This is a genomic window from Nocardia vulneris (assembly GCF_001613425.1).
Classification (GTDB): Bacteria; Actinomycetota; Actinomycetes; order Mycobacteriales; family Mycobacteriaceae; genus Nocardia; species Nocardia vulneris.
In genome coordinates this window covers 115344-171241 of the sequence record NZ_BDCI01000011.1, presented here as the reverse complement: position 1 = coordinate 171241, position 55898 = coordinate 115344, and the positions used below count along the sequence as shown (strand labels likewise).

General features: G+C 68.1%; 58 protein-coding genes (2 of these 58 cut by a window edge). 23 read left to right on the top strand and 35 right to left on the bottom strand.

The window, feature by feature from the left end:
* A protein-coding gene (gene murQ / locus NVU01S_RS15105) for an N-acetylmuramic acid 6-phosphate etherase (protein ID WP_043677256.1) crosses the window boundary here: on the top strand, nt 1-144 show its end. The gene continues 759 nt to the left of window position 1, outside the view; 144 of the gene's 903 nt are visible here — the last part of the coding sequence; its start codon lies off the left edge, out of view; its stop codon occupies nt 142-144.
* Between the two features lie 57 nt (nt 145-201).
* Nucleotides 202-765 (top strand): phospholipase D-like domain-containing protein, encoded by a 564-nt coding sequence (locus NVU01S_RS15100; protein ID WP_043677215.1) that lies wholly within the window; start codon nt 202-204, stop codon nt 763-765.
* A 9-nt stretch (nt 766-774) separates the two neighbouring features.
* Here the strand turns inward: NVU01S_RS15100 and NVU01S_RS15095 are convergent, their stop codons facing one another.
* On the bottom strand, nt 775-1269 hold the full coding sequence (locus tag NVU01S_RS15095) for a hypothetical protein (protein WP_156161790.1): 495 nt from the start codon (nt 1267-1269) through the stop codon (nt 775-777).
* Between the two features lie 336 nt (nt 1270-1605).
* On the opposite strand from NVU01S_RS15095, the gene NVU01S_RS15090 reads away from it, so the two are divergent.
* Nucleotides 1606-2112 carry a DUF2247 family protein gene (locus NVU01S_RS15090; protein WP_043677209.1) on the top strand — a complete coding sequence of 169 codons (507 nt, stop codon included), beginning with the start codon at nt 1606-1608 and terminating at the stop codon, nt 2110-2112.
* Nucleotides 2113-2115: 3 nt separating this feature from the next.
* On the opposite strand, the gene ligD is transcribed toward NVU01S_RS15090, so the two are convergent.
* From ligD to NVU01S_RS15035, 11 genes are all read right to left on the bottom strand, one after another.
* Entirely contained in the window at nt 2116-3081 is a 966-nt protein-coding gene (ligD, locus tag NVU01S_RS15085) for a non-homologous end-joining DNA ligase (RefSeq protein WP_043677207.1), read from the bottom strand.
* Nucleotides 3082-3112: 31 nt separating this feature from the next.
* Entirely contained in the window at nt 3113-3718 is a 606-nt protein-coding gene (locus tag NVU01S_RS15080; RefSeq protein WP_209444848.1) for a M23 family metallopeptidase, read from the bottom strand.
* A 92-nt stretch (nt 3719-3810) separates the two neighbouring features.
* Nucleotides 3811-4995: an MFS transporter gene (locus NVU01S_RS15075; RefSeq protein WP_043677205.1), complete on the bottom strand. Its 1185-nt coding sequence runs from the start codon at nt 4993-4995 to the stop codon at nt 3811-3813.
* 10 nt (nt 4996-5005) lie between these two features.
* Complete coding sequence (locus NVU01S_RS15070; protein WP_043677203.1) at nt 5006-5566, bottom strand: cytochrome b; 561 nt, start codon at nt 5564-5566, stop codon at nt 5006-5008.
* Nucleotides 5566-6636 carry a catalase family peroxidase gene (locus tag NVU01S_RS15065; protein WP_043677201.1) on the bottom strand — a complete coding sequence of 357 codons (1071 nt, stop codon included), beginning with the start codon at nt 6634-6636 and terminating at the stop codon, nt 5566-5568. The genes NVU01S_RS15070 and NVU01S_RS15065 overlap by 1 nt, the downstream gene beginning before the upstream one ends.
* A 65-nt stretch (nt 6637-6701) precedes the next feature.
* Nucleotides 6702-8519, bottom strand: a complete 1818-nt coding sequence (locus NVU01S_RS15060) for a thiamine pyrophosphate-binding protein (protein WP_043677199.1) — start codon at nt 8517-8519, stop codon at nt 6702-6704.
* Between the two features lie 10 nt (nt 8520-8529).
* Nucleotides 8530-9342: an enoyl-CoA-hydratase DpgD gene (gene dpgD / locus NVU01S_RS15055; RefSeq protein WP_043677196.1), complete on the bottom strand. Its 813-nt coding sequence runs from the start codon at nt 9340-9342 to the stop codon at nt 8530-8532.
* The gene (gene dpgC / locus NVU01S_RS15050; protein ID WP_043677194.1) at nt 9339-10652 is read right to left on the bottom strand and encodes a (3,5-dihydroxyphenyl)acetyl-CoA 1,2-dioxygenase DpgC; all 1314 of its coding nucleotides are present in this window, start codon (nt 10650-10652) and stop codon (nt 9339-9341) included. The genes dpgD and dpgC overlap by 4 nt, the downstream gene beginning before the upstream one ends.
* Nucleotides 10649-11374, bottom strand: coding sequence for an enoyl-CoA-hydratase DpgB (dpgB, locus tag NVU01S_RS15045; RefSeq protein ID WP_244467409.1), 726 nt, complete (start codon nt 11372-11374; stop codon nt 10649-10651). Before dpgB ends, dpgC begins: the two co-directional genes overlap by 4 nt.
* A 41-nt stretch (nt 11375-11415) precedes the next feature.
* Nucleotides 11416-12558 carry a 3,5-dihydroxyphenylacetyl-CoA synthase DpgA gene (gene dpgA / locus NVU01S_RS15040; RefSeq protein WP_043677189.1) on the bottom strand — a complete coding sequence of 381 codons (1143 nt, stop codon included), beginning with the start codon at nt 12556-12558 and terminating at the stop codon, nt 11416-11418.
* Between the two features lie 447 nt (nt 12559-13005).
* Complete coding sequence (locus NVU01S_RS15035) at nt 13006-14187, bottom strand: cytochrome P450 (protein ID WP_043677186.1); 1182 nt, start codon at nt 14185-14187, stop codon at nt 13006-13008.
* Nucleotides 14188-14282: 95 nt separating this feature from the next.
* Here NVU01S_RS15035 and NVU01S_RS15030 point away from each other — a divergent pair, with 95 nt between their 5' ends.
* The 7 genes from NVU01S_RS15030 (at nt 14283) to NVU01S_RS15000 (ending at nt 22659) form a co-directional block, all read left to right on the top strand.
* Entirely contained in the window at nt 14283-15092 is an 810-nt protein-coding gene (locus NVU01S_RS15030) for an SAM-dependent methyltransferase (protein ID WP_043677184.1), read from the top strand.
* A 126-nt stretch (nt 15093-15218) separates the two neighbouring features.
* On the top strand, nt 15219-16139 hold the full coding sequence (locus tag NVU01S_RS15025) for an aldose 1-epimerase family protein (protein WP_043677182.1): 921 nt from the start codon (nt 15219-15221) through the stop codon (nt 16137-16139).
* Between the two features lie 159 nt (nt 16140-16298).
* Entirely contained in the window at nt 16299-17441 is a 1143-nt protein-coding gene (locus NVU01S_RS15020; RefSeq protein ID WP_209444847.1) for a metallophosphoesterase, read from the top strand.
* A 138-nt stretch (nt 17442-17579) separates the two neighbouring features.
* Nucleotides 17580-18674, top strand: coding sequence for a BMP family lipoprotein (locus NVU01S_RS15015; protein WP_043677179.1), 1095 nt, complete (start codon nt 17580-17582; stop codon nt 18672-18674).
* A 27-nt stretch (nt 18675-18701) separates the two neighbouring features.
* Nucleotides 18702-20213, top strand: a complete 1512-nt coding sequence (locus NVU01S_RS15010; protein ID WP_043677177.1) for an ABC transporter ATP-binding protein — start codon at nt 18702-18704, stop codon at nt 20211-20213.
* Entirely contained in the window at nt 20210-21379 is a 1170-nt protein-coding gene (locus NVU01S_RS15005) for an ABC transporter permease (RefSeq protein ID WP_043677175.1), read from the top strand. Before NVU01S_RS15010 ends, NVU01S_RS15005 begins: the two co-directional genes overlap by 4 nt.
* The gene (locus NVU01S_RS15000) at nt 21379-22659 is read left to right on the top strand and encodes an ABC transporter permease (RefSeq protein ID WP_052281045.1); all 1281 of its coding nucleotides are present in this window, start codon (nt 21379-21381) and stop codon (nt 22657-22659) included. The genes NVU01S_RS15005 and NVU01S_RS15000 overlap by 1 nt, the downstream gene beginning before the upstream one ends.
* Here NVU01S_RS15000 and NVU01S_RS14995 read toward each other — a convergent pair whose 3' ends face one another.
* From NVU01S_RS14995 to NVU01S_RS14980, 4 genes are read right to left on the bottom strand one after another with little or no spacing between them, the layout of a single operon-like run.
* Nucleotides 22660-24000 (bottom strand): hypothetical protein, encoded by a 1341-nt coding sequence (locus tag NVU01S_RS14995; protein WP_043677173.1) that lies wholly within the window; start codon nt 23998-24000, stop codon nt 22660-22662. It lies immediately after the preceding gene.
* The gene (locus tag NVU01S_RS14990; protein WP_043677171.1) at nt 23997-24395 is read right to left on the bottom strand and encodes a hypothetical protein; all 399 of its coding nucleotides are present in this window, start codon (nt 24393-24395) and stop codon (nt 23997-23999) included. The genes NVU01S_RS14995 and NVU01S_RS14990 overlap by 4 nt, the downstream gene beginning before the upstream one ends.
* Entirely contained in the window at nt 24392-24580 is a 189-nt protein-coding gene (locus tag NVU01S_RS14985; protein ID WP_043677169.1) for a hypothetical protein, read from the bottom strand. The genes NVU01S_RS14990 and NVU01S_RS14985 overlap by 4 nt, the downstream gene beginning before the upstream one ends.
* On the bottom strand, nt 24577-26412 hold the full coding sequence (locus NVU01S_RS14980) for a hypothetical protein (RefSeq protein WP_043677167.1): 1836 nt from the start codon (nt 26410-26412) through the stop codon (nt 24577-24579). The genes NVU01S_RS14985 and NVU01S_RS14980 overlap by 4 nt, the downstream gene beginning before the upstream one ends.
* Before the next feature lie 633 nt (nt 26413-27045).
* Here NVU01S_RS14980 and NVU01S_RS14975 point away from each other — a divergent pair.
* From NVU01S_RS14975 to NVU01S_RS14950, 6 genes are all read left to right on the top strand, one after another.
* Nucleotides 27046-27447 (top strand): hypothetical protein, encoded by a 402-nt coding sequence (locus NVU01S_RS14975; RefSeq protein ID WP_014987377.1) that lies wholly within the window; start codon nt 27046-27048, stop codon nt 27445-27447.
* A 26-nt stretch (nt 27448-27473) separates the two neighbouring features.
* Complete coding sequence (gene atpB, locus NVU01S_RS14970; protein ID WP_052281038.1) at nt 27474-28244, top strand: F0F1 ATP synthase subunit A; 771 nt, start codon at nt 27474-27476, stop codon at nt 28242-28244.
* A 49-nt stretch (nt 28245-28293) separates the two neighbouring features.
* Nucleotides 28294-28551, top strand: a complete 258-nt coding sequence (locus tag NVU01S_RS14965; RefSeq protein WP_014987379.1) for a F0F1 ATP synthase subunit C — start codon at nt 28294-28296, stop codon at nt 28549-28551.
* A 27-nt stretch (nt 28552-28578) separates the two neighbouring features.
* Nucleotides 28579-29067: a F0F1 ATP synthase subunit B gene (locus NVU01S_RS14960; RefSeq protein WP_014987380.1), complete on the top strand. Its 489-nt coding sequence runs from the start codon at nt 28579-28581 to the stop codon at nt 29065-29067.
* Nucleotides 29064-29642, top strand: coding sequence for a F0F1 ATP synthase subunit B family protein (locus NVU01S_RS14955; RefSeq protein WP_014987381.1), 579 nt, complete (start codon nt 29064-29066; stop codon nt 29640-29642). Before NVU01S_RS14960 ends, NVU01S_RS14955 begins: the two co-directional genes overlap by 4 nt.
* Nucleotides 29643-29771: 129 nt before the next feature.
* Nucleotides 29772-30266 carry a group II truncated hemoglobin gene (locus tag NVU01S_RS14950; protein WP_043677164.1) on the top strand — a complete coding sequence of 165 codons (495 nt, stop codon included), beginning with the start codon at nt 29772-29774 and terminating at the stop codon, nt 30264-30266.
* Here the strand turns inward: NVU01S_RS14950 and NVU01S_RS14945 are convergent.
* Complete coding sequence (locus tag NVU01S_RS14945; protein ID WP_043677162.1) at nt 30254-31156, bottom strand: serine hydrolase; 903 nt, start codon at nt 31154-31156, stop codon at nt 30254-30256. The two genes, NVU01S_RS14950 and NVU01S_RS14945, sit on opposite strands and share 13 nt — an antisense overlap.
* Nucleotides 31157-31498: 342 nt before the next feature.
* Here NVU01S_RS14945 and NVU01S_RS44845 point away from each other — a divergent pair, with 342 nt between their 5' ends.
* On the top strand, nt 31499-32218 hold the full coding sequence (locus tag NVU01S_RS44845; RefSeq protein WP_052281037.1) for an LppP/LprE family lipoprotein: 720 nt from the start codon (nt 31499-31501) through the stop codon (nt 32216-32218).
* A 152-nt stretch (nt 32219-32370) separates the two neighbouring features.
* Here NVU01S_RS44845 and NVU01S_RS14935 read toward each other — a convergent pair whose 3' ends face one another.
* The 6 genes from NVU01S_RS14935 to NVU01S_RS14910 form a co-directional block, all read right to left on the bottom strand.
* Entirely contained in the window at nt 32371-33003 is a 633-nt protein-coding gene (locus NVU01S_RS14935; protein ID WP_244467408.1) for a SanA/YdcF family protein, read from the bottom strand.
* Nucleotides 33004-33089: 86 nt separating this feature from the next.
* A complete protein-coding gene (locus NVU01S_RS14930; RefSeq protein ID WP_043677159.1) occupies nt 33090-34022 on the bottom strand; it encodes a DMT family transporter in 933 nt (310 codons plus the stop codon).
* Nucleotides 34023-34091: 69 nt separating this feature from the next.
* Complete coding sequence (locus tag NVU01S_RS14925; protein WP_043677157.1) at nt 34092-35114, bottom strand: ArsR/SmtB family transcription factor; 1023 nt, start codon at nt 35112-35114, stop codon at nt 34092-34094.
* A gap of 7 nt (nt 35115-35121) precedes the next feature.
* Nucleotides 35122-35349, bottom strand: coding sequence for a hypothetical protein (locus NVU01S_RS14920; protein ID WP_156161789.1), 228 nt, complete (start codon nt 35347-35349; stop codon nt 35122-35124).
* A gap of 112 nt (nt 35350-35461) precedes the next feature.
* Nucleotides 35462-35671, bottom strand: a complete 210-nt coding sequence (locus tag NVU01S_RS14915) for a hypothetical protein (RefSeq protein ID WP_043677152.1) — start codon at nt 35669-35671, stop codon at nt 35462-35464.
* Between the two features lie 220 nt (nt 35672-35891).
* A complete protein-coding gene (locus tag NVU01S_RS14910) occupies nt 35892-36890 on the bottom strand; it encodes an AurF N-oxygenase family protein (RefSeq protein ID WP_052281036.1) in 999 nt (332 codons plus the stop codon).
* A 181-nt stretch (nt 36891-37071) separates the two neighbouring features.
* On the opposite strand from NVU01S_RS14910, the gene NVU01S_RS14905 reads away from it, so the two are divergent.
* Complete coding sequence (locus NVU01S_RS14905) at nt 37072-37785, top strand: DsbA family oxidoreductase (RefSeq protein WP_043677241.1); 714 nt, start codon at nt 37072-37074, stop codon at nt 37783-37785.
* A 60-nt stretch (nt 37786-37845) separates the two neighbouring features.
* Here the strand turns inward: NVU01S_RS14905 and NVU01S_RS14900 are convergent, their stop codons facing one another.
* Complete coding sequence (locus tag NVU01S_RS14900) at nt 37846-39093, bottom strand: lipase family protein (protein WP_043677149.1); 1248 nt, start codon at nt 39091-39093, stop codon at nt 37846-37848.
* A gap of 539 nt (nt 39094-39632) precedes the next feature.
* Between NVU01S_RS14900 and NVU01S_RS14895 the strand changes: the two genes are divergently transcribed.
* Complete coding sequence (locus tag NVU01S_RS14895; protein ID WP_043677147.1) at nt 39633-40145, top strand: mycothiol transferase; 513 nt, start codon at nt 39633-39635, stop codon at nt 40143-40145.
* Here the strand turns inward: NVU01S_RS14895 and NVU01S_RS14890 are convergent, their stop codons facing one another.
* A complete protein-coding gene (locus NVU01S_RS14890) occupies nt 40146-40715 on the bottom strand; it encodes a TetR/AcrR family transcriptional regulator (protein WP_043677145.1) in 570 nt (189 codons plus the stop codon).
* A gap of 111 nt (nt 40716-40826) precedes the next feature.
* Between NVU01S_RS14890 and NVU01S_RS14885 the strand changes: the two genes are divergently transcribed.
* Together NVU01S_RS14885 and NVU01S_RS14880 are read left to right on the top strand one after the other, a co-directional pair.
* Nucleotides 40827-41888, top strand: coding sequence for an amidohydrolase family protein (locus NVU01S_RS14885; RefSeq protein ID WP_052281035.1), 1062 nt, complete (start codon nt 40827-40829; stop codon nt 41886-41888).
* A gap of 26 nt (nt 41889-41914) precedes the next feature.
* Nucleotides 41915-43069: a GDSL-type esterase/lipase family protein gene (locus NVU01S_RS14880; protein WP_043677144.1), complete on the top strand. Its 1155-nt coding sequence runs from the start codon at nt 41915-41917 to the stop codon at nt 43067-43069.
* 144 nt (nt 43070-43213) lie between these two features.
* On the opposite strand, the gene NVU01S_RS43375 is transcribed toward NVU01S_RS14880, so the two are convergent.
* Nucleotides 43214-44128 (bottom strand): CAP domain-containing protein, encoded by a 915-nt coding sequence (locus NVU01S_RS43375; protein ID WP_063776023.1) that lies wholly within the window; start codon nt 44126-44128, stop codon nt 43214-43216.
* A 42-nt stretch (nt 44129-44170) separates the two neighbouring features.
* Entirely contained in the window at nt 44171-44902 is a 732-nt protein-coding gene (locus tag NVU01S_RS14870) for a hypothetical protein (protein ID WP_156161788.1), read from the bottom strand.
* Nucleotides 44903-45772: 870 nt separating this feature from the next.
* Here NVU01S_RS14870 and NVU01S_RS14865 point away from each other — a divergent pair.
* A complete protein-coding gene (locus NVU01S_RS14865) occupies nt 45773-46786 on the top strand; it encodes a LysR family transcriptional regulator (RefSeq protein WP_014987399.1) in 1014 nt (337 codons plus the stop codon).
* 4 nt (nt 46787-46790) lie between these two features.
* On the opposite strand, the gene NVU01S_RS14860 is transcribed toward NVU01S_RS14865, so the two are convergent.
* The 6 genes from NVU01S_RS14860 to NVU01S_RS14835 all read right to left on the bottom strand — a co-directional run bounded on the left by NVU01S_RS14860 (nt 46791) and on the right by NVU01S_RS14835 (nt 51990).
* Nucleotides 46791-47816 (bottom strand): alpha/beta fold hydrolase, encoded by a 1026-nt coding sequence (locus tag NVU01S_RS14860; protein WP_043677139.1) that lies wholly within the window; start codon nt 47814-47816, stop codon nt 46791-46793.
* A 240-nt stretch (nt 47817-48056) separates the two neighbouring features.
* Complete coding sequence (locus NVU01S_RS14855) at nt 48057-48761, bottom strand: DUF8020 domain-containing protein (RefSeq protein ID WP_043677137.1); 705 nt, start codon at nt 48759-48761, stop codon at nt 48057-48059.
* Nucleotides 48762-48944: 183 nt separating this feature from the next.
* Nucleotides 48945-50249, bottom strand: coding sequence for a lysine N(6)-hydroxylase/L-ornithine N(5)-oxygenase family protein (locus NVU01S_RS14850; RefSeq protein ID WP_043677136.1), 1305 nt, complete (start codon nt 50247-50249; stop codon nt 48945-48947).
* The gene (locus NVU01S_RS14845; RefSeq protein WP_043677134.1) at nt 50246-50500 is read right to left on the bottom strand and encodes a phosphopantetheine-binding protein; all 255 of its coding nucleotides are present in this window, start codon (nt 50498-50500) and stop codon (nt 50246-50248) included. Before NVU01S_RS14845 ends, NVU01S_RS14850 begins: the two co-directional genes overlap by 4 nt.
* A 30-nt stretch (nt 50501-50530) precedes the next feature.
* Nucleotides 50531-51178, bottom strand: coding sequence for an isochorismatase family protein (locus NVU01S_RS14840; protein WP_043677133.1), 648 nt, complete (start codon nt 51176-51178; stop codon nt 50531-50533).
* A 32-nt stretch (nt 51179-51210) separates the two neighbouring features.
* Nucleotides 51211-51990, bottom strand: a complete 780-nt coding sequence (locus tag NVU01S_RS14835; RefSeq protein ID WP_082032266.1) for an SDR family oxidoreductase — start codon at nt 51988-51990, stop codon at nt 51211-51213.
* A gap of 190 nt (nt 51991-52180) precedes the next feature.
* On the opposite strand from NVU01S_RS14835, the gene NVU01S_RS14830 reads away from it, so the two are divergent.
* A complete protein-coding gene (locus NVU01S_RS14830) occupies nt 52181-53737 on the top strand; it encodes a (2,3-dihydroxybenzoyl)adenylate synthase (protein ID WP_244467410.1) in 1557 nt (518 codons plus the stop codon).
* Between the two features lie 55 nt (nt 53738-53792).
* Here NVU01S_RS14830 and entS read toward each other — a convergent pair whose 3' ends face one another.
* Both entS and NVU01S_RS14820 read right to left on the bottom strand, forming a co-directional pair.
* Nucleotides 53793-55049, bottom strand: a complete 1257-nt coding sequence (gene entS / locus NVU01S_RS14825; RefSeq protein WP_043677126.1) for an enterobactin transporter EntS — start codon at nt 55047-55049, stop codon at nt 53793-53795.
* On the bottom strand, nt 55046-55898 hold the 3' portion of the coding sequence (locus NVU01S_RS14820) for a Fe2+-enterobactin ABC transporter substrate-binding protein (protein ID WP_043677123.1). 152 nt of this gene lie beyond the right edge of the window; the window shows 853 of its 1005 coding nt (coding positions 153-1005); its start codon lies off the right edge, out of view; the stop codon is at nt 55046-55048. Before NVU01S_RS14820 ends, entS begins: the two co-directional genes overlap by 4 nt.

Sequence of the window (55898 nt, the reverse complement as noted above, 5' to 3'; positions counted from 1 at the left end):
GCCGCCGCCCTACTGGACGACGCGGGCGGCCACCCGAAGACCGCCATCGTCATGCGCCTGGCCGGCGTCGATGCGGACGCGGCCCGTTCGCTGCTCGCCGGCGCAGGCGGCTTCGTGCGCGTCGCGGTGGGCGAGGAAAACTAGCGCGCACCGCGAGTACGCCTCCAGGCACACCGGAGACCGCGCCGGTACGGTACCGGCATGCCCTTCGTGATCGATGGTCCGATGACGTGCTACCTGATGCCCGGCGATCACGCCGAGGCCGAGCAACGGTTTCTGGAACTGGTCGCCGGGCCGGGTGAAACCTGGCTGATCGCTTACGGATTCACCCTCACCGACGCTGCCGACAGCTTGATCGCCGCGCACCGGCGCGGCGTGCCGCTGCATCTCTACCTCGATCACACCCAGTCCGCGGGACACACGCAGCAGCCCATCGTGCGGCAGCTGGTCGACGCCGGTATCGAGGTCACCATCGGCACCAGCACCAGCGGACGCAAATACATCTGCCACACCAAGGGTCTGGTCGTGGACACTCCTGCCGGTCCGCAATGCTGGGAGGGCTCGGTCAATTTCAGCACCAGCGGGTGGCTGCAGGTGAATACGGCGATCAATTTCGCCGCCCCGAGCTGGCGCGACCATTTCGTCGCCCAGTTCAACACGTTGCGCCACTACGCGTGGACCGAGGAGCGCGACCTCCAGCTCATGCCCGCGCCCCCGGCCGACCTCGGCGAGGCGGCGCTGCCGATGCTGCCGCTGACACTCTGAGCACCGCGACTAGGAGCCGGTCGAGCCCAGCGCGACCTTTTTCATCGTGAAAGTGCCCAGCTCGGTTTTCTTTTTGTCGGTGCCGATGCTCACCACGTCGGCCGTGAAACTGCTCGGTTTGCCGGTGCCGTCACACGTCAGTGCGGAAATGGTGGCGTGCACCGTGCTGCCGTCGCCGATCAACTGGGTACCGCTCCAACTGGTCAGCACATTCTTCGCGTCGACCACGAATTGCCCCAGGTAAACCACAGGTTCCGCGCCCGCCCGGGTGTACTTCGTTTCCACGAAATTGATCAGCCCACCGAATCCCCCGACCAAAGTATTGTCCTCGCCACCTTTCCAAGCACCGTCATACGCACTGCGATCCGCCACCGACGCGCAGGTCGCGGCATGCGCAGCAGGCACAACCCCGGTCACCCCACCGAGCCCGAGCAACCCGGCACCCAGCAGTACAACACCCTCGACAAAACGCCCGGACATCCCCCCAGCATTACCCAGCGCCACGATCTCGAACCCCTTCCATTCCCACTGACCACCACAACCGACCAGCCAGTATTACAAGGAGAATCCGAATAACCTGCGCGGGCGCGCGGAAGAAATACATTCTCGCCGTTCCAGGTCGGGAGCCCACTTGGTGACGATCGAGACTCTCGATCGTCACCGGCAGGGTCTTCAGCAACCCCTCCGCCGCCGCCTCGCTCGGTGTAGACCTGGTACCGAGGCGCAGCATACTGCCGCCGACAGGACCGGCCCAGTTGCCTGTCCGATAGGCTCTCGGCCAGCCATCTTCAGGGGGCAACCAATGACACCAGTCACTATCAATGGGATACCGATCAAGAAATGAACGACGACGACAACGATTCGGTGAAGTTCAATATCCCGGCGTCGTTCATCGCCGAGCGGGCCGAACTGACTCCGAGCGAATTGCGCTACGGTTATGAGCACCAGTGGATCACCTCGAAAGATGTTGTCGCACTGGCTTTGACAAGCATCGTTCCCGCGGACGACAAGATGGCTGTCATCGAGGACATATCGCTGCTGCTGTCCGACGAGTTGGACCGCATTCCTGACCTTATGGAAAAGTTATTCGATCATGACGAAAAGGTCTGGCTCTACCTCGCACTCGCCTGGGTACACGAGAACCGCAGCGAATTCGAGGAACCATTCAAGACCGTTGACCTGCTCTACGCAGATTTCGGTTATCCGGACGACGTGGGCGACTTCGTCACCTTCATGCCACCGCCCCCCGGCGGTGTTCCAGGAGTGCCCGGGCTGACGCAGCGCTGGCAGAAGTACTTGGACGACAACCGAGCCCATTTCCTGCAAAGAGCAGCCGAACAAGGTTGACACTCAGTCCGGGGTGGAATTTGTGCGGCGGGCGCGGGCTCGGCGTTTGCCCTCGTGCATGGCCTGTACGCGGGCGACGGGGATGGTGTGGCCTTCGGCGACGAGGTCGGCGGGCAGGGTTTGTGGCGCGGGCATTTCCGTGGCCCACGGGTCGCGGTCACCGAGCTGCGCCACCGCGTTGCGCACGGTGAAATCGCGCGGGGTGACCTGCTCGAGATCCGACCATGCCACCGGAAACGACACCGTCGTGCCCGGCCGGATGCGCGGACTGTAGGCGGCGACGACGGTCGCGCCGCCCGCCCGGGTGGAGTCGAGGAACACGCGACCGCCCCGGTCCTCTCGAATGAACGCGGTGGTAGCCAGTTCCGGATCGATCCGCTCCGCACGGGCGGCGATCGCCCGGGTCGCGGCCGCGACATCGTCGATGGCGAGCCCCGGCACCAGCGGGACGAAGACGTGCACCCCTTTGGCGCCACTGGTTTTCACCGCGCCGTCGAGCCCGTCGTTGCCGAGCGCCGTGCGGATCAGCTGCGCGGCACGCACTGCCTGCCCGAACGGCTGCTCGGGCGCCGGATCGATATCGAGCACGAGGTGCGTCGGGCCCTTGCCGTGGTCGGCGCGCAGCAACGTGGTGTGGTATTCGATCGCCCGCTGGTTGCCGAACCACACCAGCGTGCGGACCTCGTCGGCCAGCGCGTAAGTGACTTCACGACGGGAACTCTCGGCCCACATCGTCACCCGGTGCATCCACTCCGGGGTGTACTTGGGCAGGTTCTTCTGCATGAACGGCTCTTGCCCCGGCCGCACCCGGATCACCGACAGCGGCCGGTCGCGCAGCTGGCGCACCATGCGCTCGCCGACCGCCGCCAGATAGTCGACCAGATCGCGCTTGGTCGCCTCGGCGCCGTCGAACAGCGGCTTGTCGAGGTTGGTCAGCGCGATCCCCGCGCGGACCTCTGCACTGCCCATCGGCTCACCATGCCCGCCGCGGGCAGCGCGGTCAACCCGGGTGTTTCGCGGGCTGTATCGCGGCGAGCGCGTCCACCACGGTGCGATTCGCGCCGTTCGCGTGCCGCCCGAGCTGCGGCCAGCCCTTCCCGGCGGGCCCTAACAACTGGGTCCAGACCTCCCGGGTCCGGTCGAGCAACTCCCGCTGCTCCTGGTCACTGAGCCAGGACAAGAACCCGCCCAGGAAGCGCGCGGCGGCGAGCCAGTCGAGCGGATCGATCTTGGCGCCCGGATCGTAGCCGTACGGCATCACGCTGAGATGCAGGTGCGGACCGCTGGATTGGCCGTTGCTGCCGACGTATCCGATCAGTTGCCCCGCCTCGACCCGGTCCCCGACCGACAGCCCGGTCGCGCGGGCATCCCACATATGCCCGTATTCGGTGACACCGCCGCCTTCCGCGGCGGGATGGTCGATGACGATCCACTGTCCGTAGCCCGCGGCGGCCCCGAGGTGGAGCACCGTGCCGCCGGCACAGGCGTGGATCGGCGTCCCGTCGGGCGCCGGGAAGTCCTGACCGGAATGGAATCCGCCGTCCCGTGGGCCGAACGGTGAACCGATCGTGAGCGTTTCGCGGGTCATGGGCCAATAGCGAGTCATGGGTGCCCTCCTCTCCACTCCGGATATCGGGGCGAGCCGTCGCGGGCATACCGGCACGGTCCGCTCAGCGGGCCGCGGTCGCGGGCTGATGGTCACAGCCGCACGTCACGTCCCGCACCCCAACCGACCACTGCCTGTGCCAGCGTCGCGGCGGTCAGTGTGAGCAGCGCGAGCGCCCAGCCCGCGGTCAGCGTGTGCAGCAAACCGAGCAGCAACGGGCCGACCGCGGCGACCGCGAAGCCGACCGTCTGTGCCATCCCGGCGAGGGCGGCCGCCTGCGCGGCGTCGCGGGCCCGCCTGCTCTGGAAGGTCATGGCCAGCACCAGGCATACGCCCGCGCCGAGACCGATCAGCAGCACCGAGACCAGCGCCGAGCGCGGCGCGAGCGCGAGCAGCAGGAAACCGATCGCGTTGAGCGCGGAGGCGCCCGCGGCGAGCAGCCGCTGGTCGCCGAGCCACCGTTCGAGCCACGGCAGCAGGTTGACCGCGAGCAGGCCGAGCAGCTGAAAGGCGAACAGCAGCAAGCCCGCCGCCCGCTCCGACATGCCGTTGTCGTGCACGATGCTCGGCAGCCAGGCGATGATCGCGTAGAAGCCCAGCGACTGCAGGCCCATGAACACGCTGACCTGCCAGGCGAGGCCGGACCGCCACGGCATGCCCGCGGGCGCCGTGGCGGCCGGTGCCCGCACGTGTCGTCGCTGCTGCCCCGACCAGACCAGCAGCGCGGCGACCGCGAGCACCGCCCAGCATGCCAGCGCGCTGCGCCAGCCGCCGGGCAAGTGCTCCGACAGCGGCACCGACACCCCTGACGACACCGCCGCGGCCAAGGTCATCGCGGTCACGTAAGCGCCTGTCGCCCAGCCGATCCGGCGCTCGGGCAGGGTCGCACGCAGCACCGCCGGCAACAGCACGTTGCCGAAGGTAATGGCCACGGCCAGGATCGCGGTGCCCGCGAACAGGCACCACAGGCCGGCGGCCGAACGCAGCAGCACACCCGCGACGAGCCCGAGCAGGGCGACCAGCAGCACCCGTGCGGATCCGCGGCCCGCGATCCGGGCGACCAGGGGTGCGACGGCGGCGAAGATCAGCAACGGCAACGCGCCGAGCACCCCGCTGCCCGTACTGGACAGCCCCGTCTCGCGTTCGATGGTGGGCAGCAGCGCGCCGACGCCGGTGAGCGCGGCCCGCAGGTTCGCGCCGATCAGCACGATGCCGATCAGCAGTCCCGCGGTCGGCAGGCCTGCGGTGCGGTCGCGCTCGACCGCGGCGGGTTTCATGACACAGGCCCTAACGGCGCGAGCCGAAGGTCATGCGCCGAAGCAGCTTGTCCCGCAACAGCAACGCATGGAACAGCACCGCGCAGATATGCGCGGTGAAGGCCGCGAGCAGCAAGTAGGCCAGGATGCCGTGCACCGTGCGCAGCGTCGCGTACAGCCCGGCGTCGGTGGGCGCGATCGCCGGGACGCGCAGCCCGCCGAAGACCCGGATCGGGATCCCCGAGGCCGAAACCAGCGCCCAGCCGATGATCGGCTGGGCCAGGAACAGTGCGTACATGAGGATTTCGGAGCCGGTGGCGACCAGCCGCTCGGGCTTGCTGAGGCCGAGCGGCGGCGGGGGCGGCCGGTGCCACAGCCGATTTCCGATGCGCAGTACGGCGAGCACCAGGATCGCGAACCCGAGGGATTTGTGCACCTCCAGTAGCAGCCGGTAGTGGCCGAGCGAGCCGACCAGCGCGCCACCGACGAAAATCATCGCGACGATCAGGATCGCCATCAGCCAGTGCAGGATTCGCGCCGTGACCCCGAAGCGGGCGGGCTGCTCGGTGCGGGTTTCGCCGAGTGCGGTCATCACGCCTGCACCACCTGGATCGCACCCGCGGCCCGCGGCTCGCCCGCCCGCCGCCGGAACGACTCGGCGTAGACGGCCGACCGAGCGGGCAGCAGCGGATCGTCGGAGGCCGCGATGCCGTCGGGTAGCACGAGCGGATCGAAATTGACGTCCTGCACATTGTCGGCGGCTTCGGTGTGCACCGCGTCGAGCACCAACGTGCCGACCTCCACGGCGCGCCGATCGGCGGGCCACGGTTTCGTCGCGTCGTCGGTGGCGTCCTGGCCGCGAATCCCGATGACCAGGCGCAGTTTCCAGCGCAGCGGACCGCGCCGCAGCTCGGCGACGAGCGCGTCGAACAGCTGGTCCGCGCCCGGCCGCTGCGGCGGCACCGGGTTCGCCTCCGGTTCGAGTTGCCAGCGCACGGGCACTGCCCGGCCCGCGGCGTCGGTGCACTCGAAAGCGTTGAGGCCGTAGTAGGTCGAACTGGCGAAGCTCGGGGCGTGCGGCCCCTGCTCGATGAGCGCCAAGGCGGCCGCGGTTTTCGGATGGGTGGCCAGGTGCTGCCGCATCCGCGCCGGGTCGGGCTTGCCGGTCGCCGGATCGGGTGCGAAAGCGAGTGTCCGCGTGTAGAAATCGTCCGGCGTCGCGTCGAGAAACACCGGGACGTTCACCAGGGCCAGCCGCCACTGCTCGCCGTCGGGCAGGAACAGCCGCAGGCCGAGCCCGCGCGGCGTAGCGAGATCGTCGGGCACGTGCGGATTTCCGCCGGCCAGGGAGAAACGGCCGTCGAGGCGATACCGGCCGGCGCGGAACACCGACGCCTTGCACACTTCGACGCCGTTGCCGTTGCTCTCGAAATACCCTGCCACGGCAATCCCTTTGGCGTGGTTGCGGCGGCGGCCGGAAAAGTTCCCGCCCGCCGCCTCCTGCAGCCGGTCGGCGACCCGCCGGGCCGTCAAACGCCAAGGGCCGATGATGTTTTCACTGAACAGGAAGCCACCGATGCCCGCGGCGCCGACGGCGGCGAGCACCGCGCCGCCCAGTACCGTGCGCCGGTTCAACGACAAGCCCGAACTTTCGTCGGTCATGAGTTCCCCCTCTTTCGTGCACTGCGTGGGGCGGCGGCCGCCGCCCCACGGTGTTGCGAGCCGGATCAGGGCGGGCCGAGCGCCTGCAGGCGTTGCACCAATTCGGCGTCCACGCCCGGCTTCTCGGCCATGAACATGTCCACCGTGGGTGCGGGCGGTCCGGACGCGGGATCGACGCGGATGTCGATCACGTAGGGCGCACCGCCCTCGATCACCTTGAACCCGCGCTCGATGGCGTCACGCAGCTTGCACCCCTCGGTGACGACCTCGCCGTCGATATCGAAGGTCGCCGCGATCGCCGCGAAGTCCTGGTTGGGCTGCCCCAGCCGCAGATACCAGGGTTCGTTGGCGGGCTCCCAGCCGTAGATCTGCTCGATCGCGCCGACGCCCGTCATCAGCGTCTTGTACTCGTGGTTGTTCAGCACCAGGTACAGCACCGGCAGGTCGAACTTGCGCGTGGTCCACCAGGCATTGGTGTGGAACAGCGCGGACCCGTCGCCGACGATGTTCACGACCAGCCGCTCCCTACCCAGCGCGAGCGAAATACCCAGCGACGCAGGCAAGGAGAAGCCCAGGGAACCGCCCGTGGTGCAGAAGTAGGCGTCGGGCACGTCGTACCGGATCGTCTTCTGCACCGCGGCCAGGATCGAGAACGCCTCGTTGATCACGGTGATCGGCTTGCTGAGCTTCTCCTGCACCTCGGCGATGGCCATCGGCACCTGGATGTCGGGAATCCGCGCGTCCACGTCGGCGTGGGCGAAGAGATCGGTCAGGGCCGCGAACCCCTCGTCGCGTCCGGCGGAAAGCTGTTGCACCCGAAAGTTTCTCGCCTCCGCCGCGGACCAGTCGAAGTCCGGGTGGGTGGCGATGCCGTCGATGATCCGCGGCAATGTCATCGCGATGTCGCCGAGGACCCCGACCTCCGAGTAGTAGTTCTTGCCGATCTCCCACGCGTCGTTGTGCAGCGTCACCTGGGTGAGGTGCGCCGGAATGATCGGCCCGTTCTCCCAGCGGAAGACGAGGATCTGCGCCTGGGTGTTCACCCCGATCTGGAAGACCGTGTCGAAGTCGCCCAGCTGCATGTGCACACCCTCCTGGGTGGGCAGCAGCTCGCCCTGCCAGTGCGGCAGATCGTTCGGATAGTTCAGCCTGCTCGATTGATTCGTCGAATAGACCGCCGCGCCGAGCAGCGTCGCCAGCTCCTCGATCTCCGGCCAGGCCGCCGCCTCGCCGACGCCATCCCCCACCAGCAGCACCGGATTCCGCGCGCGGGCAAGGGTTTCCGCAGCCGCCGCGACGCCGGCGGGATCACCGATCACCGCGTGCGCGATCCGGGTGGCCCGCCCCGTCTCCTGCAGCGCGGGCGCCTCGATCAGGAAGTTCCACGGTATCGAGATGAACACCGGCTGGAACGGCGGCACCAGCACCTCTTTGAACGCACGTTGCATGACGATCGGGATCTCGTCGACGTTGCGGATCTCGTGGGCCCACTTGGTGTACTGGCCCGCCGTCCGCACCAGGTCCGAGGCCAGAATCGGCTCCTGCACCAGCAGATCGCTGTGCTGCTGGCCGCAGAACACGATCAGCGGAATGTTGGAACGGTAAGCGTTGAACAGGTTTCCGATGATATTGGCGGTGCCCGGCGTGACGTGCACGATCGCCGCGCCCGGCCGCCCCGACATCCTGGCGTAGCCCATGGCGGCGCCGAGCGCGATGTTCTCGTGCAGGCACGGAATGTAGGACACCCCGTTCTCCGGGATGGTGGTGCCATCGATCAGCGGGATCTCGTGGGTGCCCGGCACGCCGAAGGCGTATTCGATCCCCGCGTCGCGCAGATAGTCGAAGATGATGTCGCGGCCCAGCTTCTTACCAGGTGAATCCATTGTCATTCCTTCATTGCCCGGTCCAGTTCGGGGCGCGTTTCGCCACGAAGGCCCGGGGTCCTTCCTGTGCGTCGGCCGAGTTCGCCCGCAGGGTTTCCCACGGGTAATCGGCCACGAATGCGTCCGGCAGCGGCTTGGCCGCCCCGGCCGCGGCGGCCTGTTTGATCGCGCGCACCGACAGCGGCGCACAGGCCAGCAGGTCGGCGACCCAGCGATCGACGCAGGCGTCGAGTTCGGCGGCCGGAACCACCTCGTTGACCAGGCCGAGTTCGGCGGCCCGTGCGGCGGACAACCGCCGTCCGGTCAGCAGATACCCCAGCGCCACCCGGTACGGCGCCTGCCGCGGCAGCCGGAACACCCCGCCCGCCCCCGGGATCAGCCCGAGTTTCGCTTCGGGAAGCCCGAATTCGGCGTCGTCGGCGGCGACGATGAGGTCGCAGGCGAGCGCGAGCTCGAAACCACCGCCCAGCGCGTAGCCGGACACCTTGGCGAGCACCGGTTTGGCGAACGCGAACCGCTCGGTCAGCCGCGGAAATCCCGGCTTGCCCGCACTACCGAACGACGAGTGCGCCGTGCCCGCGTCGATCCGGCCGGCCAGCTCCTTCAGATCCTGCCCGACCGAAAACGCCCGTCCCCCTTTGCCGCCGAGCACCACCACCCAGATCGCCGGGTCGGCCTCGATATCGTCCCAGACCTGCCCGAGCTCGTGGTGCATCCGCAGGTTCATCGCGTTGAGCACCTCGGGCCGGCAGAGCTCCACGGTGGCGACGTGGCCGTGCTTGCGGTAGTCGACCGTCGTCAGCGCCTCGGCGGACAGCGTCATCGGCCCACCCCGGCGTGGAAGCGGCTCACCTTCGTCAGCACGTCGGTGCTGTAGCAGCGCAACGCCTGATGCAGCGCGAATTCCGACAGGTAGCGCCGGAACACGTCCTGCGGTTCCTCGGCGCAGACCAGCATATGCTTGTTCGCGACGACCGCCGGGGCGGCCAGTTGTGCTGCGGCCCGGTCGATTTCGGCGTCCATCGCGTCGGGCTCGACCACCGTGTCCAGCACGAGACGGGCATCGGGATCGGTCGCCGCGATCTTGCGACCCCACAGGATCACCTCGCGCGAGAGCCGGAAGTTCGTCGCGCGACCCAGGCGCAGGTTGCCCGCCCCCGGAATGATGCCCTCCTGCGCGGCGGGCAGGCTGACGAAACTGTCGGCGGCCGCGATCACCCGGTCGAAGACCAGCAGCAGTTGCGCGCCGCCGCCGATCGCGAACGAGTCGACCGCGGCGATCCACGGCTTGGTCGCCGGGCCGGACAGCCAGTGCCGCTCGTCCCGGGTCATCCCGCGCAGAATCTTTGCGATATAACCGGTTTCGCGGCCGAGGAGGAAATCGACGAATGAGATCCGTCCCTCGTGCAGCTGCGCCAGATTGATGCCCGCGCTGAACACCCGGCGACCGCGGTAGCGCGGATGATCCATCACGCCGCCGCGCACCACGCCGACCCGGGAACGCGGGTCGAGCAGCACCAGATCGACCGCGCACTCCATGTCCGCGACGTGCTGGTTGTCCTCGGCGTTGAGACAGTGGCCGTTGGTGATGGTGAGCGTCGCGGTGGTGCCGATGCGCCGCAACTCGACCGCGGGCAGCGTGATCAGCCCGGTCGCCTCGTATTCGGCCAGCAGCCCGAGGGCGCGGGCCGTCGGAGCCCGCATCGCGTCCAGCAGATGGTTGCCCGCCACGGGATCGGCGAAGACGGCGTGGAAGAAGATGCCCTGGTCGATCTCCCAGCCTTCCTTGGCCGCCTGCGGCGTACCGGCTTCGGCGGCGAGCTGTTCGGCATCGGGCAGCAGGCCGGGGAACAGGTCCCCGGCCGCCGCGGCGAGTTCGGCCAGCCGCAGCGGGCGACGCAGATCGTCGGTCGCCGCGGCGTACACCGCGCCCAGATGCGCGCGCAGGAACCGGCGGCGCAGCGTGCGCACGGCACGGTGGGACTCGGCCGCGCGCGCGGCGTCGATCTCGTCCCGCCGCGGCACCGGGCCGAGTGCACGCAGGAGGGCGGCGTGTGCTGTTGCCGCCGTGCGCAATTCGCCGCGGTCGCGGTCGAGCGCGGCGTCCGCGCGCGAGAGGTGGGCCGCCGTCACGACGCGGCCCGTGTTCGGCGCAGCATCCGATCCGACGCCGCGAGGTGGGCGCCGAGGGCATCCTCGAATCGCGTGGTCGCGGCGTCCAGCAGCAGCCGGCGGCGGATCGCGAGCTCGGAGCCGACCGCGGCACCGAACAGGCCGACGGCCGCCGTGATCGCGGCCGCCTCGCCGCCCTCGGTGATCACCTGATCGATCAGCCCGTGTTCGCGCGCCACCTCGGCGGACAGCGTCCGCCCGTGGATCGCCAGCTCCCTGGCGCGGCCGAGGCCCGCCTGCCCGGCGAGCCGGTAGAGCGCCATCGCGGGCCAGACGCCCGCGCCGGTACGGGCCAAGCCGAACACGGCGCCCGCACGCACGATCCGGTAGTCGGCGACCAGCAGCAATTCGGCCGCCGGACCGTAGGCCGCACCGCTCACCACGGCGATGATCGGCGCGGGCACCTGCTCCAGACGGCGCAGCGCGCTCTCCCATTTGCCGACGTCGGCTACGGCGACATCGCCGGGCCAGGCGAAATATTCGTCCGACCGGGCTCCGTCGATATAGAGGACGACACAGTGGCGCAATTCCGGCGCCGTGTCCTCGGCCCGGCGTGCGACCGCGGTCACCGAGGCCACCAGATCGGCGGACAACGGACGGTCCGCGGAAATCACCGCGGTGCTGACATGAACGTCGCCATTTCCCTGCTCGGCGCCGTTCGAATCGACAGGTGAACTGTTCATCGACATGCCTTGTCTAGGTAGGTTTCGAAAGATGCAGGAGATCAGAATCTGAGCAATGCGGTCTCGATCTGCGAGCCGGGCCCCATGGTCATCAATATCCCGTAGTCGCCGGGACGGACCACGTGCTCGGCGAGCAGTCGCTGATAGGAGAACAGGAACGAACCGCTGGAGAGATTTCCGTAATCGCGCATAACGCTGACGGTGTGCCGCACATCGTGCCCGGTGAGACCGAGATTGATTTTGACGGCGTCGATGACCTTCTTGCCGCCGGCATGCACGATCCAGTGCGCGATGTCCCTGCGCCGCAGTCCGTTCTCGAGGAGCAGGCGGTCGACGACGATCTCCACGTGCGCGCCGACCTCGTACGGGACTTCCTTGTCCAGGTAGAAGCTGAACTTGCCCGCGTCCTCGTCCCAGTCGTAGCGCATGGCCCCGACCGCGTGCGTGATCATGTAGCTGCGCTGGGCCAGCAGCGCGGGCGCGCGCTCGGCGGCCGGCGCGAGCGATTCGGGCACGAGATCCGTGCCGATCGCCAGCGCCGCCGCGCCGTCGCCGAACAGGCTGTTCACCACCGCCGTACGCAGTGTCCCGTCGAAAACGTAGGCCGCCGAACACGTTTCCGAGCAGGCCAGCATCGCCAGCTCGCCGGGATGGGCCGCCGACCACGAGGCCGCGGCGGTCACCCCGTTCAAGCCGGCATTGCAGCCCATGCCGACGACGTCGAGGCGCGCGGTATGCGCCGAGAGCCCCAGCTCGTTGATCAGCAGCGCGCTGAAGCCCGGGGTCAGGAAGCCGGTGGTGGTGACGGCCACCAGGTATCCGATGTCGCGCACGTCCCGGCCCAGCTCGCGCAGACAGGCCCGGATCGCCTGGGCGGCCGCGTGCACGCCTTCCCGCCGATGCTTGGCGAGCAGCTCACCCTGCGTTTCGACCCGGTAATTGCCGTCCGGATCGCGGGGCGGCAACACCAGGTGCCGGGTTTCGATTCCGCCGTTGAGAAATATGCCCCTGATTTTGGGGTCGGATATATTCAACAGCTCGACCAGTTCGCGTTGGCTGTAGCGGGTGGACGGCGTTGCGGTCGCCACGCCCAACAATCGCGGATAGGACGGTTCAGCCGGGAATTCTACCCGGTCTGTTTTCGCATCGAACTCGTCGATGCAGTATTGTTCGAGTGCACTCATGAGTCGCGTCCGATCCGGCGGCAAAGGTGCACTTCAGTTGTAGAATTGAGCAGATTCGTCGCACATGCGATAGACATGCGTCTCCCCCAGAAAATTGCTGATTTCAGTCGCCGACAACGATTCGACGTTGTTCGACGCACCCCCGAGCATATTTTCGCTTCAGGCACGAGACTAGCAGCCCCCCTACGGCCTCGCAATAACTGAAGACAGTACTCGCTACCACCTGGAAGTAGCGGCAATTTCTCGTTGAGACGTTGTGCCACAACAGATTCCGACAGGTAGCCCGCAGTCACCGGCGAACAGTGGCCCCGAGAATTGAGGGCACGCACCGCGGGCGAATACGTCCCGGATATCGCAATACCAAACCGGTCGCTTGATTGTTGAATGGCGGGCGACCGCGCCCCGGTCGCCCGCCGACAGCCCTGTTCGGCGCGCCGACAGCCCTGGTCAGCGCAGCGTGACCGTGGTGGGCAGGGCCGCGAAACCGCGGTTGTTCGACGCGTGGATGCGGCGCACACCGCCCGGGTCGATCTCGTACGCCGCGACCTTGCCGACGATCTCGCTCAGCGCGACGCGCAACTCCAGTTGGCCGAGGTTGGCGCCGAGGCAGTGATGCCTGCCGCTGCCGAAGACCAGGGCAGCGCTGGTGTCGCGGTCCAGGTCGAACTCGTCCGGCTCGGCGAAGACCGCCGGATCCCGGTTCGCCGACCCGGTCAGCAGCAGCATCCGCGCGCCCGCGGGCACCGTCGTCCCGTGCAACTCGAATTCCTCGGTCGCGGTGCGCAGCGCGGTCTGGGTGGCCGGGTCGTAGCGCATGCCCTCGGCGATCCAGTCGTCGATGCGCCCGTCGAAGGCCTTGCGCCGCTGGTCCGGATGCTGCCAAGCGGCATGCCAGAGGTTGCCGAGGGTGAGCATGGTGGTCTCGATGCCCGCGCCGACCAGCAGGATCAGCACGCCCACGATCTCTTCCGGGGTGAGCCGGTCGGCGCCGTCGGCCGCGTCGAGCAGGCCGGAGAGCAGATCGTCGCGCCGATCCTTGCTGCGCTCGATGGTCAGTTCGGTGTAGTAGCCGATGAGGGCGCCGATCGCCTGGATCGCCTCGGGCCGCAGGTCGGTCGACTCCTCGTCGGAGTACATGATCTCCATGCCGAGCTTGCGGATCATCTCGCGGTCCCGCTCGGGCACCCCGACCAGTTCGGAGACCACGTCCGTCGGATAGGGGCCCGCGAACTCGGTCATCAGGTCGAATTCGCCGCGCTCGAGCAGGGGCTCCAGCAGTCCACGAGCGATCTCCCGCAACCGCGGTTCCAGCGCCTGCACCCGGTGCTGGGTGAACGCCCGCACCACGAGTCCGCGCATCCGGGTGTGCCGCGGCGGGTCCATCGCGACGAAGGAGAACATCTGCTCGGCCTGCGGACCCCAGAAGGCCGGCTCCATCCGAATCGAGCCGTTGGCGCTCGAGAAACGATCCGAATCCCGTAGCGCGGCAAGAATATCCGCATGCCGCGAGAGCGCCCAGAAGTCGTCGGACGCGTTCCGGTAGACCGGCGCCTCGGTGCGCAGCCTGGCATAGGCCGGGTACGGGTCCTCGTGCACGGCGAAGTCGTACGGGCTGTAGTGCAGTGGCATGATGGACTCTCCCGGGGCGGCGCGACGTCACCCTCGCTACTGGTTCGCAACTCGAGCTGACATGATGACCATAGTCGAGATGAATTGAGGGCGTTGTGGACTCGGAATCGACAGCGGCGAGAATCGATGTCTCGAAGCCGCACCCGGCGCGCCGGTACGATTACTGGCTCGGCGGCAAGGACAATTTCCCCGCCGACCGGGAGTCCGCCGACATGGTCGCGCAGGCTTTTCCCACCATCCGGCTGGCCGCGCTGGAGAACCGCAATTTCCTGCGCCGCGCCGTCGGCTACCTGGCCGATTCCGGCGTACGCCAGTTCCTCGACATCGGCGCGGGCCTGCCCACGGCGGGCAACGTGCACGAGATCGCCCAGGGCATCGCGCCCGAGTCGCGCATCGTCTATGTGGACAACGATCCGATCGTGCTGGTGCACGCCCGCGCGCTGTTGAACAGCTCGCCCGAGGGCGCGACGGCCTACCTCGACGCCGACATCCGCGACCCCGACCGCATCCTCGGCCACCCGGACCTGCTCCGGGTGCTGGACCTGGACCAGCCGGTGGCCTTGATGCTGGTGGCCATCATGCACTTCTTGACCGACGACGACGGTCCCTACGAACTGGTCCGCAAGCTGTGCGACGCACTGCCCTCCGGTAGTTACCTGGTGATGTCGCACGCGACCAGCGACCACCTCTCCCCCGACGAACTCGCCGAGAACAACGCCGCCAACAAGCGCAGCGGCGTCCCGTTCCGGTTGCGCACCAGCGAGGAGTTCGCCCGCTTCTTCACCGACCTCGACCTCGTCCCGCCGGGTATCGCGTCGGTGACCGCGTGGCGGCCCGAGGAGTATCGGCCGCACCCGCGCGCCGAAGCGGTCTCCATGCTCAGCGCGGTCGCCCGCATCCCCTGACCGCGTCGGCGTGCGCCGTGCGCGGCCCGAACTTCGTTGTGCGATCGGCCTTCCCGGACCATCGCGGTTTACTGAACGACCGACCAGGTGCGGGCGGCCACGGCGCCGAGCGGTACCGTCCTCCCCATGACTCCGCCACCGTCCGGACAGCAGTTCTCCATCGGCCACGGGGAGCAACGGGCGGTGATCGTCGAGGTCGGCGGCGGGATCAGGGAGTACCGCGTCGGTGATCGCGATGTGCTCGAGCCCTATGCCGTCACCGCGATGTCGGACGGCGGCCGCGGCGCCGCGCTGATCCCCTGGCCGAATCGGCTGGCCGACGGCAAGTACCGGTTCGACGGCGTCGACCACCAGCTCGCCCTGTCCGAACCCGGCAAGCACAACGCCATCCACGGGTTGCTGCGCTGGCGACCGTGGCGCGCGACCGAGCACGAGCAGGACGAGGTCACCATGCGGGCCACCTTGCATCCGAGCAAGGGTTACCCGTTCCAGCTCGAGCTCGCCGTCCGCTACGCGCTGTCCGACCAGGGCCTGACGGTGACCACCACGGCGAGCAATCTGGGCGACACGCCCGCGCCGTACGGCTGCGGCCACCATCCCTACCTCTCACCAGGCCCGGGCCCGATCGACGCGGCGACGCTGCGCTTCGCGGCCGCGACCCGGATCGTCAGCGACCCGGACCGGCAATTGCCCGTCGGCACCGAACCCGTCCCCGGCACCGCCTTCGATTTCACCGCACCGAAGCCGCTCGGCGGCCTGGTGATCGATCACCCGTTCACCGATCTGGCCCGGGACGAGCACGGCCGCGCCTGGGTGCGATTGCAGGGCGCCGACGGGGCGGTCGCCGAGTTGTGGGTCGACGACTCCTACCCGGTGATCCAGTTGTTCACCGGCGACACGCTGCCCGCGCCGCGGCGGCGGACCGGTCTGGCCGCGGAGCCGATGACGTGTCCGCCCAACGCCTTTCAGAGCGGTGACCGGCTGATCCGGCTGGCCCCCGGCGACACCGTCGCGACCCGGTGGGGCGCACGGCTGACGCGTCCCTGACCCCGGCCCGGCTCGCCGCGTGCGTTCTGCTGTGGACGAACGCGCTACGGACGCACCGTCCGCGCCGGGTAATCTCGACGGAGCCCGCGCCGGGTAATCTCGACGGAGCCCGCGCCGGGCGGAGGGACCGTGCGCAACCGCGCCCCGAGGATGGTCTCTGTGAAGTACGTGCCCCGCGTCGCCCTGTTCCTGGCGATCCCCGCAGTGTTGTTCCTGCTGCCCTGGTGGACGCTGGTCGCCGCGCCGACCACGGGCGCGGGGCCGCTGTTCTGGCTGGGCACCGCGCTGTTCGCGCTCGGTTTCGCGGTGCTGCCCGCGTCGATGTTCCTCGGGCACGGCCCCGCGCAATCGGACGCCGCCTCGATCGTGGGCGACACCCTGCTCGGCGTGCTGTGGGTGGTGTTCAGCTGGTCGGTGCTCGGCAATGTCGCGGGTCTGGCGCTGGCGGCCGGCGGGATGTCCGACCCGGCGCGCTCGCGCGTCGTCGCGGCCGGCGTGTTCGTGATCGCGACCGCGCTGGTGGCGTGGGGCGTGTTCGAGGCGCGGCGGGTGCCGCGGGTGCGCACGGTCGAGGTGCCGATTCGCGGTCTCGGCCCCGGGCTCGACGGATTGCGCCTGGTCGTCGTCACCGACACCCATTTCGCCGCGCTCGACCGGCTGCGCTGGTCGGAAAAAGTGGTCGACGTCGTCAACGCGCAGCGGCCCGATATCGCCTGTCATGCGGGGGATCTCGCGGACGGGTCGGTGGCGAAGCGGCACCCACAGGTCGATCCGCTCGGCAAGGTCGACGCGCCGCTGGGCCGGTTCTACATCACCGGCAATCACGAGTACTTCGGCGACGCGCAGGGCTGGATCGAGCACATGACCTCGATCGGCTGGCAGCCGCTGCACAACCAGCACGAGACGGTGACCCGCGGCGGTGACCGGCTGGTGATCGCGGGCATCGACGATCCGACCGGTGTCGGCCTGCCCGGTCACGGCCCCGATCTGCGCACCGCGCTGGCCGGCGCGGACCGGACGCTGCCGGTGGTGCTGCTGGCCCATCAGCCCAAGCAGATCACCGACACCGCGGCCGAAGGAATAGATCTGCAGATCTCCGGCCACACCCACGGCGGCCAGATCTGGCCGTTCCACTACCTGGTCCGGCTGGATCAACCGGTGGTGGCCGGCCTGAGCAGACACGGCGCGAACACCCAGCTCTACACCAGTCGCGGCACCGGATTCTGGGGTCCGCAGCTGCGTGTCTTCGCCCCCAGCGAGATCACCGTCCTGGTCCTGCGCACCGCCGCGGCGACCGGGTAACCGCGCGGGGCGCTCCCGCCGCGAAGGTCCGCGAAACCGCGCCAAGATCGGTTTCGCGGCCTAAACTCCTCCCACCACTGCAGTCCTCGGCAGGTTCGGTGAGTTGGGTTGCGGGGTATCGCGTTTCAGGAGGCAAAAATGGGCAGGTTGCTACGCACCCTCACCGCCGCCGGTGTGCTCGTGCTGACCGTCGCGGCGTGCGGTAGTCCGCCCGCTGAACAGGACAAAGCCGGTGAACCGGGCGCCAAGGACTTCAAGGCGTGCATGGTCTCGGACTCCGGCAAGTTCGACGACAAGTCGTTCAACCAGACCTCCTTCAAGGGCGTCACCGACGCCGTCGCCGCGCTCGGCATCTCGAAGGCACAGCTGGAGTCCAAGTCCGACAACGACTACCCGACCAACATCAACACGATGGTCCGGCAGAAGTGCAACATCATCGTCACCATCGGCTTCAAGCAGGGCGACGCGACCTACGCCGCCGCGAAGGCCAACCCGGACATCGACTTCGCGATCGTGGACTACGCCTACACCGATACCCAGAAGAACCCGCCGCTGCCGAACCTGCAGGGGCTGACCTTCAATTCCGCCCAACCGTCGTTCCTGGCCGGCTATCTGGCCGCGGCGCAGACCAAGACCGGCAAGGTCGGCACGTTCGGCGGCATCAACATCCCCACCGTGGCGATCTTCATGGACGGCTTCGCCGAGGGCATCGCGCACTACAACAAGGTGAAGAACAAGCAGGTGCAGCTGCTCGGCTGGGACGAGGCCACACAGCAGGGCGTGATCACCAACGACTTCCAGGACAAGAACATCGGCAAGACCAAGGCCAACGATCTGATCAGCCAGGGCGCCGACATCGTACTGCCGGTGGCCGGTCCGGCCGGTCTGGGCGCGCTGGAAGCCGCGCACTCCTCGGGCGGCAAGGTCCTCGCGATCTGGGTCGACACCGACGGCTGTGTCAGCGCCGCCGAGTACTGCTCGTCGCTGCTCACCAGCGTCGAGAAGGCGATGGACGTCGCGGTGCAGAAGGCGATCACCGACGCGTTCCACCAGCAGTTCAGCAACCAGGCCTATGTCGGCACGCTGGCCAACAAGGGCGTCAGCCTGGCCCCGTACCACGAGTTCGACGGCGTGGTACCCGCCGAACTGAAGAGCGAGATCACCGCGCTGGCCGCCGATATCGCGAGCGGGAAGATCACGCTGACCTCGAAGGCCCAGCCCGCAGCCAAGTGAGCCGCGGCCGTCACCACGGGGAGCGATATGCGGCTCGAATTACGCGGTCTCACCAAGCGATTCGGTTCTTTGCTGGCCAACGACCACATCGACCTGGTGGTCGAACCGGGCGAAATCCATTGCCTGCTGGGCGAGAACGGGGCGGGCAAGAGCACGTTGATGAACATGCTCTACGGCCTGCTGCAACCGGACGAGGGCGAGATCCTGCTGGACGGCAAGGCCGTGACCTGCCTGTCCCCCAGCGACGCGATCGATGCCGGAATCGGCATGGTGCACCAGCATTTCATGCTCGTTCCGGTGTTCACCGTCGCGGAGAACATCATCCTGGGCCGCGAGCCGACCACAGGGTTCGCCGTGCTCGATCGCGCGGCCGCACGGCGGCAGGTGCGCGAATTGTCCGAGCGGTACGGGTTTCCGGTGCGCCCGGACGCGCTGGTCGCCGATCTCTCGGTCGGTGAGCAGCAGCGGGTGGAGATCCTGAAGGCGTTGGCCAACAACGTCGAAGTGCTGATCCTCGACGAACCGACCGCCGTGCTCACCCCGCAGGAGATCGACGAATTGATCGAGGTGCTGCGCGCCATCGCGGCGAACGGCACCTCGATCATCTTCATCACGCACAAGCTGAAGGAAGTCACCAGGATCGCCGACCGGATCACCGTCATCCGCCGCGGGAAGGTGGTCGGCACCGTCGAACCCGATACTGCCGAAACGGATCTCGCGGAACTGATGGTCGGCCGGTCGGTCGAGCTGGTGGTCGCCAAGACACCGGCCGCACCGACCGGGCCCACCCTGGTCGTCGATGGGCTGACCGTGGTCGACGCGGCCGGCGCCGTCGTCGTGGACGACGTGTCGTTCCGGGTCGACGGCGGCGAGATCGTCGGCATCGCGGGCGTGGTCGGCAACGGCCAATCCGAACTGGTCGCCGCGCTGCTCGGGCTGCGGACACCGGTGGCGGGCACCGTGGCCGTCGGCGGCTGGCAGGTGGTGGGCCGCTCGCCGCGGCAGCACCTGGCGGCCGGGATCGGCTATGTGCCGGAGGATCGTTCGCACGACGGCATCATCGGTACGTTCAGCGTCGCCGAGAATCTGGTGCTCGATCTGATCGACCGCCCGGAGTTCTCCCGGCACGGCGTGCTCTCCCCGGCCGCGGTGAAACGCAATGCCACCCAACGGATCGCGGAGTTCGACATCCGCACCGGGTCGATCGCCGACCCCGTGCGCACGCTGTCCGGCGGCAATCAGCAGAAGGTGGTGCTGGCCCGCGAACTGTCGCGGCCACTCGAGGTGCTGATCGCCGGGCAGCCGACCCGCGGCCTGGATGTCGGGTCGATCGAGTTCGTGCACAAACGCATTGTCCGCGAACGAGATCAGGGCACCGCGGTGCTGATCGTCTCCACCGAGCTGGACGAGATCTACGCGCTGTCGGACCGCATCATCGTCATGTACCGGGGCCGCATCGTCGGCATCGTCGGCCCCGACACCCCGCGCGATCGGCTCGGCCTGATGATGGCGGGCGCGGCGCCGGAGGAGGACGCATGACCGGGACGACGCGCGGCGATTCGACCAACGGCCGACCGGCGGGCCGGGCCTGGGTACGCGAGACGGTCGTCAGCGCACTGGCATTGGTGCTCGCGCTGGCCGTCGGCGCGGTGCTGATCATCGTCAGCGACCCGAATGTGACCGCGGCACTGGGCTATTTCTTCGCGCGGCCGCTGGACACGGTGTCCGCGGCGGGCACCGCGGTCGGCGAGGCGTACCGGGCACTGTTCCTCGGGGCCTTCGGCGGCAAACACCAGATCGCCGAAACCCTGGTCGCCGCAACGCCGTTGATCTGCACCGGGCTGGCGGTCACGCTGGCGTTCCGAACGGGACTGTTCAATATCGGCGCGCAGGGTCAGCTCATCGCCGGGGCGCTCTGCGCGGGCTGGGTCGGCTTCGCGCTGCACCTGCCGCCGGTGCTGCACGTGGTGGTCGCCTTGCTGGCCGGTGTCGCGGGCGGCGCGCTGTGGGGCGGTCTCGCCGGACTGCTGAAGGCCCGCACCGGCGCGCACGAGGTGATCACCACGATCATGGGCAACTACGTCGCGCTGTACGCGCTCACCTGGTTGCTCACCACCTCGACGTTGCAGCGGCCGGGGCGCAACGAGCCGATCAGCCCGGTGGTCGACGAGACCGCGCAGCTGCCCCGATTCGGCGATACCCGGCTGCATCTCGGCCTGCTCGTGGCGCTCGGCGCGGCCGGACTCGTCTGGTGGCTGCTGTCCCGGTCGACGCTCGGCTTCCGGTTGCGTGCCGTCGGCGCCAATCCCGATGCCGCGCGCACCGCGGGGATGAGCGTCGGCAAGGCGTACGGGCTGGCCATGCTCCTCGCCGGCGGTCTCGCCGGACTCGCCGGGGCGCAGCAGGTGCTCGGCACCGCGCTGCCGCTCACCAACGGCATCGCCGGATCGTTCGGCTTCGACGGCATCACCGTCGCGCTGCTCGGGCGCGGCAGCCCGATCGGCACCGTCTACGCGGCCCTGCTGTTCGGCGCGCTCAACGCGGGCGGCAACGAGATGCAGGCCGCGACCGGCACCCCGCTCACCCTGGTCACCGTGTTGCAGGCGGTGATCGTCGTGCTGGTCGCGGCGCCCGCGGTGGTGCGCACCGTGTTCCGGATCAAAGCCGAACGTGCGGACGCCGTCCTCGCGAAAGGGTGGAACTGATGGTGACGACCACCTCCGCGGCCGCCGGCCGTCCGCTGGAATCACCCGAGAAGCGAAACCGGCGGCTACGGCTCGGGACCCTGCTGCTGATCCTGGCGCTCACCGCGGTGGCGCTGGCGCTCTATACCCGGTCCGGCATCGTCGACTTCCGTTTGGCCGCACCGGATGCCGCCGGACCATCGGATATCGACGTACCCGCCAAACCGACGGCGCTGGTGCTGTCGGTGCTCACGCTCGGCATCGCGATCGCCCACCTGTGGCGCGGGCTGTCCGGGCGCTGGGCGGCCTTGCTGTTCACCGTCTTCGGTTTCGCGTTCGTGGTGACGTTCGTCTGCTGGGCGGCCTCGGGCAAGATCTTTCCGCTCACCAATCAGATCCAGGGCACGCTGGCGCTGTCCACCCCGCTGATTCTCGGCGCGCTGGCCGGTGTGCTGTGCGAACGCGCGGGCGTCATCAACATCGCCATCGAAGGCCAGCTGCTGGCGGGTGCGTTCGCGGCCGCGCTGATCGCCACGGTCAGCGGCAGTTTCGTGGTCGGCGCGGTGGCCGCGGTACTCGCCGGGGTGTTCGTCGCGTGGCTGCTCGCGGTGTTCTCGATCCGCTACCTGGTCAACCAGATCGTGCTCGGCGTCGTGCTGGTGGTGTTCGCCACCGGCATCACCGGCTTCCTGTTCGATCAGCTCGGCGACCTGTCGAACGGACCGGCGCGGTTCAACAACCCGGGCACGTTGCAGCCCATCGCGATTCCGGTGCTGTCCTCGATTCCGATCATCGGCCCGACCGTCTTCGATCAGACCGCGCTGGTGTACGCGATGGTCGTCGCGGTCGTGCTGATCGGCTACGTGCTGTACCGGACGCGCTGGGGTCTGCGGGTCCGGGCGGTCGGTGAACACCCGCGCGCCGCGGCGACGGTGGGCATCAAGGTGCTGCGCGTCCGGTATCAGGCCGTGCTGCTCGCGGGCGCGGTGGCCGGCCTCGGCGGCGCCTACTTCACCATCGGCTCCACCGGCGGTTTCACCAAGGAGATGACCGCGGGCAACGGCTTCATCGCGCTCGCCGCGGTGATCATGGGCCGCTGGCATCCGCTCGGCGCGACCTGCGCCGCACTGTTTTTCGGTTTCACCAAGGCGTTGCAGGGCCAGTTGCAGGTGCTGGCGACGCCCATCCCGACCGAGGTGCTGCAGATGACGCCGTATCTGCTGACCGTGATCGCCGTGGCGGGTGCGGTCGGCCAGGTACGACCGCCGAAGGCCGACGGCGAGCCCTATGTGCCGGGCTGATCATCCGCCGAACAGCAGGTACAGCCCGGTGAAGGTGAAGCCGACCATGGTCAGCATGAGCGCGAGCTGACCGGTGGCGCGCTGCGCCGGGGGCAGCACCCGCAGGCAGCGATCGTGCGCGGCGGTCACGCCGAGCACATGCCCCGCCAGCACGGCGAGCACCTTCACCCCGGCCAGCACGGCAGGATGCGCGGACAGCAGGTAGACCACCCGGTGGTGCCCGAGACCGGCGATATCCCAGCCAAGCTGGAACGGATCCGCGAACAGCAACGCCGTCACCTGACCTTTCTCGACGAGAAAAGTCAGGTAGTGCGCGACGATATAACCGGCGACGATCGGCGTGATGCTGTGCACGAGCAGACCGGGCAGCCGGGCGCGCTCGGCCCGGGCCAGGCCGCCGGTGGCGCGGGCGGCGCCGGCGAACAGCAGGCCCACCACGGCGATGACGGTGAGCAGGCCACCGGTGCGGACCAGCGTCGCGGCGAAAACCGAAGCGCCACCGAGCGTATCGACCAGGTCACGCCAGCCGGGTAACGCGGAAAGACTGTCGAACGCGGTGGATCCGAGCAGGGTCGCCGCGAGCGCCACCGACCCGGCCCGCACCGGCGTGCCCGCCAGATTGTGCAACGGCCACCGCAGCACCGGCGCACCCGTCGCGGACCTGCGCCCGAGCGGGCTGAGCCGGGCGAGCAGGCTGCTGTACACCTCGAACGGATCCCCGCGTTCGGCCCAGGTCGTACCGAACACCACCAACCCGGCCATGGTGAGCACGACATAACCGAGCAGCCACCAGCCCACGGCGGCAACCGAACCCGGTGCAGGAGACGCCAGCTCCAACCAGACGAACGCGAACAACCCGAGCACCGCCGGTCGGTAACCCCACGCCTCCGGATAGCCGCGGATACCACGTCCGGGATCACGGCCCAGCACGGCACAGCCACACCGATGCACCGCTCGCAACGGGGACACGATCTGCCAGACCGGACCGAACACCAACGATGCGAGCATCACCCCGACCCACACGTATATATAGAGCACTCCCGGCACCGGATTGTGCTGCGGCGACGAGGAACCGAACACGGCCACCAGCGCGATCAGCACGGCGGCCAGGACGCTCGGCACGGCGATCGCGATCCGGACGGGCCGCGCGTCGAGCACCGTACGCACGGAGGCCGGCAGCAGCAGGCCGGGCGCGTCCGGGTCCAGCCGGGGTCTGCGCCAGGCGACGAGCAGGATCGCGAACGAGAAGGTCAGTGCCCACGCGGCTCCGACGAGGGCGTAGGTCAACGGAATCGGCAGATCCGCCGCGCCGTTCAGCCCGTGTGCCAGCGGCCGGGTCACTGCCGGATCAGCAGGGTGGTGATGGTCTTGCCCGCCTGGTGCAGTTCGATGTCCACGCGGCCGGGCACCGTGACGATGAAGCGGAACTCCTGTCCGGCCCGTGCCTCGACCGGGAAGGTCTGACTCGGTTCCGAGTGCACATGCAGTTCATCGGCGGCGTCGCTGTCGAGTTCGACGATGATCGGTTGATACAGCCTGGCCTCGGTTCTGGTGTTCGTCGGCGTCACCGTCCCGCCCGCGATCCGGACGGCGATCCGGACTTCCGCGGGACGGTCTATCGAGATACTCGCGGCGGTGCGCTCGGCGGGCGATTCGGAGCCCACCCCGCACCCCGCCACCATGGTGACCGCGGCGGCGATCGCCGCCAGTCCGCTCCATCGGCCTGTGTGCGTCACGGGTTCTCCTCTCTGCCAGGCGGTTCCGCGTTCTCCCCGGTCGCGCGCCGGTTCTCGCGCCGCTCGGCCCGGCGATCACGCGCCGCGATCACCAGGATCACGCCGACCACCGCGAGCGCGGGCACGAACGCCGGAATCGCCAGCAGCATCGAATGACCGGCCAGCACCGTGCCGTCCGCGTTCATCGCCGGACCGGCTGCGGTGCGCGGACGTCACCGCGGTAGGCGAGGTTGATCCGGGCCGCGCCCCACGAGAGCGCGCCGATCACGAGCAGCGAGCACACCAGTACGACCAGCGAGGCGGCGGCGAGCAGCCAAGCCGGGTGATCGAACGAACGCTCCCGCTGCAGCACGGTGATCTCGGCGACGAACGGGCGGGTGAACTCGTCCGGTGCGGGCACGCCCGCCGCGTCGATGCCGCGATCGTCCGGCAGGTAGATCGGCAGAGCCGCCAGCATCCGGCCGTCGTGCACCCGCAGCACCGTCTTCCAGTTGCCGTACGCCGGAACGGGTCTGGTGCTGATGTAATGCCCGGGTTCGACCAGCCGCAACTGGTCGACGACGAGCCCGCGGCCCGGGCTGTCCGGACCGACGCCGCCCTGCCACGCGAGCACCTGCACCCATTCGGGATCGTCGCCGACCACGTCCGTCGGCGCCATGGTGAGATCGAGGGTGACCATCCGCCCGCCGCGCACCGGGTCGGCGTCCTGCACCCGGACGGTCGCGCCGGCCTGCTCCGGCACCTCGGTGCGCAGCCCGTTCGCGGTGGCCAGGCCGGCGATCAGGACCGCGAGCAGCACGATCGAGCGCCGCACCGCGGGTCTCGGTATCGGCTCGCCGCAGAGCACGAGCCCGAACAGTGCGCCGAGCACGCCGCCCGCGACACCCACCGGCACCGACATCAGCAGCAGCTCCGGCCACATGCTCGCGGGCCAGCTGTTGACGAATGCGCGCTGGATCCACAGTGATTCGAGCCAGAGCCCGGCGGTGGCGGCGGCCAGCCCGGTGAGCGCGCCCCACCACAGCGGCCTGCCGGACAGCGGCAGCAGCGCCATCAACTCCACCACCACGGCGATGCCGAGGTAGAGCGGGAAGATGTTGTGCGGTTCGCCGAGCACCGGGCCGACCAGCATGGCGACGAGGCTGCGGACGACACCGGCGAACACGACCGCGACCAAGGCGCTGCCGCGGCCGAGGGTGTAGCGCGCGCCCACCAGGGCCACCGTCCCCGCCGCCGTGATCAGCATCGGCTGGAAGACGAAGCGGAACTGCTCGACACCGAAGTCGAATTCGACCTGATACACCGACAACCCGATCAGCAGCCCGCCGAAGGCGAACACGCGCCCCAGCCACAGCCAGCGCCCGTCCACCCGCTCGGGATCCGGCCGGTCCAGCCTGCCCTCGAATTCCAGCAGCAGCACCGCGACCAGCGACAGCCCGGCGCCGCCGATCAGCATGAGATGGGTTGGGCCCCAGAGGGTGACGTCCTGGCCGAACAACCGGTGCCAGACGTCGTCGAGCGGGAAGCCGATCAGCGCGTACAGCCCGACCGCGGCCATGAGTACCCCGCCGACCGGCGCGTACCAGGTGCGGGTGATCCGGATGGCGGCCGGTCCCGGCTTCTCGTCCAGCGGCAGCACCACGGCCGTCATCCCCGCGATGAACAAGAAGAACAGCCCGATCAGGATGAAGTAGTGCGCCGGATTGGCCAGCGGCCCTTGGTCTCTGCCCTTGCCGATGTGCAGGCTGACATCCCAGATGAAGCCGACCAGCGCGGTCAGGATGGTGGTCAGGAACAGCGTGAGCGGCAACGCGACCCAACCGGGACGATTGCTGTACGCGCCGAGCCGATCCGCACTCGCCTGCAGCCAGGTGATGCGCCGAGTCCGATGCAGGTACGCCACCACGAACAGACCCGCGGCGACCACCAGCGCCGCACCGGTCAGCAGCGCGACCTGATCCAGTGCGGCGCCGCCACCTTCGGAACCCCGTGCGGACACCGCGAACTCAGGCCTCATCGCGCACACTCTCTCTGTAACTCGAAGTCTCTGTAAACGCTAATGCCCAGGACCGGCCGAGATATGCGGATGATCATGCGCGAGTTACAGATCTGGGATCACTCACAGCTATCCGCCATTCCGCGCTGGGGCAGTTCCCAACCGGGGCACGCAGATCCACACTGCCGCCCTGCCGAAAGTCGAGTTCGCCGCACCGGGTACTCTCCGGCAGCAAGTTTTCAGCAGCCGTAAATTCGGACAAAACGGACTTAAAAACTAAATAGGACAAATAGCAACAAGCGGTGACACGTCACCAACTGGGGAGCGAACACGTACTGTCGTGTTGCCATCGATTTACCCCTCGATGGCGTACCCTGGGCCAGCCGGTGACCGCCCGCCCGATCGCGCAGGACCCGGCTCCACGATCTCCAGAAAAAGCGCAGTTCAACACGTTTCGAGAAAGGAAAAGCGGCCCCGCCGGAATGGCGTCGGGCCCTTCTCCTATGCACTTGCATAACAACGCCTTTGGTAACCAGAGGATATCTAGAACCCATTTCAAGATCACGGGAATGCAAGATCAAAAACCTTGGTACGCAAGCAGGTTGAGATGTGTATGCTGTGGATCAATCACGACCCCCACTACGAGGTGGGCCGATGGACGAAGGCGGTGTCTGTGTGGACGTGAATAGGCTCCAGATACGGCGTTCAGCCATTGTCGCGATCGCTCTGGGTGTGCTGGCATTGGCCATTACCGGGATGATCGATCGACTACTGCTCGGCACATTCATCTGCGCCGGGTTGTTCGTCGGTTGGCTGAATGCACAGCTCACCCTGTGGGCCATCACCCGAATAGCCAACGCGGCCACGCCGAGCAAGCAGCGCCTGGTCGGTTCTTCCGCCGTGCGGCTCCTCGGTATCACCGCCGTCGCGATCCTGGTGGCTTTCCTGGCCCGCCCCAATGGCGTCGGGATCTTCTTCGGCCTGGCCCTCTTTCAAGTCGCCCTGGTCTTCAATACCGTTGTGCCTGAATTGAAAGGGCTCCGCCAAACGCCATGACGATCTCAGCCATTTCGTTTACCCAGATGGCCGCGAGCGTCACCTTGCTCGCCGAAGAGGCTCCTGCCGGAGAAGAACCGAAGATCAAAGTCGGCCACCATGCGGTGGCCCATGTCTTCGGAATGGACTTCAACGTGGACACGATCGTGTCCACGTCGGTCGCGGCGATCATCGTGCTCGTGCTCGCGTTCCTCCTGCGCCTGAAGCTGACCTCCGGGGTACCCAACGGCGTTCAGCTGTTCTTCGAGGCCGTCACCGTGCAGATGCGCGGTCAAGTGGAGAGCGCCATCGGCATGAAGGTCGCGCCGTTCGCGCTGCCGCTCGCCGTCACGCTGTTCGTGTTCATCCTGCTGTCGAACTGGTTGTCCGTGCTGCCGGTACAGGTCGGCGACGGTGAATTGATCGCGCCGCCCGCCTCGGACGTCAACTTCGTCTACGCGCTCGCGCTGTTCGTCTTCATCGCCTACCAGTCCGCGGGTATCGCGCGACGCGGTCCGTTCGGTCACGCCAAACAGTTGTTGAAGGGCCATACCGGCTGGGGACCGATGGTGTTCATCAACGTCATCGAAGAAATCGCGAAGCCGCTCTCGCTCTCGTTGCGACTGTTCGGAAACATGTTCGCCGGTGGCGTCATGCTCTCGGTGATCACCCTGTTCCCCTTCTGGATCAGCTGGGGCCCGAACGCCGTCTGGAAGCTGTTCGACTTGTTCGTCGGCGCCATTCAAGCGTTTATCTTCTCGCTGCTGACCGTGCTGTATTTCAGTCAGTCGATGTCCCTCGAGCACGAAAACCACTGATCGGCGAGCGCCGAATCATACGCACACATCCGAGAATAGGAAGTAGAACATGGCAGACCCAACCACCGCGTCCATCGTCCAGGGCGCGCTTATCGGCGGCGGCATCATCATGGCGGGCGGCGCCATCGGTGCGGGTATCGGTGACGGCCTCGCCGGTGCCGCGCTGATCAATGGAGTCACGCGTCAGCCGGAAGCCGAAGGTCGGCTGCGCGGCATCTTCTTCCTGACCGTCGGTCTGGTCGAGGCGGCGTACTTCATCAATCTAGCCTTCATGGCCCTCTTCGTATTCGCTACTCCCGGCAAGTAACCGGGCATGTCTCCGAGAACAGATGTGGTGGCCGAGGGGAACTTCCTCATCCCCAATGGCACCTTCTTCGTCGAGCTGCTGATCTTTCTGATCGTGCTCGGAGTCATCTGGTTCTTCGTCGTTCCGCCGATCCGCAAGGTATTGGCGGAACGCGAAGAACGCGTTGCCGAGACCTTGACGAGGACCAAGGAGGCTCGGCAGCTGTTCACCGAGGCCGAGGCCAAACATCAGGCGGCGCTGGAAAAGGCGCGCGCCGAGGCGGCCGCGATCCGGAACCAGGCGCGTGCGGAAGGCCGCGCCATTCTCGAACAGATGCGCGGCGAGGCACAGCAGGAGGCCAACGCGATTGTCGTGGAGGCCGAGGCGCAATTGCGGGCACAGGCCGATCAGGTCGCCGCGGACTTGCGTGAGGCTGTCGAGCCGCTGGCCCAATCGCTGGCCAATCGGATGGTCGGCGTCAATGATCGGCGCGCGGGCACCAGCCGCGGCCATCAGACAGGACGGGCGTCGTCATGACCCTCAGCAGCACCGACATCCTCGCCGAGAGTATTTATCAGATCAAGTTCGAATGGCCGGTCTTTCTCAGCCAGCTGTTCGGCTTCGTGGTCATCGTCTGGGTCATCGTCAAATACGTTGTGCCGCCGGTCAAACGGATGATGGCCAAGTCCCAGGACGCGATCCGCAAACAACTGGAGGAGAACCAGGAGGCCGCGGATCGGCTCACCCAGGCCAAAGAGGTCTATGACAACGGCATGGCCGAGGCCCGCGCCGAACTCGCCCAGCTGGTCGAGGACGCGCACGCCGACGCCGAGGCCATCGTGGTGCAGATGCGCGAGGCCGCGGCCGCGGAGGTCGAGCGGGTGCGCAAGCAGGGCCGCGACCAGATCGAGCTGGCCCGTAGGCAATTGATCCGCGACCTCAAGGACGACTTCACCGAACTGGTGTTGACCCGCACCACCGACGACGTCCGCGAACAGGTCCGCTCCCCCGAGGTCAAGGCGGACGCGGTCGAGAAGTTCCTGGACGAGCTCGAAACAATGGCGAACGCCGGCTCCGAACTCCGGGCCCGCAGCCAGTCACAGTGGAATTGAGTGTGCTTCAAGTGAATTGAGGCCCTGCCGGGGTAGGCAGGGCCCTCACTTTTTTTCGTGGCCGAGCGGTCGGCATGCGGCTAGTCTGACGCTGTTCGAGTTACAGCTTGTCGGATCGGAGTCGGCATCATGACGGAAGCAACTGGTACGGCGGGACAAACCGCCGACGCGGTGCCCAGCCTGTACGAATGGGCCGGGGGCACTGCGGCTTTCGAGTCGCTGACCGAGGTCTTCTATCGGCAGGTGCTGAAGGACGAGCTGGTCGGGCCGCTGTTCCGCGGTATGGACCCCGGCCATCCCCGATACGTCGCCATGTGGCTGGCCGAGGTCTTCGGCGGCCCCGCGACCTACAGCACCGAGCGTGGCGGCTACGCACACATGGTCCGCCAGCACCTCGGCAAGGCGATCACCGAACCGCAGCGCCGGCGCTGGGTGAATCTGCTGATGGACGCCGCCGACGAGGTCGGGCTACCCGACGATCCCGAGTTCCGCGCCGCCTTCGCCTCCTACATCGAGTGGGGCACCCGGCTGGCCCACGCCAATTCCCAGCCGGAAGCCACCCCGCCGCTGGAAGCGCCGATGCCGCACTGGGGTTGGGGCGTCGCACCGCCCTATCGGCCGTAGGCATCGGCCGGGCCGGACGCCGCGGACAATGGCGGGAAGTAGTCCTTGAACAGGATCTCGCCCACCCTGGTGACGGTCTTGCGGCCGACCTGGTAACCGTTCTCGATCACCTGGGTGTTGTTCATGATCGCCACCGTGAACTGCTCCCGGGGGCCGGCGAAACCCACCGAGTTCATCAGCCAGGAGCCGTCGTCGTTGTCGTCGGCCCAGCCGTTCTTGTTTCCGGGCAGCGCGTCCGCGCCCGCACCCCACACGCCCCACTGCTGGTTCGTGTCGACGGAGTCGCTGCCGTCGACCGAGCGCATCTCGCGGACGAGGTAGGCGCGGTCGCGGGCGGGCAGCTTCGTCAGCGCGAAGTCGATCAGGCGCTCGAGGTCGTTCGCGGTGACCATCATCCAGCCCCACGAGTCGGGATGGCCCGCCGAGAAGCTGAACTCCGTCATGCCGAACGACCGGAACCGCGGCGCGAACACCCGCTCGCCGCCGTAGCGGTCCCACAGCGTGGTGGCGGCGTCGTTGTCGCTGCTGTGCAGCATCCGGTGCATCAGGTCGCGATCGTCGGCGCGCCACGTGATCGTGCCCGCGTCGGCCCGCAGCAGCAGGTCGACCACCATCGCCAGCTTCGGCGTCGAACACGCCGAAATCGGCGTCCCCGCATCGGCATTGCGCCATACCGCGCCGGTGCGCCGATCCCGGACCACGATGGCGGTGAAGCCGGGCCGCTCTTTGACGTAGGCCTCGGCCTGGGCGATCCGCGCGGTGAACGCCGGGTCGAACCCGAGCGGCGTCCCGGTATCCGGCCGCAGCGGGGCCTGCTGCGCGGGCTCGGGCGGGTCGTAGAGCAAGGCCGCGGCGAACACCGCGGCGACGACCAGCACGCCGGACGTCACTAGGGGAAATCGTCTCCTGACCAACCGCACGCGTTCATCCCTCGCTTCATGTCGCAAAGGTCCTGCTCGGCGCTCTGCATCTTGCCCAGTGGGACAGCGCCCGGGCAACCCGACACCCGGCAGCGGCGACAATTGGTTGCGGTCTGCCGCGGTACAGGCCCAGAGAGCTGGGGGCACTATTTTTGACGTGGGAGCACATGTGTGAAACTTTGTAACAGGATTCGGGAGGCCGCCGATCTCCAGGTGTCTCCCGAGCGCGCGGGAGTGGAGGTCCGCGCGCACTGCTCCGTGACCGGGGCAGCGGGAGCACACCGTTATCCACCAACCGATTTCGGGGGTTCAATGAACGTCAAATCGTGGGCTTTCGCCGCACTGGCCGCGAGCGTCGTACTCGGCGCGACCGGCTGTACCGACTCGAGCCCGGCACCGCAGGCCACCAGGACGCCGATCCCCTCGGCCGTGCCTTCGACGCCTGCCGCCACCCAAGCGCCCAACCCGGGCGAGGCCGACCCGCCCGCCGATCCGCCCAAGGCACAGCCGAGTCCGGTGACCGAAGCGCCCGCTCCGGCCCCGAACAACCCACCCGCCCCGAACAACCCGCCGCCCGTGGCCGACCCGCCCGCCGCGGACCAGCCGCCCAACGGGAGCGGTCACGGCCTGTGCTTCGACTCGAACTCCGATCTCGCCCGCTCCGCGGTCGCCCGCTTGGCGCCCAACAAGGAGGGTTACCCGTGGGTGATCCGGGAGGCGAGCAACGATCCGATCTCCGCAGGTTGCGCCGGCGTGCTGTCCTGGATGCTGGTGGACTGGAACGGCAGCCATCCCGGCTATCACGTCCTGTTCTTCACCAACGGCACCTACCTGGGCACCGCGACCTCGAAGTACTACGGCTACACCACGGTGCTCGGCAAGACCAAGAACACCGTGTCGGTGCAGTACCGCTGGGTCACCCCGCAGGACGCGCTGTGCTGCCCCTCCGGCGGCCCGAACGTCGTGACCTACACCTTGACCGGTACCACGGTCCAGGCCAAGGGCGAGTTCCCGCCGGACCCGGACAAGTAGACCGAGCCACGAGTCCGGCCGACTGCCCCTGACCGGACTCCACCGGGCGTCAGTACCCGCGCGGCCGCTGGGCTCGCAGCGCACTGACCCACCCGGCGAAGCCCCTGTATCTCCCCCTGCTCCGAGGTACAGGGGCTTCGTCCTTGCCGGGGTCAGCGCGCGAGCAGCGCCGCGACCGCTTTGGGCGCGGCCACCCATTCGCGGAGGTTGTTGCGCACCTTCGTTATTCGCCGGCAGGCGCATGCGGCGGTGACGCCGTCGGTGTCGATGCCCGCGCCGCGGCACAGGGCGACCGCCCGCGGCACATGCTGGTACTGGGTGACGACGAGAGCGCGGTCGATGCCGAACAGCCGCATCGCGCGTTCCCCCGTGGCGCGGGTCGACAATCCCAGACCGTCCGTGCGCACGACCGCCGGGTCGACCCCGCGCGCCGCGAGATATCTTGTCATCGCTCCGATTTCGTCGCCGGAGGTGCCCGCCGCATCGCCGGAGACCAGGATTTCGCGTACCTTTCCCGCGCGCAGCAGCTCGATCGCGGCGTCCAACCGTCCGCGCAGATACGGCATGGGCGTGCCGTCCGGGGCGACCTTCGCCCCCGGCACGATCACCACCGGCGCGGTGGGCGCCGTCGCCGGATCGAACCGGTGTCCGGACGACAGGTGCCACAACCGGAGATTCGCACCGATCACCAGTCCCGTCACAGTGACGGCGGCCGCCGCGACCGTGCCGAGCAGCCACCGCCGCACCGCACCGGCGAGCTGCTTCGAATCACTCGGCACTGTCATCTCTTTCGTCGACTCACCGGCGCCCGCCCAGACGGGCCGTACCGGCGACCATCGTAGTGACGGGCCTGCCGCGATCAGCGCTCGATCTACCGTGGGTCCGGCACCGGTTGCACCGCAACGTCTTCGGGTGCCGCCGGCTTGGCCGCACGGGCTCGGGTGATGGCCACGCCGGACAGGCACAGCAGGCCACCGACGATCGCGAGCGGGGCCGGGACCTCGCCCAGGGCGAGCCACGCCATCACGACCACCAGGGCCGGCACCACATAGGTGGTCACGCCCATCTTTCCGGCGGTGGTGCTGGCCAAGGCGTACGCCCAGGTGGTGAAGGCCAGCGCGGTGGGGAACACGCCCAGGTACAGGACGCTCAACGTCGACGACAGCGGCGCGACGGCGGCTTCGGTGAGCAGCTGTCCCGCGAAGGGCGCGCAGGCGATCGTGCCGATGACGCAACCGCCGGTGGTCACCTGCAACGCCGACGCGTGCGCGAGCGCGGGTTTCTGCGCGACCACCGCGATCGCCCAGGCGGCGGCCGCGGTCAGGCAGAGCACCACCCCGAGCACCGCGGAACTGCCCGCGTCCGAATTCGACAACCCCACGACCACCGCGCCGGTGAAGGACACCGCGATACCGGCCATCAGGCGCGCCGGAAACCCTTCGCGCAGTACCACTCCGCTCAGCAGCGCGATCAGCACCGGACCGATGTTGATCACCATCGCGGCGGTGCCCGCGTCGACGTATTGTTCGCCCCAGTTCAACGCGACCATGTAGACGCCGAACCACAGCACCCCGGAGACCACGATGCCGGGCCAGGCGCCGCGCGCGGGCCACCCCTCCCCTTTGATGAGCAGGATCAGCACCAGCGCGATGGACGCCGTCGACAATCGTCCGAAGGCCAAGGCCCCGGGCGAGAAATCCGCTCCCGCAGCCCGGATGAACACGAACGCCGACGCCCAGAGCACCACCGTGACGGCAGCAGCGACGGCGGCCTTTTGACCGGCAGATCGAACGACTAGCTCCATTTACCGAACACTAGATCAGGGAGCAGGAGAACTCACGCGGATTTCGGACGGCGCGATCGCCCTGCGGCACTAGGCGATCCGCGCGTTACTGCTGAGATCTCCTTCGAGCAGCGCGACGCCCAACGTGGTGATCTCGTGGCGCATGGCATTGCGGTGCCGCCAGCTGTCGACCAGTCCGGCTTCGCGCAGAATCGACGCGTGCTCGCTGGCCGTGGCGGGCGAAATCCCAAGGCTGCGGGCGAGTTCGGTGGTGCTGCAGCCTTCCGCGATCACCTGCAGGGCGGCCGCCCTGGTCCGGCCGAGCAACGCGGTGAGCGCTTCGTTGGTGCCGCGCGGACCCCAGGCGGCGGCGAAGTCACCGATGTCTCGCAGCACCGGAACGATCAGCATCATCGGCGCCGTCTCGTCGACGGTCGAGTGCAGGGTGATCGGTTCGGGCCAGGCGAACAGGGACGGAATGATGAGCAGGCCGCGGCCGGCGAGATGCTCGTCGTGACACGCCTTCGCGCGCAGCACCTCGAGCACCGGTGCGCGCCAGCGGGCATGCGGCATGAGCCCGGACAGCAGCCCTTCCACACCCTCGGCCGCCATGGTGCGGGCCATCCGTTCGGCGGCGACCTCCAGATAGGTCTGGATATGTGCCCATCGGCCCGCGAACGCCACCGAGTGGAACGCCTCGACGGCGCTCGCGACGCTCTGCCTGGTGCTGCCGTCCCGGTCGAAGAGTTCGGCGGTCCAGGAGGGCAGCGGGGTTTCGCCGATCTCCGCCCGCCGGCGCACCACGGTCTCCACCTCGTTGCGCAGCTCCAGCCGCGAGGCCAGATGCAGCGCTTCGATGCCGCCGGACATCGTCCGCGCGCCCCGGGTCGGCGTGATCAGGTCGAGAAAGTTCTCCTCTGCGGGGAAGATCTCGGCGATCCGGCCGAAGTCGGACGGGATCGCGGCACCGACCTGCTGCCGCCAGCCCGTGTAGACGGTGACATTCGAGCGTTGCACGGCCCGGGTGGCCAGCATGGTTTCGCCCAGGGCGCCCAGCGGCGACCCGACCCGGATCCGGACGAGATCCTCCGGCGTGAAGATGATCCGCTTCATGCGCGGCTCACCGCAAGCCTTGCCACCGCACCGCCACGAGCGGATCGATGCTCGTCAGCAGTTCGTCGGTATTGCCCGGATGCGGCGCTTCCCGCGGCACCGATTCGCCCCTGCGAGACCACATGATCTGCCACCGCCGCCTGCCTCGCTTCCACTCCGTCGCCATCCCGTCGGCGCACCGCGCCACCACCAGCGCGACCTCGCCGCCGGCGGGCGCCGCTACGTCCTTCATCATCGTTGCACTCCTCATAGTCACTGCTCAGCAGCCTATGAAGGAGAGCGGGTGGGACGCACCATGTTTCGGTCCAGGCCGAAACACCCCGGGAACTCGGGGCCCGACGATCCGCTCAGCGCTTGTGCGCGATGTCGTACCACTGGTGTGGCACGGACCAATCCCACGCGTCCGGGCCGGGGACGACCGGCGATTGAGCGCGGGCCGCTTCGATCCGCTCGGCCTCGATGAAGCAGCGCACCGACCCGCCCACGCAGGCCCCGTACAAGAGCAACCCCCGGACGATGTGACGCCGGAACACCTGCCACGAGATGCGCCTCTGCATCGGTACCTCCTCGCCGAAGGTGCTTGCGGTACTACGGATTCCGAGCCTGAACCACCGCGCTGAGCAGGCCGGATCCAGTCACGATACCGCCGGGGTTCCGATTTCGGACCGAAATCGGAACCGAATTCGACCGGGTGGGACCGGGGCGTGCGACCCGTCCGGCTCACCCGGAAAACGGCGAAGGCCCGGCGGTGCGCTACCGCCGGGCCTTCGTTCGCGATCAGGAGTGCGTGCGCACCGGTTCGCCGCGGTAGCGCGACTCTTTGCCGTCGATCCGCAGCGCCCGCCAGGCCAGCTTGGCCGCCGGGTTCATCAGCCCGATCTCGGCGGCCAGCATCCTGGCCTCGCCGAAGAAGTCGCGCCGCCGCGCCCTGGCCTCGGCGCTGCGCCAGAACAGTTCGCGCCGGATGCCCTTCGGGATGTCGAACTCGCGGAACAGCGATCGCGGCGGCTTCACGATCAGGTCGCAGGCGATGAACATGATGATCGGGTAGGCCAGCGACAGGGTCGCACGCTGTACCGGGTGCTGCTTCGGGACCCGGTGCCGCAGGTATTCGTGTGCGAAGGCGATATGCCGGGCCTCCTCGGCGATGTGAATCCGCATCACGTCGCGCATGATCGGGTGCACGTCCTCGCCCGCGCGCAGCACCTGCTTCTGCACATGGTCGATCGGTTCCTCACCGGCGAGCACCGCGACGAAGAAGGTGGTCGGGAAGAAGCGGCCGAGCAGCGGCACCAGCGGGCCGAGCAGCTTCATGATCGAGCCCATGCCCGGGACGTCCGCGCCGATCCGGTTGACCATCTCCTGGAACATCAGGGTGTGGTTGACCTCCTCGGCGACCTCGTGATTGAGATAGCGGAACTCGGCCGAGCCGTTGGGCACCTTGGCGAACAGATAGTTCATCACCCCGCCGATGAGCAGCTCCTCGAACTGCAGCCCGACCTTCGCGATATTGGCCTGCCGCCACATCCCGATCTCGATCTTGCGGCTTTCCGGCAATGCGAGGTACCAGGGGTGCGCGCCGAGCGGATCGGTGGCGGCCGGGAGAATCCAGCGCGGATCGTTCGGGATCACCGCCCATTCGGCGGATTCCCAGTCGATCTCGGTGTACGGATCGAAGTGCCGATTGACCGAGCCTTCGGACAGGGTGGTCAGGATCGCCGTGTACTCACCCTTTGCTGCGGTGCGAGACGGCGCCGTTGCCGACTGTGTTGCCATGACGTCTACCTCATATCGGGTCGAGGTTAATGTTACACAGGTTTACGGTAACAGTCTGTCTCAGTCATTTCTAGATCGATCGGCCCTGCTGGGCAGATTGCCGAGCAGGCAGCTTGTGGGAACAGAACCGAATATCGGCGTGTTGGCTGTTCAGGGGATTGCGACGAGAGTGAGGACGCCCGTGCGGGTCGAGATCTGGACCGACATCAACTGCCCGTTCTGCTACCTGGGCAAGGCGCGGTTCGGGGCGGCGCTGGCCGAGTTCGCCCATCGCGCCGACGTCGAGGTGGTGCACCGGTCGTTCGAATTGGACCCGACGCTGCCCGCGGACGAGTCCGGGCCGGTGATCGCGAAGATCGCCCGCAAATACGGGATCAGCGAAGCACAGGCCGCGGCCAACGAACGCGGGATCGGCGCGCAAGCCGCCGAACTCGGTCTGCCGTACCTGACCGAGGGCCGCGACTACGGCAGCTCGTTCGACATGCACCGCCTGCTGCACTTCGCCCTCGCCCAGGGCAGACAGGAAGAACTGCTCGACGCTCTCTACCGCGCGAACTTCGCCGAGGAGCAGTCGCTGTTCGCCGATCACGACCGGCTGGCACGGCTCGCCGCGGCTGCCGGACTCGACGAGTCGGCCGTGCGCACGGTCCTCGCGGATCCGACGGCCTACGCCGACGACGTGCGCGCCGACGAACAGGAAGCGGCCGAGCTGGGCGCGACCGGTGTCCCGTTCTTCGTCTTCGATCGCAAGTACGGCGTCTCCGGCGCCCAGCCCGAGGCGGTGTTCGCCCAGGCACTCGAGCAGGCCTGGGCCGAGCACCGACCGGTCCTGCAGACGATCGGCGGCGCGGACGCCTGCGGCCCCGACGGCTGCGAAGTGCCCGCGCGCGACTGAGCGCGACGCAGTTCGCCCCGCGTGGTCGGCTACCACGCGGGGCGATCCGGAACTATCCGATTATCCGCAGTTGCTCGGCGCGGGCTTGCCGGCGAAGCGCCCGTCCAGCCAGTTCATCATCGATGGCAACCCGAGTTCGGCGGCCGTCAGGTGATCGGGTGTGGGGTACAGCTCCGCCTGCACCTTGACGCCCGCGCGGCAGTACCGGTGCACCGTGTTGGTGATCGCGTCCAGCGGGATCAGCCCGTCCTGCGGCGAATGCCATTCGAAGACCGGCGCGTCCGGAACACCGTCGTAGAGTTCGACGCTGTTCTCGTCCGCCACCGCCCACGCCTTCGGATCATGGGCCAGCACAATGTCTTTCGCGTAGTCGTCGAAGCTGTGCCCGACCCCGCGCGCGATCAGGTCGTTGGTGCAGCTGTTCGCCATGCCCCGCGCCGCGGCGAGCCCGCGCTCGTTCAGCGCGCTGGTGATCGGCAGGCGGTCCGGGTACTCCCGCTCCAGGCCGAGCACGGCGGCGAAGCCGAGCCCGAACGCCGGATGCTGGTTGTGCCCGATCGCCCAGCCCATGGTGGTCAGATTCATCGGCACCCCGCCTTCGGCGGCGCCGACCAGATTCAGTTCCGGCGCATACGTCGGCGCCAGCGCGGCGGCCCAGGCGGTCGCCATACCGCCACCCGAGTAACCGGCCACCGCGGCCGGGCTCCGCCCGAGGCCGAGCTGCGGCAGTCGCTGCGCCGCACGGATCCCGTCGAGGGTGATCCGACCGCCCAATTTCGCTGCGCCGTAAGCACTGTTCGGGCCCAGGTGGTCCGGCAGCGCGACGCTCCAGCCGCGCGCCAGCGCGACGTTCAGCACCGGCGCGAACGGCACGATGAAGTTGGTGTCGTTGGCGTAGAGCCCGTGCGAGATCGCGCACTGGGTGCCGAGTCCGTTGATGATGTGCTGGAACGAGAGCAGCGGCGCGTCGGCGCGGTGACCGAGCGGCGTGAGCACCGTCGTGGTCGCCGCGATCGGCTCGCCCTGCGAGTTCGTGGACCGGAACTTGATCAGCGTGACCGTGGCGCCGGGGAAGAAGAACAGCGGCGGCATCGGCCGGCTGTCGAGCACGTCGCCGGGGGCCTTGCTCGCGATGTCGGCGGGCGCGGCATAGAACGGGTCGGGGTCCGGGAGGGGCCAGATCGGCTGGGCGCTCGCGGTGACCGTCCCGGTCGCGGCCATGGCCACACCGATCGTCAGCACACCGAGGATCGCGCGAATCGGTCTGAATTTCCGGCCACCGTCCGGCCGGAAGAAACGTCTACCCACTGCTGCTGTACCTCCACTGCTTCGCAAGAATTGTCGGGTGATCTGCATTCAGCTGCCTCTACCGTAATATTTCAGCTGCGCTTCACTCTTTTAAGTACCGGCTTGCAAATAGTGCGCAGGCCGGTCACGACACCGAGTACTACGATTTATCACGAATATCCGCCGCACCCGCATCATCGTCTCGATCAACGCCCAGGAAACGCGGCACAACATCTGCGCTGATCTGCGAATCATGCTGCACCACAACATCTATCGATGACATATGAAGCGAGCGCGGACCGCCATCCGATAGCCCGCATCTACCGGCGCCGATGTCCGATCATTATCCGAGCCTGCCACACTCCCGAGTTCTGTCATTCCGCGCCGTCGTCCGGTCAGCGTAATAGCGGCAACCCTACCGGTCCATCCCGACGTCCGGCGTCGCGAAGAATTCACGCCTTTCTTACAAGGTGCACCGGCGGAATTCACCGGGCAGGCGGCGACAGCCGCACCGGCCCGTGCCGGGAATAACAGACGCCCCCGCGCGTTCGAACCCGAACATGACCAGCGCTGACTTGTTGATCGACGCTTTCGGCCGAGTTCGAGAGAACGTGCACGGTGCCGTCGCGGACCTGACCCCCGACGAACTGGGGGTGCGCCTGGACCCGGGTGCCAACTCCGTCGCCTGGCTGCTCTGGCACCTGACCCGGGTCCAAGACGATCACATCGCCGAGGTCGCGCGACTGGACCAGGTGTGGACGGCCGCGGGCTGGGCGGACCGCTTCGGCCTGCCCTTCGCCGACGAGGCGACCGGCTACGGACACACCCCGGCCGAGATCGAGCAGCTCGGCCGAGTGCCCGTCGAACTGTTGCTCGGCTACTACGACGCGGTGCACGCGCAGACGATCGACTATGTCTCCGGCCTCACCGACGCCGACCTCCCCCGCGTCGTCGACACCCGCTGGGATCCGCCGGTCACCCTCGGCGTCCGGCTGGTCAGCGTCGTGGACGACGATATCCAGCACTCGGGCCAGGCCGCGTTCATCCGCGGAGTCCTGTTGCGCCGCAGATGATCAGGCGCTCGGCCAGTTGCTGAGCAGCGCGTCGAGGGCGTCGAGGGCGCGTGCCCACGAGTCCTCCACCGCGCGCGGGTGGCTGTCGTAGCGACCCGCCAGTTCGAGCTGCACGTAACCGTGAAAGGTGCCGTGCAGCAGGCGGATCGCGTCGGTTTCGGCCGGCTCGTCGAGGTGATACCCGCGCAGGATGGCGCGGGTCATCTGCGAATGTCTGCGTGCGGCACTGGCTTCGGCGGTCGCCGGGTCCAAATCCAGCTGCATCGCGGCGTACCGGCCGGGATGCTGCTTCGCATAGTCGCGGTAGGCGTTGGCGAACGCCACCAGCGCCTCCTTGCCCGCACGCCCCGCCAACGCGTCGGCGACTTTGTCGGCGAGTTCGGCGAGCGCCATGACCGCGATCTTGACGCGCAGCTCGCGCGCACTGGCCAACCGCGAGTACAGGCTCGCGTCCTTCACGCCCAACCGGCGGGCGAGCGCCGGGACGGTCACCTTCTCGAAGCCGATCTCGTCGGCGAGTTCCGCCGCCGCCTCGATCAGGTTCTCACTCGTGACTCGCGCGCGCGCCATACCTTCTCCTCGTGTGACTACAGGATCAACTAATTTGCCTAATGCCCCTAGGTAATTTAGCGTATCTACTTGTTAAATGAGCCAGCAACTACAGGATAAGGGGTGGTGACTATGAGTCACCCGGTGGCCCGCGGCACTCGGCCAACCGAGTTCGGGCGGATCCACCCGCCCGATCCGGGCTGGCTCGCGCACCAGGCGCGGGAGGAGATCCTCCTACCGGAGCTGCCCATCATCGATCCGCATCACCACCTCTGGCAGCATCCCGGATTCCGTTATCTGCTGGACGAATTCGCGGCGGACCTCGGCAGCGGACACCACGTGGTCGCCACGATCCATGCCGAATGCCTGTCGGCCTATCGCACCGACGGACCGGCCGAGCTGCGACCGGTCGGCGAGACGGAGTTCGTCGCGAGCCTGGCCGCGGCGAGCGCCGCCGCAGGCGGCTCGACCAGGGTGGCGGCCGGGATCATCGGCCGGGTCGACTTCGAATTCGAGGCCCGCGTCGTCGACCGGGTCATCGAAGCGCACCTGCAGGCGGGGCAGGGCCGTTTCCGCGGCCTGCGCTACGCGGCGAGCTGGGACGCGAGCGACCGGCTCGCGCTCAGCCATCCCGGGGCCCGACCGCACATGCTGGCCGAGCCGCGCATCCGCGACAGCGTGCGCGTCGTCGCCGACCGTGATCTCACGCTCGACCTGTGGATCCTGTCCCCGCAACTCGCCGACGCCGCCGAACTGGCCGATGCGGTGCCCGAACTGCGTCTGGTGCTCGACCACTGCGGCGCTCCGCTCGGTTTCGGTCCCTACGCGCGCGACCGCGACGCGCATTTCGCCACCTGGGCGCGCGGCATCCGAGCCCTGGCCGAGCGGCCGAACGTGGTGTGCAAGCTCGGCGGTCTCCTCGCCACCGCCGCCGCATTCGACTACTTGACCGCGCCCACGCCGCCGACTTCGGCGGAACTCGCCGAGCACTGGCGGCCATGGTTCGACACCTGCATCGAGGCGTTCGGACCGCAGCGCTGCATGTTCGAGAGCAACTTTCCCGTGGAAAAGATGGGCACCGGGTACGCGACGCTGTGGAACACCTTCAAGCGACTCGCCGCCGGAGCCTCGGCCACCGAGCTCGCCGCACTCTTCTCCGAAACCGCGCGCCGCACTTACCGTCTGACGGCCTGACGCTCCCCTACCCTCGAGGACCAGCTATGACCGACTGGATCACGACCCCGATCGAACCACTGTTACACGGCACGCTAGACGTCGAGCTCACCGCCGACGGTCTACTCCCGCACCGACTTCCGGCCGCGGCCCGCACCCAGTTTCCGGATGACTACCTGGCGACGGTCGAGGCTCAGCCCGCCGGTGTCCGCCTGGCGTTCCGGACCGAAGCGACCCGCATCGAACTGGACGCTTTGCCTATCAGGGCGTTCTATCCTGGCGTACCCGCGCCCGCCGCCGGCGTATACGAACTGCTCGTCGACGGCCGCCCGGCCGGTAATGCGACCGTGCCGGGCATCGGCCGGCTCGTCGACATGACCACACAGGCCGTCGTCACCGCGGAGGCGGCAGCAGGCACCCTCCGGTTCGACCTGCCCGCCGGCGCCAAGGACATCGAGATCTGGCTGCCGCACACCGAAACCGCCGCATTGGTGGCACTACGCACCGACGCGCCGGTCCGGCCCGCTCCGGCCGACGGCCGGAAAGTCTGGCTGCACCACGGCAGTTCGATCAGTCACGGCTCGAACGCCGACCGCCCGACCGCGACCTGGCCCGCGCTGGCGGCGGTGCGCGGGGGCGTCTCGCTGCGCAACCTCAGCCTGCGCGGCAACTGTCTGCTCGATCCGTTCGTCGCCCGGACGATCCGGGACACACCCGCGGACCTGATCAGTCTGAAGCTCGGCATCAACCTGGTGAGCAGCGATGTGATGCGGGTGCGCGCCTTCACCCCGGCGGTGCACGGCTTCCTGGACACCATCCGGGACGGCCACCCGGACACCCCGCTGCTGGTGGTGTCGCCGATCCTCTGTCCCATCCATGAGGACACCCCCGGCCCGGGCGCGCTGGACTTCGACGGTCAGCGCGTGCGTTTCCGCGCGCTCGGTGATCCGGCGGAGCGAGCGAACGGAAAACTGACCCTCGCGGTCGTGCGCGACGAACTCGTCCGCATCGTCGAACAGCGTGCCGCCGACGACCCGAACCTGCACTATCTCGACGGCCGAGTGCTGTACGGCGAGCAGGATTTCGCCGAGTTGCCGCTGCCGGATCAGCTGCATCCGGATACCGCGACGCACCGTCGCATCGGCGAGCGCTTCGCCGACCTGGCCTTCGGCCCGTCGGGGCCACTGGCACCGGCGGACTGAACGCGCCGCACGAACAGCGGATGCCGCCGGACACGTCCTCGGTCCGGCGGCACCCTCGCGTGCTGATCCGAAGCCCCCGCGGGTGCGGCCGGTCCCGCGAAGACCCGGTAAACCACAAAGCGAGTTTGTGGCTTACCTCTCGAGTCAGCGCTGACTCGTCCGAGCGGCCAACTGCTCGAAGACATTGCGAATCGGGGCGTCGAAGCCGTTGCTCCACGGATCCCACGACGACTCGGCGGCATCGTCGGAACCCCAAGGGTCCCAAGCGGAATCGCCCCACGGATCCCAGGAGTCGCCCGCGCCGTCGGCACCCTCGCCCCACGGATCCCAGGAATCACCGCCACCATCGGCACCGTCCCCCCACGGATCCCAGGAATCACCGCCGCCATCGGACCAATCGCCCCACGGATCCCACGGCGAGCCGCCGTCGGACGGGTTCGCACAGTCACCGTCGGAGGGATCGCCACCGCCGGGCTGGCCGGGCTGGCCGGGCTTATCGGGTTTACCCGGCTGGCCGTCGGTCGGCTTGCCGGGCTTACCGTCCGTCGGTTTACCGGAGTCCGGTTGGCTCGAGGTGCCGAAGTTCTGGGTCCAGTACGGAGTTCCGTTGCGCGCCTTCGCGTATCCGACACCGATATCGCGCAGGCCGCAGTTCAGGATGTTGGCGCGGTGCCCGGGGCTGTTCATCCACCCCTCGACCACGTCGTCGGCGCTCTGATATCCGGCGGCGATGTTCTCCGCCCAGGTCTGCGGCTTGTATCCCGCCGCGCGGATCCGCGCGCCCGGATCGCCCTTCGACGAGTTGTGGTCCATGAAGTTGCCGGCGGCCATGTCCTCCGAATGGCCCTGTGCGGCTTGGGTGAGATGACTTTCCGCGCGCAACGCCGGACAGCCGGCCTTCGCGCGTTCGTCGTTGGTCAGGCTGATCACCGCATCGGCGGGCGATTCGGCCGAGGGTGCGGCCTGAGCCGCAGGGGCTCCGGCGAGCGCGGCCACGGCAATCGCCGAGGCGCCGACAGCGGTGGACAGAGACAGCATGGTCGCTGGCGAGAAACGCACAATATCCTTCGTGAAGTTGTCGATCGGTGTGTTGTTCGGTTGTCAGCCGACGCTCGGCCCGAGCGCGAGCGGAGCCCACTCGGCGTCGTCGTCGGTCACATAAGCCGAATCATCAGCCGCATAAGCTGATTCATCGGAGTCGTACGCCGAGTCGTCGTCGGCATAGGTCGGGTCATCGGCAGCCGCGTCGGCGTAAGTCGAGTCATCGGTCTCGGAAGCCGCGTCATCGCTGTCGTAGGTCGAGTCGTCGACGGGTTCCACCTCGTCGTCCGAGACGATCGCCGCGTGCCTGGGCGCACCGGCGCCGGCGGGGGCAGGTGCGACGCCGGCGAGCAACTGGTTGATCCCCTTGGCCACCTCGGGACCGATCGCGGCGTTGCCCGCGCTGAGCGCCGCCGCGAGCGCCTTGATCACCACGCGCATCGGCTCCTGCAGGGCCGGACCGCCCAGCTCGAGCAATGTCTGCGCGCTCTCGATCAGCGCCGCCGTGGTGCCGGGCTCCGGTTCCGCGCGCTCGGTGCGACTCGACTGTTGTGCGGGCGCACCGATTTCCGGCCGCTGCGCCCGCGCGTCTCCGGGCGTGCGCGAAACAGGCACGGCCACTGTCGGTTCCGGAGCCGCGGTGGCACCGTCGCGGACCGCACCCCCTGCGTGCGGCGCCGGCTCGCCGGCTCCGGCATTGGCCGAGACCGCCATGCCGATCAGCGTCACCGTGGACAGCATCGCCATCCGGGCGGGGACATAGGTATTTCTCGGCGCGCTGTGCTTACCCAAGATGTCTTCCTTCGAAATGGCCGATCGTCCATCGGATCGACTGAGTCGAATTGATCGCCGATTCCAGCCGGCCGCGACACTGCGACCGGCCGGACCGGCTAGCCGCGACTCTGCGGTCTAGTACGCGGTTCCAGCGTGCTGGCTTCCGATTCGAAGCGTACGAGCGCCGCGGACACCCGACAAGGCCGCGAGAACATTCTTACATCGAATCAAGACCCCAATTAACAGACGTTGGATCGGCGATCACGGTCAGATCACGTACAGCGTCGAAACGGACAATTCTCCGATCACGACGCGATCACGTAAACCGCCTGATTCATAGCCGTTCCGCTATATCGCGAGAGTTGTCGCAACGAACAAGCCGGATTGTCATCCGGTACAAGATGTCCACCGGTTGTTAGCCGCTCTAACATTGCGTTAAGTTTCGATTGAATAAGCACCCCACGGCCCATACTTCGAGACCGGCACGGTTACGATCCAGTATCCGATGAGCACGATGCAGGGGCGCGCTCGGCGGACCCAGAAGGCGGTTCAGCAGCCATCACCCCAGGTAGCGAGAGCAAGCGAGTCAGTGTGCGAAGTGGCAAGGTGATCCAGATAACAGAACGATAAACACTTCCACATTGACGTATCCTGCACCCGCGTAGATACTGACTCCGCGCAAGTCGGCACGATCTCCGAGTTAGTTCTTTCCCGGCCATCGCCGCACCATTCGAGATATGAACGCACGGTAAACGGAAAGAGCCGGAAGTCGAAGTCGATCGACGCTGATCGGCAACTGCCACGACTCGGCGACGGATGCTCACTTAAATTTCAGTGAAGGACCGCAAGTGCGGTAGATGAGCCGAAGGCTCGATATGAAGGTTGCCGATGTCTGATTATCCCTTGCTCACTTCCAACACGATCACGTTGCGGCAGTTCGATTACTTTGTGAACACGGTGCAACTGGGTTCACTGTCCGCGGCGGCGCGCCGATTCGGAATAACGCCGTCCGCGATGTCGCAGCAGATCGACTCACTGGAGAGTTCGCTCGGCCGGAAACTGTTCGACCCCCGATCCCGAAGATCGAGGCTCACCAAGTTCGGCCGCGAGTTCTTCACCCAGGCCTCCGACGTCGTCGACTCGGTCCGGCAGGCGATGGCCATGGGTCAAACGTTCGGCGACGGCGTCATGACCGTCGGCACGACGCCGACGATCGCGCAGAAACTGTTGCCGCCGCTGATCTATCGGATGCGGCTGGAGCGCAATATCGACAACATCGAGGTCCGGTCGTTCACCGATATCCGCGAACTGCACTCCACCCTCGACGAGGGCGCGCTCGATCTCGCCGTCGGTCCGCTGGAGCGGTCCACCGCAAAGGTGTTCCACTGCTTCGGCGAGGAGGAACTCGTCGTCGTGTGCCACCACAGCCATCGCAACAGCTTCGACGGTTCCTGGAAGCAGCTGATCGAGGCGCCGTGGATTCGCTGCGGCGCGAATTCCGATCTCACGGATATCCTTTCGCGTGAGGCGGGCCGGGCCGGCGTGCACATCCGGTTCGCGGTACGGGCACCCGACGTATCCACCGCGTTGAGCCTGGTGGAACACGGTGTCGGCGTGGCGCTGGTACCCCGCATGGCCTTGCACGGGTCCTCGCGCCTGGTGTCCATTGTCCGGCTGCCCCGCCCGATCCGGCGCGAGCTGACCGTGCACGCCCGCGACAAATCCCCGTATGTGGAGAAGTTCCTGGACGCGATCACCGATACCGAACTCGTCCGGAAGTTCGGCGCCGCGGGCCTGTTCGATATCCGGCGCCCGAAACTCGAGTCGGCGTCGCGGCAGCAGGTGCCCGCCCAGATCGGCGCCCGTGACTCCGCTTATATCCCCGAGGCCAAGGCGCAGTGAGGTGTTACGGCCGGACCATCGAATTCGCCCAGTCGATGACGGCCGCCTGATAGTCGCGAGTGTTGCGCGCCAAGTTGACCGAGTGCCCGCTGCCGGGCAGCACGAAGGCGCGCAACTTCGCGGCCGGGCCGAAGTACTGGGACTCCGAAGCCAGCAGGGTGGCCGAGTCCGTGCAGACCGAATAGTTGGTGCCGCAGGACAATCGATCCCGGCCGCCGTTGACGAGCAGCACCGGCGCGGTGATCAGACTGGACATACCGGGCAGGGTGGAGGTCAGGCCGTCGGGATATTCGGTGAGCGAGAAGACTTCCTTGTTCTGCTCGTCGACCGCGAGGACCTGCGGGTCGACATTGTCGGGATCGAAGAAGTCGTGCAGCCGGGTACCCGGCCGGGACACCAGATAGCCGGCATCGAGCCCGCTTCCGGCGAACTTGGGGTCCTGCACCGCCGGATAGTAGGTGGAGATCACGCCGAGGGTCTCCGGAATATTGAGCGAGTGCGAATACCCGGTGAGCACAACGCCGTCCACATCATGATGTGTGGTCGCCTCGATCACCGCGGTGCCCGAGGTCAGCGAATGGCCGACGCTGATCACCTTCGCGAACGGCGCGGCGCCGGCGAGCCCGGCGCGCAGTGCCTGCACGACGTCGTGCAGCGCGTCCGCGGTGGCGGTCGCGGTGAGGGTCAGGCTCGGCGGATGCGTGCTGTTGCCGTTGCCGAGCCGATCGACCACGAGGGTGGCCAATCCCGCGGCGTTCATCGCGCGCCGGAAGTTGTAGGTCTCGGGGGCGTACTGGAAATCCCAATAGGAGCCGTTGTAATTCGAACCGGCCATGAGCACCATGACCGTATCGGCCGTGCCGTCGGCGGGCAGGCACAATGTCGAGGCCAACTGACCCCGGGCGACCTCGAAGGGAAACGATCGGCAATTGTCCGAGGCCGGCGCGGGATCGGCCTGCGCCACTCCCGGAACCACGCCGAGTAGAGCTGCTGCCGCCAACGCGGCCAATGTTCGAACCGAGATCCGCACGCGACGAGCTCCTCGAAAGTGAGATGCGAAGAACGCCCGTCCGGCGTCCCTGTCCAGCAACTAGTCAGGCAGGCTATCGCCAGCGGTGAACACATCGCAAGGATTACCGCGGATTCGAACGCACGCGTCGGCGGCACCGAACCCGTTGCGGGGCAAGCCACTCCAGGCGGCTCGGTGCCAGAAAAAGTACGAACCGCCCCCTTCTGAGGGGCGGTTCGCACGGTCGACCCGGGTCAGGTCTTACTTGGCCGGGTTGAACGGCTGGTTGATCGTGGTGAAGTACTGGATAGCCGCACCGATCGCCACCGGGGCGGTGATGAAGATCTGGCCCGCGACGGTGCCGAGCGCGCCCATGGCGGCCGCGCCACCGAGGCAACCCGCGGCGATGCCGCCCAGGAACGGACCGAACAGGCCGACGATGGTGCCGCCGACCACCGCGCCACCGACGATGCCGCCGAGCACACAGCCGACGGCCGCGCCGCCGAGGCCGCCGACCAGGGTGGCGATGCTCGCACCGAGGCTGATCGTGCCCGTCATGCGGGACCAGGCGGCCTGCTCACGGTCGTACTCGCTCTTCCACGGCGCCTTGTCCTCGAACGGCAGCGCGACCGGCTTGTAGACGGCCTTGCTCATGTCCAGCTGCGGGGTCAGGGTCGCCGTGCGGCCGGCGATATCGGCCGCGATCGGGAACTCGAACTCGTCGAGCCGGAACTTCAGGGGGGTGCCCGCGACGACGTTTCCGTTGGCGGCCTTGATCTTCAGCGCGCCGTCCTCGACCACGATCGAGCCGGCGTCCAGCGAGACGATGGCCTGCGTGTCGGTGGACTCGGCGGTGAAATTGATCGGCGCATCGGCAGCGGCCGGGTCGGCGGCCGCGGTGCCTGCGGCGACACCGAGTGCGGCGATCAGCATGGTGGCTGTCGCGGCGAGGTTCCTCATCAGCATTCTTCGAAGTCCTTCGTAGGTGTGGTCGGGATGCCGGAAGCTTAGGATAGCCACACCTTATTTTGTCAACATGTTCGTTGTCACTGTTTAGATTTGCTTAAGTGCGCGCGAACAACCCGGATGCCAAGTCCGGCACCGAGTTTCGCACATTCCGCCGGCGGGCGGGGCCTGGAGATCGCGTAGCTACCTCCCCGCCCGGTCCGCCGCGCGATCGGTCCGCGCACCCGTCGCCGCCCGCGCGACCGAGCGCACGATCTCGCCGGTGCGCACCGCGATATTCGACAGCAGCGACGAGGAGAGCCCGTGCGTGTGCTCGGTGCCGCCTTGCAGATAGATATCGCCGGGCAGCGGCGCGGTCGGCACCAGCCGGTAGTCCCGGGTCACCTGGACCTGTCCGCTCTCGAACGCGACGGATCCGGCCAGTTCCCCGAGTACGGTCCGGACGTCGCCGGGCCGGAAGCCGGTGGCGCACACCACCGCATCGCACATCAGGGTCTCGGTGAGGCCGGTCGGCCCGTGCGTCACGTCGACCCGGACCCCGCTGCCGGAATCCTCGATGCTCGCGACCGTCGAGGCCCCGTGCATGAACAACCGCCGATCACCGGCGACCCGCTCGGCGTACTCCTGCGCGTACAACCGCTCGATGAGTGAGGGCTCCACCGCGGAATAGTTGGTGCCGCGGTGATAGGTCATCAACTGCCGCCGCAACTCCGGCGAGGACGCGTAGAAGTCGTCCACGGCGGCCGGGTCGAAGATCCGGTTCGCGTACGGGCTGTCGTCGGCCGGGCTGAGCCCGTATTTGCCGAACACCGCGTGCACTCGCGCGTCTTCGTAGCGCTGATGCAGATGCCCGACCACCTCGGCCGCGCTCTGCCCGGCGCCCAGCACCACGAACCTGTTGTGCCGCAACCGCGGCAGTGTTTCCAGGCTGGGCAGCAGGCGATGACTGTGGAACACCCGCGCGCTCGCCGCCACCCCCTCCGGCAGCCGCGCCGAAAGGCCCACGGCCACCACGATGTTGCGCGCTCGCAGCACGCCGGGCGCGGCACCGTCGAGCTGAATCTCGAAGTAGTCGCCCGCCGCGGCCACCGACACCGCGGTGGTACCGAAGGACACCTCGGCGTCCACCGTGCGCGCCGCCCACCGCAGATAGTCCTGGAACTCCAGCCGGGTGGGCCGGAAGGTCGACAGGTTGATGAAATCGGTGAGCCGGTCGTGCTCTTTCAGATAGTTCAGGAAGCTGTACCTGCTGCGCACATTGCGCTGCGTGACAAGGTCTTTCAGGAACGAGATCTGCATCGTCGCGCCGGGCAGCAGCATGCCGGGATGCCACTCGAACCGCTCTTTCGACTCGACGAACCGGGCGCTCAGCCGCTCGTGCGCGCGGTCTTGGTTGTGCTCCTCGAGCGCGATCGCCAACGCGAGATTCGAAGGCCCGAAACCGATCCCGGCGATATCGACGATCTCGTCACCGGTGCCGCCCGTCATGTCCGATCCGCGTGACCGGGTACCAGGACGTCGAGCCAGACACCGAGCACCGGCTCGGCGGCCAGGGTGGCGAAATCCGCCTCCGTCGCGCCGCCGGCCCGCCACTTCTCGACCAGCGACATCAACCGCACCGAATCCAGGCCGGCGTCGGTGAGATCCCCGTCTTCGGGGACCTCGTGCGGTGCGACGCCCAGTGCCGCCGCGATATCGGCGATCACATCCTCGCGGCCGATGGTAACCGGCTCGGTCATAACACTCCTCCAACTAGTCGAAAGCCCGGGTCAGGCCGCATTCGATTGCCGCAGCGCGTAATCCAGCGCGTCGGTGGTGGTCACCGCGCCACAGCGGCGGGCGACGTAGTCCATGGCCATGAGGTGCTCGTCCCGGCCGAAGTCGGCGGTCGCGTCCAGCACCAGGAACGGCTGGATGTCGTTCATGAACGCCTCCGCCGCGCTGAGCATGCAGCCCATGTGCGCGTAGACGCCGGTGATGATCAACTGGTCGCGGTTGTAGTGATTCAGCAACTCGCGCAGGTCGGTGCGCTGGAACGCGGAGTAGCGCCACTTGGTGACCTGGATATCGGAGGGGCCGGGCGCCAGTTCGGCGACGACCTCGGCCTCGGGGCCGTTGCTCAGTCCGCTGCCCCAGAAGTCGGCGAGAATGCCGCGCCGCGAGGGGTGCTGGTCACCGGGCTGCATGGTGAAGACCACGGGGACCCCGGCCTCGGTGCACTGCTTGCGCAGGCGCCGGATGTTCGCGACGGCGGTCGAGATCGGTTCCTGGTCGAGCTGGTACGCGTCGATGAAGTACCGCTGCATGTCGTGGATCAGCAGCGCGGCGCGCGATGAATCCAGCGTCCATGGCACCCGATTGACGGCGACGTCCTCGCGCGCCGGTATCGAATACGGTGCGATCGGCGGGATAGCCAACAGTTATCTCCTTGTGGGTCGGAACAGAGCCGTCATGCGTCGAACGTCGCGCCGCCATCCACCCGCAGGTCGTGCATGGTGATATGGCGGGCGCGGGGAGAAGTCAGGAAATAGATGCCTTCGGCGACGTCCTCGGGCTGGGCCACCCGGCGCAGCGGGATGCCGAGCCGGAAGCGCTCCGGGTCGCCCGCGAGCACCTGATCGCGGGCCGCGGCGGGCAATTCGGTCGCGGCGTGATCCCACATACCGCGCAGCATGGCGGTGTCGGTGGAACCGGGCGAGACCATGTTCACCCGCACGCCCGCGGCGGCCACCTCGAGCCCGAGCGCCATGGCGAACGCGGCGGCCGCGGCCTTGGACGCGCTGTAGGCGGCCATGCCGACCCGAGGGGTGTTCGCGGCGTTGGAGGTGACGACCACGATCGAGCCGCCACCGCGCGCGGCGAGCAGCGCGGCGGCCCGGCGGGTCACGTTCATCGTGCCGGTCGCGTTCACCGCCAGGCACCGATCCCATTGGTCGCCGGTCAGTTCCGCGATCCGGCCGGTTTCCAGCACACCCGCGGCGTGCACCACCGACTCGAGCGGGCCGATCCGCTCGACCGCGGCGGCGAAGGCCCGATCGACGGACGCGGCGTCGGTCACGTCGACCTGTTCGGCGTGGGTGTCGACACCGGTGCGGCTCGACCGGATCTCTTCCGCTGCGCGGTGCACTGCGGGATCGTGGTCCCAGAGCACCACGGGCGCCGCGGACCGGGCCGCGAAGATCTGTGCCGCAGCCCGTCCGATGCCACCAGCAGCACCGGTGATGATCACACCGCCACCACTTTTACCATCTCGAGACATATGCTTAGCCTAACCTTAATTCTTGATGAAAGTAAACCAAGTGTGATCAGCACGTAAGGAGCTCGTCTTGTCCACGCAATCCGACCTAACCCCTTGGCCGGCAAACGAAGTCGATACCTACCGCGCCCTGGGCTACTGGTCCGGAGAAACCTTCGGTGACATGCTCACCAGCCGCGCGGCCGCTACACCCGATGCCATCGCCGTGCTCGACGACCGCAATCGCTGGACCTACGCCGAGCTGGAAACCCGGGCCAGGTCGCTGGCCTCGGGTTTCCTCGATCTCGGTATCCAGCAGGGCGATCGGGTGCTCGTGCAACTGCCCAATATCGCCGAGTTCGTCGAGGTGATCTTCGGCCTGTTCTACGCGGGCGCGCTGCCGGTCTTCTGCCTGCCCGCGCACCGCCAAGCCGAACTGCTCCCGATCGCGCAGGCCAGCGGCGCGATCGCGATGGTCACCTGTCACCACCACCAGGGCTTCAATCACGCCACGCTCGGCGCGGTGCTGCGCGACAGCGCACCCGAGCTGCGGCATCTGATCCTCGTGCCGGACCATCGGCGCCCGGCCCTGCCGCCGGGCGGCACGCATGGACTCGACGATTTGCGCGCCGCGCCACGCGAATTGCCCGCGGTCGACCCGTCCGGCATCGCGTTCCTGCAGCTCTCCGGCGGTAGCACCGGCACGCCGAAGCTCATCCCGCGCACCCACGACGACTACCTGTACAGCGTGCGACGCAGCGTGGAGATCTGCGGACTCGACGAGACCAGCGTCTATCTGGCGGTGCTGCCGGTGGCGCACAACTTCCCGATGAGTTCGCCGGGCATTCTCGGCGTGCTGTACGCGGGCGGCACCGTGGCGATGGCCATCGAGCCCTCCCCCACCACCGCGTTCGGCGCGATCCAGCGTTTCGGCGTGACCATCACCGGCCTCGTGCCGCCGCTGGCCAGACTGTGGGTGGAACGCGCGGAAGCCGGGACGGACTACGACATTTCGAGCCTGCAGGTGCTGCTCGTCGGCGGCGCCCGCTGCCCGGACGAGCTGGCGCGGCGGATCGCCCCCGCGCTCGGGGTCACCCTGCAGCAGGTGTTCGGCATGGCCGAGGGACTGGTCTGCTACACCCGCCTCGACGATCCCGACGAGGTGATCCTGGCCACGCAGGGCAGGCCGATGTCGGACCACGACCGGATCGCCGTCGTCGACGAGCAGGGCGAGCCGGTACCGCCCGGCACGGACGGTCTGCTGATCACCAAGGGCCCGTACACGATTCGCGGGTACTACCGCAATGCCGAGGCCAACGCGACCTCGTTCACCGAGGACGGCTGGTACCGCACCGGTGACGTGGTCAACCTGCGCCCGGACGGCAACCTGGTGGTGAAGGGCAGGCTGGGCGACCGGGTCAACCGCGGCGGGGAGAAGATCTCGGCCGAGGAGATCGAGGCACATCTGCTGGACCATCCGTTGATTCGGGACGCGATCGTCGTGTCGGTGCCGGACGAGCGGCTGGGCGAACGCAGTTGCGTGTTCGTGCTCGCGACCGACCCGGCCACCCCGCCCGCGCTCGGCCAGATCCGGCAGTTCGTGCGCGAGCGCGGCGTGGCGACCTGGAAGATCCCGGACCTGCTCGAGGTCGTCGAGAGCTTCCCGGAGACCGGCGTCGGCAAGATCAGCCGCCGTTCCCTGCGCGCCGCGCTCACGGCGCAGGCGGCGCAGTCCGCCTAGCGCGGCCGCCCGTCGAGGTGAGCCGCAGGACTCGCCTCGACGGGCCGCACCGGTCCTAACGGTGCTCGGCCGCCTGCCGGTCGGCCGCCGAGGTAGCCAGCCAGACCGGACGCGAGACCACACACAGCAGCAGCCCGAATACCGCCGCGCCGCAGCCGTAGACGAGCAGCGCGGTGTCGGGGGCGAAGTACTGACCGAGCACGCCGGCCACCAGCGAACCGACGGCGGTGCCCGAAACCGCCTGCACCAGCCACAGACTCGACACCCGGCCACGCAGGTCGTCGGGTGTGTGCTGTTGCAGCACCGCGAAGCGGAAGGTGTCGTTCACCGCGCGCCCCAGGCCGAAGCCGGCCAGGCCGAGCACCGCGAAAACCGCGGTGCCGCCGACGCCCACCACGATCAGCGCGACGGGCAGCAGCACCACCGAGGCGAGCAGGGCCCGCCCGTTGCGGTGCACCCGCCCGGTCCAGCCGCTGGTGAACAGTCCGACCAGCGCACCGGCCGCCGGTGCGCCGTACAGCCAGCCGAGCACGGCCGGGCCCGCGCCCAGCACCGTGTCCGCGTACGCGGGCAGCAGCACCAGCGGACCGCTGACCAGCATCACGGCCAGCCCGACCAGCAGGGTGCCGCGCACGATCTGGTGACCGAGCGCGAACCGCAGGCCGGTCAGCAGCGCCCGCAACGGCGGCTCGTGCACCGAGCCGCTCGGCGGATGCGCGCCCACCTCTTGGAACAGCGTGACGGTGAGCGCCGTGGCGGCCGCCGCGACGAAGTAGGTCACCGAAACCCCGCTGGCAGCGATGATCACGCCCGCGAGGCCGGGCGTGACGACGGTGCCCAGCTCCGTGGTGAGCGTCATCAGCGCGCCCGCCGCCGCCAGCCGGTGCCTGCCGACCAGCGCCGGCGTCAGGGCCATCAGCGCCGAACTGCTCACCCCGCCCGCCACGCCGTCCAGCACCGCGGCGCCGTAGATCACCCACAGCAGTGGATGATCCAGCAGCGCGTTCACGCCGAGGATGAGGAACCCGACGCCGGCCAGCGAACGCGCCAGCTGAATGGTGCGCCGGCGATCGTGCCGGTCGGCCAGCACACCGCCGGACAGACTGCCCGCGAACATCGCGACCGCGGTCACCACCGAGACGCCCGCGACGTGCAGGCTCGACCCGGTGAGCTGATAGACCTGCACCGGCAGGGCCACCATGAGCAGCCCGATGCCGAGCAGCGAGATCAGCCGCGCCGCGAAGACATAGCGGAACGCCTTGCTGTCGCGCAGCGGCGAGATATCGATGACGAGGCGACGCAGCACGCTCATCCGAAGGTTTTCGCGATGGTGTCGAGCGTGGTCAGCGCGCCGTGGTAGTCGGGGCGGTAGCTGGTCGCGGGCAGCTCGTAGACCTTGCCGTCGCGGAACGCGGGCAGCCGCGCGTACAGCGGGTTCTGGCCCAGCTCGGCCGCGCTCGGCCCGCCCACCGGGATCACGATGGCCACCGGCGCGTCGGCGACCTTGTCCAGCAGTTCGAGGCTGACCTGGAAGGAGTCACCGGAGCCGTACAGTGCCGGGTTCCCGGCCTTGGTCAGCACATCGTCGGCGACGAAACCCAGTTCACCCAATTGGCTGGGCAGCGCCGCGGTCTGCGGCACCACGAACGGTTCCTTGTTGGCGACCGAGAGCAGGTAGACCACCTTGCCGGTCGGCACCTTGCCGGCCGCTTTCACCTGCGCGGCTTTGTCCCGGTAGGCGCTCAGCAGCGCGGGCACCCGGTCGGCCCGGCCGGACGCGTCCGCGACCATCCGCAGCTGCTCCTGCCAGTCGGTCACCTTGGTGGGCACCAGCACGGTCGGCGCGATCGCGGTGAGCTTGTCGTAGAGCTCGCCCGCCTGCACCGCGGTGATGCCCTGCCCGCCACCGATGATCAGGTCCGGATTCGCGTCGGCGACGGCCTCGATGTTCAGTTCCGCGCCGGCCGGTAACTGCTTGGTGCCCTGAGCCTTTGCCTTGTCCGCCCACTGCGGCGGGAAGCCGCCGTCGAGGTTGGTGATGCCGATGACCCGGGTGTCGGTGGCCACCACCGGCGCGTCGAGCGCGTACAGGTAGTCGGCCAGGCTGCCGCTGAGCACCACGATGCGCTGCGCCTCGTGCGGCACGGTGACCGCGCCGCGA

What these genes read in the sequence shown, in the direction of transcription:
- NVU01S_RS15100 (WP_043677215.1), top strand. Translation starts at nt 202, where the DNA reads ATGCCCTTCGTGATCGATGGTCCGATGACGTGCTACCTGATGCCCGGC.
- NVU01S_RS15090 (WP_043677209.1), top strand. Translation starts at nt 1,606, where the DNA reads ATGAACGACGACGACAACGATTCGGTGAAGTTCAATATCCCGGCGTCG.
- ligD (WP_043677207.1), bottom strand. Translation starts at nt 3,081, where the DNA reads ATGGGCAGTGCAGAGGTCCGCGCGGGGATCGCGCTGACCAACCTCGAC.
- NVU01S_RS15080 (WP_209444848.1), bottom strand. Translation starts at nt 3,718, where the DNA reads ATGACTCGCTATTGGCCCATGACCCGCGAAACGCTCACGATCGGTTCA.
- NVU01S_RS15075 (WP_043677205.1), bottom strand. Translation starts at nt 4,995, where the DNA reads ATGAAACCCGCCGCGGTCGAGCGCGACCGCACCGCAGGCCTGCCGACC.
- NVU01S_RS15070 (WP_043677203.1), bottom strand. Translation starts at nt 5,566, where the DNA reads ATGACCGCACTCGGCGAAACCCGCACCGAGCAGCCCGCCCGCTTCGGG.
- NVU01S_RS15065 (WP_043677201.1), bottom strand. Translation starts at nt 6,636, where the DNA reads ATGACCGACGAAAGTTCGGGCTTGTCGTTGAACCGGCGCACGGTACTG.
- NVU01S_RS15060 (WP_043677199.1), bottom strand. Translation starts at nt 8,519, where the DNA reads ATGGATTCACCTGGTAAGAAGCTGGGCCGCGACATCATCTTCGACTAT.
- dpgD (WP_043677196.1), bottom strand. Translation starts at nt 9,342, where the DNA reads ATGACGCTGTCCGCCGAGGCGCTGACGACGGTCGACTACCGCAAGCAC.
- dpgB (WP_244467409.1), bottom strand. Translation starts at nt 11,374, where the DNA reads ATGAACAGTTCACCTGTCGATTCGAACGGCGCCGAGCAGGGAAATGGC.
- dpgA (WP_043677189.1), bottom strand. Translation starts at nt 12,558, where the DNA reads ATGAGTGCACTCGAACAATACTGCATCGACGAGTTCGATGCGAAAACA.
- NVU01S_RS15035 (WP_043677186.1), bottom strand. Translation starts at nt 14,187, where the DNA reads ATGCCACTGCACTACAGCCCGTACGACTTCGCCGTGCACGAGGACCCG.
- NVU01S_RS15025 (WP_043677182.1), top strand. Translation starts at nt 15,219, where the DNA reads ATGACTCCGCCACCGTCCGGACAGCAGTTCTCCATCGGCCACGGGGAG.
- NVU01S_RS15015 (WP_043677179.1), top strand. Translation starts at nt 17,580, where the DNA reads ATGGGCAGGTTGCTACGCACCCTCACCGCCGCCGGTGTGCTCGTGCTG.
- NVU01S_RS15010 (WP_043677177.1), top strand. Translation starts at nt 18,702, where the DNA reads ATGCGGCTCGAATTACGCGGTCTCACCAAGCGATTCGGTTCTTTGCTG.
- NVU01S_RS15005 (WP_043677175.1), top strand. Translation starts at nt 20,210, where the DNA reads ATGACCGGGACGACGCGCGGCGATTCGACCAACGGCCGACCGGCGGGC.
- NVU01S_RS15000 (WP_052281045.1), top strand. Translation starts at nt 21,379, where the DNA reads ATGGTGACGACCACCTCCGCGGCCGCCGGCCGTCCGCTGGAATCACCC.
- NVU01S_RS14985 (WP_043677169.1), bottom strand. Translation starts at nt 24,580, where the DNA reads ATGAACGCGGACGGCACGGTGCTGGCCGGTCATTCGATGCTGCTGGCG.
- NVU01S_RS14980 (WP_043677167.1), bottom strand. Translation starts at nt 26,412, where the DNA reads ATGAGGCCTGAGTTCGCGGTGTCCGCACGGGGTTCCGAAGGTGGCGGC.
- NVU01S_RS14975 (WP_014987377.1), top strand. Translation starts at nt 27,046, where the DNA reads ATGGACGAAGGCGGTGTCTGTGTGGACGTGAATAGGCTCCAGATACGG.
- atpB (WP_052281038.1), top strand. Translation starts at nt 27,474, where the DNA reads ATGGCCGCGAGCGTCACCTTGCTCGCCGAAGAGGCTCCTGCCGGAGAA.
- NVU01S_RS14965 (WP_014987379.1), top strand. Translation starts at nt 28,294, where the DNA reads ATGGCAGACCCAACCACCGCGTCCATCGTCCAGGGCGCGCTTATCGGC.
- NVU01S_RS14955 (WP_014987381.1), top strand. Translation starts at nt 29,064, where the DNA reads ATGACCCTCAGCAGCACCGACATCCTCGCCGAGAGTATTTATCAGATC.
- NVU01S_RS14950 (WP_043677164.1), top strand. Translation starts at nt 29,772, where the DNA reads ATGACGGAAGCAACTGGTACGGCGGGACAAACCGCCGACGCGGTGCCC.
- NVU01S_RS44845 (WP_052281037.1), top strand. Translation starts at nt 31,499, where the DNA reads ATGAACGTCAAATCGTGGGCTTTCGCCGCACTGGCCGCGAGCGTCGTA.
- NVU01S_RS14935 (WP_244467408.1), bottom strand. Translation starts at nt 33,003, where the DNA reads ATGACAGTGCCGAGTGATTCGAAGCAGCTCGCCGGTGCGGTGCGGCGG.
- NVU01S_RS14930 (WP_043677159.1), bottom strand. Translation starts at nt 34,022, where the DNA reads ATGGAGCTAGTCGTTCGATCTGCCGGTCAAAAGGCCGCCGTCGCTGCT.
- NVU01S_RS14925 (WP_043677157.1), bottom strand. Translation starts at nt 35,114, where the DNA reads ATGAAGCGGATCATCTTCACGCCGGAGGATCTCGTCCGGATCCGGGTC.
- NVU01S_RS14920 (WP_156161789.1), bottom strand. Translation starts at nt 35,349, where the DNA reads ATGATGAAGGACGTAGCGGCGCCCGCCGGCGGCGAGGTCGCGCTGGTG.
- NVU01S_RS14915 (WP_043677152.1), bottom strand. Translation starts at nt 35,671, where the DNA reads ATGCAGAGGCGCATCTCGTGGCAGGTGTTCCGGCGTCACATCGTCCGG.
- NVU01S_RS14910 (WP_052281036.1), bottom strand. Translation starts at nt 36,890, where the DNA reads ATGGCAACACAGTCGGCAACGGCGCCGTCTCGCACCGCAGCAAAGGGT.
- NVU01S_RS14895 (WP_043677147.1), top strand. Translation starts at nt 39,633, where the DNA reads ATGACCAGCGCTGACTTGTTGATCGACGCTTTCGGCCGAGTTCGAGAG.
- NVU01S_RS14890 (WP_043677145.1), bottom strand. Translation starts at nt 40,715, where the DNA reads ATGGCGCGCGCGCGAGTCACGAGTGAGAACCTGATCGAGGCGGCGGCG.
- NVU01S_RS14885 (WP_052281035.1), top strand. Translation starts at nt 40,827, where the DNA reads ATGAGTCACCCGGTGGCCCGCGGCACTCGGCCAACCGAGTTCGGGCGG.
- NVU01S_RS14880 (WP_043677144.1), top strand. Translation starts at nt 41,915, where the DNA reads ATGACCGACTGGATCACGACCCCGATCGAACCACTGTTACACGGCACG.
- NVU01S_RS14865 (WP_014987399.1), top strand. Translation starts at nt 45,773, where the DNA reads ATGTCTGATTATCCCTTGCTCACTTCCAACACGATCACGTTGCGGCAG.
- NVU01S_RS14855 (WP_043677137.1), bottom strand. Translation starts at nt 48,761, where the DNA reads ATGCTGATGAGGAACCTCGCCGCGACAGCCACCATGCTGATCGCCGCA.
- NVU01S_RS14850 (WP_043677136.1), bottom strand. Translation starts at nt 50,249, where the DNA reads ATGACGGGCGGCACCGGTGACGAGATCGTCGATATCGCCGGGATCGGT.
- NVU01S_RS14845 (WP_043677134.1), bottom strand. Translation starts at nt 50,500, where the DNA reads ATGACCGAGCCGGTTACCATCGGCCGCGAGGATGTGATCGCCGATATC.
- NVU01S_RS14830 (WP_244467410.1), top strand. Translation starts at nt 52,181, where the DNA reads ATGCTCACCAGCCGCGCGGCCGCTACACCCGATGCCATCGCCGTGCTC.
- entS (WP_043677126.1), bottom strand. Translation starts at nt 55,049, where the DNA reads ATGAGCGTGCTGCGTCGCCTCGTCATCGATATCTCGCCGCTGCGCGAC.